The sequence below is a fragment of the Shinella granuli genome (assembly GCF_004341885.1).
Taxonomy (GTDB): domain Bacteria; phylum Pseudomonadota; class Alphaproteobacteria; order Rhizobiales; family Rhizobiaceae; genus Shinella; species Shinella granuli.
On the sequence record NZ_SLVX01000004.1, the window covers coordinates 1 to 54114 of the forward strand.

At 62.7% G+C, this 54114-nt stretch carries 59 protein-coding genes, 1 tRNA gene and 1 pseudogene (1 of these 61 only partly in view); 29 read left to right on the forward strand and 32 right to left on the reverse strand.

The genetic code is table 11. The annotated features are described in order from the left end of the window. Window positions 1-287 precede the first annotated feature (287 nt). The 3 genes from EV665_RS08300 to EV665_RS08310 all read left to right on the forward strand — a co-directional run bounded on the left by EV665_RS08300 (window position 288) and on the right by EV665_RS08310 (window position 2412). Window positions 288-692, forward strand: coding sequence for a hypothetical protein (locus EV665_RS08300; RefSeq protein ID WP_133033758.1), 405 nt, complete (start codon window positions 288-290; stop codon window positions 690-692). Further along, window positions 689-1948: a relaxase/mobilization nuclease domain-containing protein gene (locus EV665_RS08305; protein WP_133033759.1), complete on the forward strand. Its 1260-nt coding sequence runs from the start codon at window positions 689-691 to the stop codon at window positions 1946-1948. The genes EV665_RS08300 and EV665_RS08305 overlap by 4 nt, the downstream gene beginning before the upstream one ends. A gap of 71 nt (window positions 1949-2019) precedes the next feature. Then, window positions 2020-2412, forward strand: a complete 393-nt coding sequence (locus EV665_RS08310; RefSeq protein WP_133033760.1) for a hypothetical protein — start codon at window positions 2020-2022, stop codon at window positions 2410-2412. Window positions 2413-2445: 33 nt separating this feature from the next. On the opposite strand, the gene EV665_RS08315 is transcribed toward EV665_RS08310, so the two are convergent. The 8 genes from EV665_RS08315 to EV665_RS08345 all read right to left on the reverse strand — a co-directional run bounded on the left by EV665_RS08315 (window position 2446) and on the right by EV665_RS08345 (window position 7251). Then, complete coding sequence (locus EV665_RS08315; protein WP_162853013.1) at window positions 2446-3489, reverse strand: calcium-binding protein; 1044 nt, start codon at window positions 3487-3489, stop codon at window positions 2446-2448. A gap of 185 nt (window positions 3490-3674) precedes the next feature. Then, window positions 3675-4172 carry a GNAT family N-acetyltransferase gene (locus EV665_RS08320; RefSeq protein ID WP_133033762.1) on the reverse strand — a complete coding sequence of 166 codons (498 nt, stop codon included), beginning with the start codon at window positions 4170-4172 and terminating at the stop codon, window positions 3675-3677. Continuing rightward, window positions 4169-4459: a type II toxin-antitoxin system TacA family antitoxin gene (locus EV665_RS08325; RefSeq protein ID WP_133033763.1), complete on the reverse strand. Its 291-nt coding sequence runs from the start codon at window positions 4457-4459 to the stop codon at window positions 4169-4171. The genes EV665_RS08320 and EV665_RS08325 overlap by 4 nt, the downstream gene beginning before the upstream one ends. Window positions 4460-4834: 375 nt before the next feature. Beyond that, window positions 4835-5107: a helix-turn-helix domain-containing protein gene (locus EV665_RS33260; RefSeq protein WP_425376490.1), complete on the reverse strand. Its 273-nt coding sequence runs from the start codon at window positions 5105-5107 to the stop codon at window positions 4835-4837. After that, window positions 5104-5307: a hypothetical protein gene (locus EV665_RS08330; RefSeq protein WP_133033764.1), complete on the reverse strand. Its 204-nt coding sequence runs from the start codon at window positions 5305-5307 to the stop codon at window positions 5104-5106. Before EV665_RS08330 ends, EV665_RS33260 begins: the two co-directional genes overlap by 4 nt. A 261-nt stretch (window positions 5308-5568) precedes the next feature. After that, a complete protein-coding gene (locus EV665_RS08335) occupies window positions 5569-6105 on the reverse strand; it encodes a hypothetical protein (protein ID WP_133033765.1) in 537 nt (178 codons plus the stop codon). Between the two features lie 88 nt (window positions 6106-6193). Further along, window positions 6194-6898 (reverse strand): hypothetical protein, encoded by a 705-nt coding sequence (locus EV665_RS08340; RefSeq protein WP_133033766.1) that lies wholly within the window; start codon window positions 6896-6898, stop codon window positions 6194-6196. Window positions 6899-6936: 38 nt separating this feature from the next. Then, window positions 6937-7251, reverse strand: a complete 315-nt coding sequence (locus EV665_RS08345) for a hypothetical protein (protein WP_133033767.1) — start codon at window positions 7249-7251, stop codon at window positions 6937-6939. Window positions 7252-7462: 211 nt separating this feature from the next. Here EV665_RS08345 and EV665_RS08350 point away from each other — a divergent pair, with 211 nt between their 5' ends. Together EV665_RS08350 and EV665_RS08355 are read left to right on the forward strand one after the other, a co-directional pair. Further along, window positions 7463-8059 (forward strand): recombinase family protein, encoded by a 597-nt coding sequence (locus tag EV665_RS08350; RefSeq protein ID WP_133033768.1) that lies wholly within the window; start codon window positions 7463-7465, stop codon window positions 8057-8059. Window positions 8060-8249: 190 nt separating this feature from the next. Then, complete coding sequence (locus EV665_RS08355) at window positions 8250-8504, forward strand: hypothetical protein (RefSeq protein ID WP_133033769.1); 255 nt, start codon at window positions 8250-8252, stop codon at window positions 8502-8504. A 405-nt stretch (window positions 8505-8909) separates the two neighbouring features. Here the strand turns inward: EV665_RS08355 and EV665_RS08360 are convergent, their stop codons facing one another. Together EV665_RS08360 and EV665_RS08365 are read right to left on the reverse strand one after the other, a co-directional pair. Beyond that, entirely contained in the window at window positions 8910-9818 is a 909-nt protein-coding gene (locus EV665_RS08360; RefSeq protein WP_162853014.1) for a DUF4238 domain-containing protein, read from the reverse strand. Window positions 9819-9932: 114 nt separating this feature from the next. Then, on the reverse strand, window positions 9933-10319 hold the full coding sequence (locus tag EV665_RS08365; RefSeq protein ID WP_245507668.1) for a DUF3768 domain-containing protein: 387 nt from the start codon (window positions 10317-10319) through the stop codon (window positions 9933-9935). An 852-nt stretch (window positions 10320-11171) separates the two neighbouring features. Here EV665_RS08365 and EV665_RS08370 point away from each other — a divergent pair. After that, a complete protein-coding gene (locus EV665_RS08370) occupies window positions 11172-12776 on the forward strand; it encodes a P-loop ATPase, Sll1717 family (protein WP_133033771.1) in 1605 nt (534 codons plus the stop codon). After that, window positions 12760-13545 carry an FRG domain-containing protein gene (locus EV665_RS08375; protein ID WP_133033772.1) on the forward strand — a complete coding sequence of 262 codons (786 nt, stop codon included), beginning with the start codon at window positions 12760-12762 and terminating at the stop codon, window positions 13543-13545. The genes EV665_RS08370 and EV665_RS08375 overlap by 17 nt, the downstream gene beginning before the upstream one ends. Window positions 13546-13582: 37 nt before the next feature. Here the strand turns inward: EV665_RS08375 and EV665_RS08380 are convergent, their stop codons facing one another. Then, window positions 13583-14020, reverse strand: coding sequence for an ankyrin repeat domain-containing protein (locus tag EV665_RS08380; protein WP_133033773.1), 438 nt, complete (start codon window positions 14018-14020; stop codon window positions 13583-13585). Continuing rightward, window positions 14017-15105 (reverse strand): hypothetical protein, encoded by a 1089-nt coding sequence (locus EV665_RS08385; protein WP_133033774.1) that lies wholly within the window; start codon window positions 15103-15105, stop codon window positions 14017-14019. The genes EV665_RS08380 and EV665_RS08385 overlap by 4 nt, the downstream gene beginning before the upstream one ends. A 149-nt stretch (window positions 15106-15254) precedes the next feature. On the opposite strand from EV665_RS08385, the gene EV665_RS08390 reads away from it, so the two are divergent. From EV665_RS08390 to EV665_RS32815, 5 genes and pseudogenes are all read left to right on the forward strand, one after another. Next, the gene (locus EV665_RS08390) at window positions 15255-15860 is read left to right on the forward strand and encodes a hypothetical protein (protein WP_133033775.1); all 606 of its coding nucleotides are present in this window, start codon (window positions 15255-15257) and stop codon (window positions 15858-15860) included. Further along, a complete protein-coding gene (locus tag EV665_RS08395) occupies window positions 15860-16252 on the forward strand; it encodes a hypothetical protein (protein WP_133033776.1) in 393 nt (130 codons plus the stop codon). The genes EV665_RS08390 and EV665_RS08395 overlap by 1 nt, the downstream gene beginning before the upstream one ends. After that, complete coding sequence (locus tag EV665_RS08400; protein WP_133033777.1) at window positions 16249-18273, forward strand: type IV secretory system conjugative DNA transfer family protein; 2025 nt, start codon at window positions 16249-16251, stop codon at window positions 18271-18273. The genes EV665_RS08395 and EV665_RS08400 overlap by 4 nt, the downstream gene beginning before the upstream one ends. 11 nt (window positions 18274-18284) lie before the next feature. After that, a complete protein-coding gene (locus EV665_RS08405) occupies window positions 18285-18827 on the forward strand; it encodes a hypothetical protein (protein WP_133033778.1) in 543 nt (180 codons plus the stop codon). A gap of 523 nt (window positions 18828-19350) precedes the next feature. Then, window positions 19351-20316: pseudogene (locus tag EV665_RS32815) on the forward strand (recombinase family protein); the annotation flags it as partial. 144 nt (window positions 20317-20460) lie between these two features. On the opposite strand, the gene EV665_RS32630 reads toward EV665_RS32815, so the two are convergent. The 3 genes from EV665_RS32630 to EV665_RS08420 all read right to left on the reverse strand — a co-directional run bounded on the left by EV665_RS32630 (window position 20461) and on the right by EV665_RS08420 (window position 22515). Next, window positions 20461-20637, reverse strand: a complete 177-nt coding sequence (locus tag EV665_RS32630) for a hypothetical protein (RefSeq protein WP_210234616.1) — start codon at window positions 20635-20637, stop codon at window positions 20461-20463. A 226-nt stretch (window positions 20638-20863) separates the two neighbouring features. Continuing rightward, window positions 20864-20948 (reverse strand) — tRNA-Leu (locus EV665_RS08415). Window positions 20949-21084: 136 nt separating this feature from the next. Continuing rightward, a complete protein-coding gene (locus EV665_RS08420) occupies window positions 21085-22515 on the reverse strand; it encodes a phosphohexomutase domain-containing protein (RefSeq protein WP_133033779.1) in 1431 nt (476 codons plus the stop codon). A gap of 127 nt (window positions 22516-22642) precedes the next feature. Here EV665_RS08420 and EV665_RS08425 point away from each other — a divergent pair, with 127 nt between their 5' ends. Then, entirely contained in the window at window positions 22643-23020 is a 378-nt protein-coding gene (locus EV665_RS08425) for a BA14K family protein (RefSeq protein ID WP_162853015.1), read from the forward strand. 51 nt (window positions 23021-23071) lie between these two features. On the opposite strand, the gene EV665_RS08430 is transcribed toward EV665_RS08425, so the two are convergent. Then, on the reverse strand, window positions 23072-23368 hold the full coding sequence (locus tag EV665_RS08430; RefSeq protein WP_064332200.1) for an Rdx family protein: 297 nt from the start codon (window positions 23366-23368) through the stop codon (window positions 23072-23074). A gap of 179 nt (window positions 23369-23547) precedes the next feature. Between EV665_RS08430 and EV665_RS08435 the strand changes: the two genes are divergently transcribed. Beyond that, window positions 23548-23997 carry a DoxX family protein gene (locus tag EV665_RS08435; protein ID WP_064332201.1) on the forward strand — a complete coding sequence of 150 codons (450 nt, stop codon included), beginning with the start codon at window positions 23548-23550 and terminating at the stop codon, window positions 23995-23997. On the opposite strand, the gene EV665_RS08440 is transcribed toward EV665_RS08435, so the two are convergent. Continuing rightward, complete coding sequence (locus EV665_RS08440; RefSeq protein ID WP_133033781.1) at window positions 23988-24383, reverse strand: response regulator; 396 nt, start codon at window positions 24381-24383, stop codon at window positions 23988-23990. The two genes, EV665_RS08435 and EV665_RS08440, sit on opposite strands and share 10 nt — an antisense overlap. 186 nt (window positions 24384-24569) lie before the next feature. On the opposite strand from EV665_RS08440, the gene EV665_RS08445 reads away from it, so the two are divergent. After that, window positions 24570-25331 carry a Crp/Fnr family transcriptional regulator gene (locus EV665_RS08445; RefSeq protein ID WP_064332733.1) on the forward strand — a complete coding sequence of 254 codons (762 nt, stop codon included), beginning with the start codon at window positions 24570-24572 and terminating at the stop codon, window positions 25329-25331. A 61-nt stretch (window positions 25332-25392) separates the two neighbouring features. Here the strand turns inward: EV665_RS08445 and pyrC are convergent, their stop codons facing one another. From pyrC to EV665_RS08470, 5 genes are all read right to left on the reverse strand, one after another. Then, window positions 25393-26433, reverse strand: a complete 1041-nt coding sequence (pyrC, locus tag EV665_RS08450; RefSeq protein ID WP_133033782.1) for a dihydroorotase — start codon at window positions 26431-26433, stop codon at window positions 25393-25395. Window positions 26434-26548: 115 nt separating this feature from the next. Next, on the reverse strand, window positions 26549-27172 hold the full coding sequence (locus EV665_RS08455) for a nucleoside triphosphate hydrolase (protein ID WP_133033783.1): 624 nt from the start codon (window positions 27170-27172) through the stop codon (window positions 26549-26551). Next, entirely contained in the window at window positions 27169-27948 is a 780-nt protein-coding gene (locus EV665_RS08460) for an ATP-binding cassette domain-containing protein (RefSeq protein WP_064332205.1), read from the reverse strand. Before EV665_RS08460 ends, EV665_RS08455 begins: the two co-directional genes overlap by 4 nt. Beyond that, a complete protein-coding gene (locus EV665_RS08465; RefSeq protein WP_064332206.1) occupies window positions 27948-29048 on the reverse strand; it encodes an ABC transporter permease in 1101 nt (366 codons plus the stop codon). Before EV665_RS08465 ends, EV665_RS08460 begins: the two co-directional genes overlap by 1 nt. A 260-nt stretch (window positions 29049-29308) precedes the next feature. Beyond that, the gene (locus tag EV665_RS08470) at window positions 29309-30334 is read right to left on the reverse strand and encodes a sugar ABC transporter substrate-binding protein (RefSeq protein ID WP_064332207.1); all 1026 of its coding nucleotides are present in this window, start codon (window positions 30332-30334) and stop codon (window positions 29309-29311) included. 286 nt (window positions 30335-30620) lie between these two features. On the opposite strand from EV665_RS08470, the gene EV665_RS08475 reads away from it, so the two are divergent. The 4 genes from EV665_RS08475 to EV665_RS08485 all read left to right on the forward strand — a co-directional run bounded on the left by EV665_RS08475 (window position 30621) and on the right by EV665_RS08485 (window position 33404). Further along, window positions 30621-31850 (forward strand): ROK family transcriptional regulator, encoded by a 1230-nt coding sequence (locus EV665_RS08475; RefSeq protein ID WP_064332208.1) that lies wholly within the window; start codon window positions 30621-30623, stop codon window positions 31848-31850. Then, entirely contained in the window at window positions 31851-32279 is a 429-nt protein-coding gene (locus EV665_RS08480; protein ID WP_064332209.1) for an RbsD/FucU family protein, read from the forward strand. Between the two features lie 96 nt (window positions 32280-32375). Beyond that, window positions 32376-32552 (forward strand): hypothetical protein, encoded by a 177-nt coding sequence (locus EV665_RS32275; protein WP_162853016.1) that lies wholly within the window; start codon window positions 32376-32378, stop codon window positions 32550-32552. Between the two features lie 126 nt (window positions 32553-32678). Beyond that, complete coding sequence (locus EV665_RS08485; protein ID WP_133033986.1) at window positions 32679-33404, forward strand: type 1 glutamine amidotransferase; 726 nt, start codon at window positions 32679-32681, stop codon at window positions 33402-33404. Window positions 33405-33417: 13 nt separating this feature from the next. Here EV665_RS08485 and pdxR read toward each other — a convergent pair whose 3' ends face one another. Then, complete coding sequence (pdxR, locus tag EV665_RS08490; protein ID WP_133033784.1) at window positions 33418-34848, reverse strand: MocR-like pyridoxine biosynthesis transcription factor PdxR; 1431 nt, start codon at window positions 34846-34848, stop codon at window positions 33418-33420. Window positions 34849-34890: 42 nt separating this feature from the next. On the opposite strand from pdxR, the gene EV665_RS08495 reads away from it, so the two are divergent. Next, complete coding sequence (locus EV665_RS08495) at window positions 34891-35607, forward strand: pyridoxamine 5'-phosphate oxidase family protein (RefSeq protein WP_133033785.1); 717 nt, start codon at window positions 34891-34893, stop codon at window positions 35605-35607. An 844-nt stretch (window positions 35608-36451) separates the two neighbouring features. Here the strand turns inward: EV665_RS08495 and lepA are convergent. Then, complete coding sequence (lepA, locus tag EV665_RS08500) at window positions 36452-38284, reverse strand: translation elongation factor 4 (RefSeq protein ID WP_064332213.1); 1833 nt, start codon at window positions 38282-38284, stop codon at window positions 36452-36454. Window positions 38285-38345: 61 nt separating this feature from the next. Then, complete coding sequence (locus tag EV665_RS08505; protein ID WP_064332214.1) at window positions 38346-39596, reverse strand: MFS transporter; 1251 nt, start codon at window positions 39594-39596, stop codon at window positions 38346-38348. Window positions 39597-39730: 134 nt separating this feature from the next. Between EV665_RS08505 and EV665_RS08510 the strand changes: the two genes are divergently transcribed. Together EV665_RS08510 and EV665_RS08515 are read left to right on the forward strand one after the other, a co-directional pair. Continuing rightward, the gene (locus EV665_RS08510; RefSeq protein WP_380685030.1) at window positions 39731-40315 is read left to right on the forward strand and encodes a helix-turn-helix domain-containing protein; all 585 of its coding nucleotides are present in this window, start codon (window positions 39731-39733) and stop codon (window positions 40313-40315) included. Between the two features lie 14 nt (window positions 40316-40329). Further along, complete coding sequence (locus EV665_RS08515; RefSeq protein ID WP_064332215.1) at window positions 40330-40866, forward strand: GNAT family N-acetyltransferase; 537 nt, start codon at window positions 40330-40332, stop codon at window positions 40864-40866. 67 nt (window positions 40867-40933) lie between these two features. Here EV665_RS08515 and EV665_RS08520 read toward each other — a convergent pair whose 3' ends face one another. Together EV665_RS08520 and EV665_RS08525 are read right to left on the reverse strand one after the other, a co-directional pair. Then, window positions 40934-41551, reverse strand: coding sequence for a transglutaminase-like cysteine peptidase (locus EV665_RS08520; RefSeq protein ID WP_133033786.1), 618 nt, complete (start codon window positions 41549-41551; stop codon window positions 40934-40936). A gap of 108 nt (window positions 41552-41659) precedes the next feature. Continuing rightward, entirely contained in the window at window positions 41660-42478 is an 819-nt protein-coding gene (locus EV665_RS08525; RefSeq protein ID WP_133033787.1) for an alpha/beta hydrolase, read from the reverse strand. Between the two features lie 229 nt (window positions 42479-42707). Here EV665_RS08525 and infC point away from each other — a divergent pair, with 229 nt between their 5' ends. The 6 genes from infC to pheT all read left to right on the forward strand — a co-directional run bounded on the left by infC (window position 42708) and on the right by pheT (window position 48597). After that, window positions 42708-43244, forward strand: coding sequence for a translation initiation factor IF-3 (gene infC, locus EV665_RS08530; protein ID WP_084438355.1), 537 nt, complete (start codon window positions 42708-42710; stop codon window positions 43242-43244). Between the two features lie 217 nt (window positions 43245-43461). Beyond that, complete coding sequence (gene rpmI, locus EV665_RS08535; protein ID WP_024270153.1) at window positions 43462-43665, forward strand: 50S ribosomal protein L35; 204 nt, start codon at window positions 43462-43464, stop codon at window positions 43663-43665. Window positions 43666-43704: 39 nt separating this feature from the next. Next, window positions 43705-44109, forward strand: a complete 405-nt coding sequence (gene rplT, locus EV665_RS08540) for a 50S ribosomal protein L20 (RefSeq protein ID WP_064332218.1) — start codon at window positions 43705-43707, stop codon at window positions 44107-44109. A 100-nt stretch (window positions 44110-44209) separates the two neighbouring features. Beyond that, on the forward strand, window positions 44210-45073 hold the full coding sequence (locus tag EV665_RS08545) for a BUD32 family EKC/KEOPS complex subunit (RefSeq protein WP_064332219.1): 864 nt from the start codon (window positions 44210-44212) through the stop codon (window positions 45071-45073). Next, window positions 45066-46148 carry a phenylalanine--tRNA ligase subunit alpha gene (gene pheS / locus EV665_RS08550; RefSeq protein ID WP_133033788.1) on the forward strand — a complete coding sequence of 361 codons (1083 nt, stop codon included), beginning with the start codon at window positions 45066-45068 and terminating at the stop codon, window positions 46146-46148. The genes EV665_RS08545 and pheS overlap by 8 nt, the downstream gene beginning before the upstream one ends. 22 nt (window positions 46149-46170) lie before the next feature. Further along, the gene (gene pheT, locus EV665_RS08555; protein ID WP_133033789.1) at window positions 46171-48597 is read left to right on the forward strand and encodes a phenylalanine--tRNA ligase subunit beta; all 2427 of its coding nucleotides are present in this window, start codon (window positions 46171-46173) and stop codon (window positions 48595-48597) included. Between the two features lie 259 nt (window positions 48598-48856). Here pheT and mbfA read toward each other — a convergent pair whose 3' ends face one another. Beyond that, window positions 48857-49840 (reverse strand): iron exporter MbfA, encoded by a 984-nt coding sequence (gene mbfA / locus EV665_RS08560; protein ID WP_064332222.1) that lies wholly within the window; start codon window positions 49838-49840, stop codon window positions 48857-48859. Window positions 49841-50061: 221 nt separating this feature from the next. On the opposite strand from mbfA, the gene EV665_RS08565 reads away from it, so the two are divergent. After that, window positions 50062-50886: a C40 family peptidase gene (locus EV665_RS08565; RefSeq protein ID WP_245337336.1), complete on the forward strand. Its 825-nt coding sequence runs from the start codon at window positions 50062-50064 to the stop codon at window positions 50884-50886. A 27-nt stretch (window positions 50887-50913) separates the two neighbouring features. On the opposite strand, the gene EV665_RS08570 is transcribed toward EV665_RS08565, so the two are convergent. From EV665_RS08570 to EV665_RS08585, 4 genes are all read right to left on the reverse strand, one after another. Continuing rightward, the gene (locus EV665_RS08570) at window positions 50914-51579 is read right to left on the reverse strand and encodes a YiaD family glycine zipper/OmpA-like lipoprotein (protein ID WP_064332223.1); all 666 of its coding nucleotides are present in this window, start codon (window positions 51577-51579) and stop codon (window positions 50914-50916) included. Window positions 51580-51653: 74 nt separating this feature from the next. After that, complete coding sequence (locus tag EV665_RS08575; RefSeq protein ID WP_133033790.1) at window positions 51654-52559, reverse strand: EamA family transporter; 906 nt, start codon at window positions 52557-52559, stop codon at window positions 51654-51656. Between the two features lie 152 nt (window positions 52560-52711). Further along, the gene (locus tag EV665_RS08580; protein WP_133033791.1) at window positions 52712-53737 is read right to left on the reverse strand and encodes a histone deacetylase family protein; all 1026 of its coding nucleotides are present in this window, start codon (window positions 53735-53737) and stop codon (window positions 52712-52714) included. 152 nt (window positions 53738-53889) lie between these two features. Then, a protein-coding gene (locus EV665_RS08585) for a hypothetical protein (protein WP_133033792.1) crosses the window boundary here: on the reverse strand, window positions 53890-54114 show its 3' portion. It continues 186 nt past the right edge of the window; the window shows 225 of its 411 coding nt (coding positions 187-411); its start codon lies beyond the right edge, outside the window — the gene reads right to left on this strand; its stop codon occupies window positions 53890-53892.

The window sequence follows — 54114 nt, forward strand, 5'->3', positions numbered from 1 at the left end:
TTGCAGAAAGGAAATAGGTGGCCGGATTTTACTCCGCCCGCAGCAGCATTATGCCGCCGCTACCGTGGCCGACTTTTGCACCGCCGCTCTCAGGCTAAAAGGTGGACTGGCCAAGTTGGTAGTGTGCCTGTCCAATTGCATTCATGCGCATTTCTGCGTTTGGAATGGTGCGCCCAAACGGCGACACCCTGAACCAAATCTTTAGCGAATTAGCCGATTGGGAGCAAATTCTAAAGGATACGTCGCTGGCCCGCCGCCCTGCGCCGCCCTCTTTGTGAGGTGCCGCCATGGACGATTATCCGAAACTTGGCGGGAAGCGGCGCAAGAGCCGCCCCGAGGCGAAGAACTTCACCCTGCGGCTGACGGACGACGAAAAGCGCCTGCTGATCGAGCGGGCGGGCGATGTACCGCTCGGCATTTACATTCGTGGCCTGATCCTCGGCGCGGATGTCCGGCAAAAGCGCCGGTCGGCCCCACTCAAGGACGATACGGCGCTGGCGCAGGTGCTGGCCCTGCTCGGCCAGTCCCGCCTGTCGAGCAACCTCAACCAGCTTGCCAAGGCGGTGCATATCGGTGCGCTGCCGGTCACGCCGGAGACGGAAAGCGAGATTGTCGCGGCCTGCGCCGCCGTATCGGCCATGCGGCTTGACCTATTGGCCGCCCTCGGCCTGCCGGAAGGCGGACGCGCATGATCCTGAACGGCAACCAGCGCGGCGGGCACGGCGATCTTGCCCGCCACCTCATGAAACCGGAAAACGAGCATGTGGAAGTCCACGAGATACGGGGCTTCGTCTCTGAAACCGTCGCGGGCGCGTTCAAGGAAGCGCATGCCATTTCTCGCGGCACGAAATGCACCCAATTCCTCTATTCGCTGTCCCTAAGCCCCCCTGCGGCGGAAAACGTGCCGGTGAAGGTCTTCGAGGATGCGATTGACGCCGTAGAAAGTAAGCTCGGCCTGTCCGGCCAACCCCGCGTGATCGTCTTCCATGAAAAGCAGGGACGTCGGCATGCGCATTGCGTCTGGTCGCGTATCGACGCGGACACCATGACGGCGGTCAAGCTGCCGCATACCAAGCTGAAACTGCGCGACGTATCCCGCCAGCTTTTTATCCGGCATGGCTGGCAGATGCCGGACGGTCTGGTGGACAGGTCGTTGCGCAATCCGCTGAACTTCGACCGTAAGGAATGGTTTCAGGCGAGACGCGTCAAACAAGACCCCCGCGACATCAAGGGGCTGTTTCAACAATGCTGGTCTGCCGCCGATTCCGGCAAGGCATTCAAGCACGCCATAGAAGAGCGCGGCTATTATCTGGCGCGTGGGGATCGTCGCGCCGTGGTTGCGCTCGATGTTCATGGCGAGATTTACGCCGTGGCGCGGTGGGCGGACGTCAAGACCAAGGATGTGGTGGCTCGCATGGGCGATGTCTCCGCGCTTCCATCCGTGGAAGAGACGCAAGCCAAAATCGCCGGACTGGTACGCGACAAGCTGACCGGCTTCATTGGTTCCGCTGTGTCGGATTTTGCACAGGCGGCGCAGGGTATCGAGGCCAAGCGGCTTGCCATGGCCGAGCGGCACCGTGCGGACAGGCGGTCGCTACAGGCGGCGCAGGATGAACGCTGGACAAAAGAAGCGGTAGAACGCGGCACCCGCTTCCGGCGTGGCATTCGCGGCCTGTGGGATCGCCTGACGGGCCAAGCCGCCAAGCTGCGCGATCAGAACGAGCGGGAAACCACGCAAGCCGCCGAGCGGGACGCACGGGAAAAGCAGGCGCTGATCGAGCGCCAGCTTGACGAGCGCCGCCACTTACAGCGGGAAATCGACCATACGCGGCGGCTGCACACGAAGGATATGGCGATGCTGTACCGGCAGACATCCGGGCCAAAACTGACACATGACGATGAAAAGCCGCGCCAGAAGTTTAGGCAGAGCGCGGGCCTGCGCCTGTAGCTATTGCCCAGAAAGCCGAGCGGATGTTACGTGTTTGTTTCTGTCTGTAAAACGCGCTTGATGGAGGGGATATGAATCTTCGGTATGCTTTTGCTCTCGGCGGTCTGTTCTGGTTCATATCTTCGGCTGGTGCCCAGCCGCCAGATATCCCTGTTGCGTATCATGGAAAATGGCAGGTCGTCGCTAAAATCGGTGATGCGCCAACCTGTTCTGCGGCGGATGCCGATATCCGAATGACAGTAAACGCGCGGGAAATTTCTTTGCCGGACGGTTATTGTATGTTGCATGGAATTCTGCCCGGCGATGAAAGCACGTTACAGTTTGAGGGATACTGCGCACAAGAGGATGCCGAAAACATCATACAGCAAGAATGGCGCGTAACAAAAATCGGTCAGCGCCAGTATCTCACCGTGAAAAGTCTCACGCCGGGAGAAGCTTACGAATATTATTATGTTGATTGCTAGCGCATCAAATGATGCGCCAGCAACGTTCTATGCCTAGAGAATAAAATCGCTTTCCCTGAGGTTCACAATGGAATCAAGCCGGACGGAGAAATCGGCCTTCCCGTCCCCGTTTACATCCCCGTAAATGAAGGTGTCGCCATTCTTCTTTTCGTAACGCAGTTCACCCGCATTTTTGGAAAATTTTTTCGTGCCGATAAAGTCGAAATCCTGATTTTTTTTAATGGTTGTATCCGCATCTATCGCTTTTAAATCAATTCGATCTTTTTCTTTTTGGCTGAAATCGTAAATCGTATCTCTGCCAATGGCTGATGCAGTGCTTTCTTTGACCCATTTAAAAACAAAGATATCTTTGCCGCTGCCGCCGTACAGTTTATCGGCGCCTGCGCCGCCTTCCAGCCGGTCATTGCCGCTGCCGCCGTTGAGGGTATCATTGCCAGCGTTCCCGTAAAGGAAATCATTGCCAGCATCGCCATTCAAGATGTCCCTACCGGCTCCGCCGTAAAGCTTGTCATTGCCCATTCCTCCGTAGAGGACGTCGTTGCCAGCTTTGCCATGGATTACATCGTTTCCGGAAAACCCCCTTATCAAATCTCTGCCGGCCATCCCTGACAGCGTATCACTTGCCGTGGAGCCGTTGATATTGAAGCCGAATTGGAGGGATATCACATCGCCTTTCATATAGTGCAGATCGTCTACGTTGATCAGTAATTGATTACTATTTATCGTTATGTTTCCTGCCAGAACCTTGAGATCATTGCGGATAATATCTACCGCCCGAAATGTCATGCCAGATGATTTCCCAAGAGCGCTGAACGTCAGCACATAGCCATTAAAACCTGTTTCATCGTTTACGTCAGCAAAGTATCCTGACTTGTTGCTAATAATGGAGTAGGTAAATCTGGATGAGTTTATATCAAAATTAGCAGGGACAACGTCATATAGATCACCTGACAAATCAAAGAAACTTGCATCTGCAAACTCAATATCAGAATTCGAAAGTTTTACCGTAATTGGTCTCGTGATCGGGCTTGATGTGTCGGGTGTATATACTTCAAGCGTGACATTGCCGCCAATCATTGAACTATCCTCTCGATAAAAAATTTCGGATCTTACAGCCATCGCAGGATGATGCGGTTGTGGCAAGCTAGCGAACCGCTTACGCAAGAGTCAACATTACCGTCGCGGATAAAGTCCTGTTCAATGACTCCGCGGGCAGCCCGATAGCGAAATTGCGTCGTTGAAAAGCAGATGCGATAGATCGTTCAGGCTTTGGCAATCGTTGCCAGTGGCAAGAAGAGTTGCAACGGCATTGAGGGGAATGCCACGAATCCGAAATACCGATAGAAAGCGGCGGCAGGTTCGTCTTTCGCGTCCACGGCCAAGGCGAATACCCCCATTTCAGCCCGCAAGGCGCGATTGGCCGCATCCCATAGCATCGCCGCACCAAGCCGCTGCCCCTGATATTCCTTGTCGATTGCCAACCGTCCGACGCGGGCAACGGGAATGACGGGATAACGGGGCAAGCGCTTCGCCACCTCTTCCGGCATGTCCTTGAGCGCCATATCTCCCGCCGACAGCGTATAGTAACCGGCGACCTTGTCCGAATCCGGCTCGTGGGCCACGTAGCACATGGCGGTGCGGCGCTTGATGTCCTGCCCCGCCTGTTCTTTCAGATAGCGGTCAAGCGCATATACGCCGCAAGAGAACGTCTTGCGGTCATGCCGTGCTTCCAGCGCTCCTATGATGAAACGTGCTGTCACGGTGCGGGCTGGATCAGCATGTCATGCGCTTGTCTTGCGCGTTTAAGGGCGTCCACCGGTTCCGGCGGATTAAGCAGCATATCGACAAACCGCTGCTGGTCTTCAACCGACAGGCGGATGATGTGATTTTCTTCAATCGTGCGGCGGGCCGCGTCCTGCGCTGCCGACACGATGAAATCGCTCAAGCTGCGGCCTTCCATTTCGGCGGCGCGTTTGACGATGGCAAGCGCCTCAGGCGCAATCCGCGCCTCAAGCCGTGCCGTTCGTGGTGTTGTTTCCTGTGCCATTGCTTTATCTCCTGCCCTTATTGTACGTGAATTTACCGTACAGAAGCAAGAAGAATGATCTGTTCCCTGTTCGATGCTGGCCGCAGGCCGCGAGAACCCGCCCGCAGGGCGGAACGATGTTCCCCGTCCCGATGGCCTCCGGCTATCACGGAAGCGGGCAAATTGCATAAGCGGATGCGTTGCAATAGGTGGTTTTCCGGCTTGCCGGAAGATGCCCCAACGGGGCAAGCCGGTTGCCCGCGCCGTGATAAACTTCTTGCTGGGACTGGCCAACACCCTATTTGTCGATGTGCAACGCCTTCAATCAGCGTTACGCAAAGCTTGTGGCGAGGAGTAGACGCATGATCCAGCGCATCGGCTATCTTTTGGCGATTGCTATCGTTGCCGCTGCCTGCGCGTGGGCTGTCGGGCAGTGGTACTATTAGCGGCAGAGTGCGAAAGGCCTTCCATTGCATGGAGCGCGGCGCGTACCGCTCTAAGCTTTTCCGCATCGATCCTGCGGCCATTCTCGAATGCTGAAATTAGCCCCGGCGCGACGCCCGACATGCGACCAAGGCGATAAAGCGTAATGCGGAGCGCCTTGCGCTCATTCTTGCATTGCTCGGGATGGAAGGCCGATTCATAGCTGCCACCAGCGGCCAAGGTCAATGGACTGTCACCGCCTGGTAGCCAGGGCGCTCGCCATTGAGAATGTCAGTCAGATTGTCGGCATCATCGATTGAAAGGCCTGTCGCCAACTGCCCCTGCACGAACACCGGCAAGCCTGTTTGCGTATCGTACACCTCCCACTTGCCATGGGCGGCTTTGCGCATTTTGTACTGCCGTGTCGTAACGGGAAACTCGGACATCGGAATTCTCCTGTGATCTAACCGAATAGAGAACAGGCCCAAAAAGGCACCAACCGGCATTGCCGACGCTCCGAGGTGTTGCAACATCGCGACCGGTTTAGCCGGTTGGTGGGCACATCATATCGCCAGCGTGATATCAGGCAAGGGCGCATCGACTTTGACAATAATAAAGAAGCCCCGCGCAAGCGCGGGGCAGAGGGAGTCGCTATTGGCTTGTCGCGACAGTTGGATGATATGCGAATCTGATTGCAAGTTCGAGGCTTAATCTTCGCTCGTACGATATAGGCTGCGCCAATCCGGTTCACCAATCAGGCTGCCGATGAGGTAGCAGGCCGGATAACCCACGGCGCAAAGCAGCGCGCCGAAGCGGTTGCGGCGGGCCGTGTCGCCGTAGAGATAGGCGATATGATCGGCGCGGGCCTGCGCGAGGATGCGCCAGAAGGCCGTCGCCCGTTTCGAGCGGCGCATATGGCGAACGGCGGCAAGCGCCCATGCGTGATAGCCGCGATAGTGGCGCTCGGTCAGGTGCTTGCGGGCATAGTCCGCGCCGAGCGCATAATCCGCACGGCTCATCAGCCCTTGCCGATGTAACTCCGTGCAGATGACCTTTGCATTGTCGTCGTCCTTTGCGCTCTTGCGTGCCTTCCTGCGCCGCTCGGCCTCGTCGTGTACGGCTGCATTGCTTGCAGCCTCGCGCTCCTGCTTTTGGCGGTTGTGATCCACGGCCCCGAGCATGCCGCCCATGGTGCCGTCGTTGTATCCGGTGCCTTTCGCTCGGTCATAAGAACTTCCCCACATATCGTTCTCCTTCGATTGAGTGGTTGCCTCGAATGCGAAAACTGGCGGCGGAAACGCCGCAATGCGTCAGTATGGGTGCGACGGCGGGCTATCCGCCGAAAATGGGAGACATCACGCGTGATGCCGGTGAGGTTGGCACCATGTCGTCCGTGAGGCCCAACGCCTCGCCGGGCATGGCTGCGTGGTCGGGTGAGGATTCAGGCAGGATGCCCACGCGACGTTTGACGGGGTCAGGCGCGTTTTCGGCAAGCAGGTCTTCCAGTTCGTCCATCCGCTGTTTGGTCATGGGGGCTTCGCCCTGCTCGTCGTGGATGTCGTCTTGAAGCTGCTGAAACTCCAGCAAATCGTTGCGCTGTGCCGATAAGTTGATTTCCCGTTCGAACGGATTTTCGTAACGCTCCCATGCGGGGCGCCATTCTTCGATAATCATCGGGTCGATGTCTTTGACTTCCACGCCATGCTCATCGAAAACGCGCATCCCGTCTTCGGTGCGGAAGACGCGCCTGCCGTCCGGTAGAACATAGGCCTTCGCAAGCAAGCCTTGCAGTTCCTCGCGCACGGCGGCGAGTTCCTTTTCATTCTCCATGAGCGCATCGACGGTGGCCGTGCCGTAAAGATCGAGCTTGGCATTGAAGGCGGTAACTTCCGTATCCGTCGCGAGCACGGACATGGCGAAGTCGATGAATGCTTCATGCTGGTCGTCCAGCGCCTCTTCACGTTTCTTTTCACGCTCTTGGCGGTCGCGTTCCAGCACGCGCCGCTCATCCTCTCGCCGCCATGCGGCATGCTTCATAAATTCTTCTCGGAACGAGCGTAGCGCGACTGTTTGCATCAGCGTCCGCACTCCTTCGTCAGCATGGCCGCGACGACCGCGCCAGCGGTGTAATCGGGGAAGCGTTTGAAGGCCACGAGGATTTCGTGCGGCCTTTCCTTGTTCTCGTAGAACCAATCGTAGATGCAGCGCATCGCGGCAGTATCTTTGCCGTTCGTTGCATAACGGGCATAGGCAAGTCCCTCGACGATACCCGCCATGAACGGATAGCGCTCTTCCGCCTTCATCTCATTCGCCACAATCCCGGCGGTGAAGTCTTTCGTTTGCCCCGGAACCAAGCCCAAAGACAGCAGGAATCCAGCGGTTGCCGCCACATTGGCAACCCGCGAAAACGACCGTTTGTGTTGGAATTTGAAAAGACGATCTTCGCTATGAGACAATAGTGAAGAAATTAAGGAAAATCAGAGTGTTGGCAATGAAGGCAAATTCTGAAACGGCTTACGGAAGCGTACCGCGAAAACGGTCGTTTATGTCAATCTAAATCGTGACCCAAGCGACCGCCTAACATATTGATTCACATGCGAAATGATCGAGAAACTCAATGAATACAAAGGTAGGCGGGTGGGCTATCTGCGCTGCTCCCGTCCGGATCAGTCCCTTGACCGCCAGATAGACGCCCTGCGGCCCCATTGCGATGAGCTGCACCCGGAGTCCGGCAGCGCGGTTGCCCGCAAGCGGCCTGTGTTCGAGAAGGTCATAGACAGCCTGCAACGGGGGGACGTTCTGGTGGTTCTGGACGTGGACAGGGCCTTCCGCTCGCCGATTGACGCACTGCTGACCGAAGAGACGCTCAGCAGGAGGGGCGTTTCTCTGCACATCGTCAATGCGGCGGTCGATACCTCGACGGCAGAAGGCGAGTTCATCTTCACGATCCTGACGGCGCAAGCGCGGCTGGAGCGGCGGCACATATCCCGCCGTACGAAAGAAGGGCTGGCGGCAACCCGCCAGCGCGGCACGCGGCTGGGCCGTCCACCAAAGCTGACAGAGGATCAGCTATCGGCGGCGCGGTGGCAAATTGAGGGAAAGCTGGCGACCATCGGGGCCATTGCCGCCCAATACAAGGTCGATCCTTGGACGTTGACACGCTCGCTGCGAAGGCATTGTCAAATTGACCATAACTAGTTGGCGCTGTCGTACAACTTGGACAGTACCATTTTTCAGGCGCAACCCCGCACGGCGAAAATACACCTAAAGATTTTAAATGGCAGAAAATACAACTGTTTACCTATTGGTAGTTATTATTGCTGAACCTCAATTATGAGAGTACCCTTTGATTGCATCGCTAGTGTTACTCAATTCAAGGGAGGGTGGCATGAAAAATGGTAAAACTGTTGCACATCCAGCAATGGAAGAGTCGAATGCGTCTCGGTTGAACTACATAACGCAGATTCTTGTGCAGTTACGAGCACAGGCCTCATGTGTTGATGATACGCTGACCTACTTCATCGACATGGCAACGGTTCATTCCGCTGACTTGGGGAACGGCGTCGTGCCCTGTCGCTGTGCCAAGGACAACAATCAGCTTGCAGTTGATGAGTGCCTTAGCCCGGCATCTATCGCGTCGTGATTGTCTGCTATCGGGCGCGGTTGACCAAGTAGTTCGCGCATAGCCAACTGCGCCCGGACTGCTTCCACAGCTTCGGCAGGGGTTTTCTCGGCGAACATTGCAACCCGCGCCGCCCCCATAGACAGCCTCAGCTCGGCCTCATACTTGGAGCGCTCCACCATCTGCACCATCCTCCAAGGTTCCATCATCGTGCGATAGCGCTTAGCGCTTTCCGTTGCGTAAAGCAAGCATTGCGAGTGATTGATCGGCGATACGATCTATGGTGCGGGAAGGCATTTTGCCTGATCCGCACCACGGCTTGGGGGTGGACGGGGGCGCGCAGCGGCCCCCTCCCAAGGGGTTTTCGCATGGCGAAAACACACCTTGCATACTCCCCAAAGGGGAGCGGTGCGGCGCATTATCGGGTCATGACGATCTTCGGCGATAGGTAATTTTACGTTCGGTGTCGCTCACCAGTTCATAGGGTGCCCATGTCATATCGGCAGTTAGCCCATGGCGGTCGGTAATGAGATGGGTGACGGAATCGAAATGGCAGAATTGTCCGACAACATTCCTATTGAAACCGAGCGCAACGTCATCCGCGCATATTTCATTGGTGAAGGCATTATCAAAATCGCCGAAGATAAGCGTCGCAATTGTCGTCCTGTTCAAAGCGAGTAGCAGTTGAAACGGCGTTTGCCCCGGATATGGCAAATATGATGCGGGAGGGGCAGGCACGCCAACAGCATGAACAGGCTTCGTCGAAGTTTTTAACGGTACTCTCGTGCGAAGAACTGAAACCGCCGCCTTCCTGTAATCTCGCTGCGTCCAATCCAGAGAGGCCGACATCTGATTGAAAGCCTCCTTCGCCGCTTCGGGATCGCGGCGGATTTCGGCATACATTTTGCGTTCCTCGTCGGAAAATGGAATATCGCTCTCTGGGTTGCCCGCGAGGTCGGCCAATTCCAGAACTGTGCGGAAATAATGCGGAGTTCGCGCTTCCAAATGCCGAATTAAGGCGTACAGGATCGGCTTGTCCGATATGTCGAGTTGTTCGGTTTGACCGGACGCAATCTTGACCCAGGTATCGCTCTTGGAGATTGGTGTCTCCACATTGCTATTGATTTCGGTTTCGACCGAAATGGGCGCACCATCGACCATGTGCACATATAGGTCGCGCTCAAAACCGATGCTTCTAATGGCCCGTTGCGCCCATACCGCGAGATGGCCGCGCCGCATGACGGTGAACAGCTTCTTCTTTTCCTCATCCACTGCGAAGTTTCTCAGATAGAATTGAGGGATGTAGTGGTGATTACGAGGTTGATTTGTTGACATGGCCGTTTCGAAACAATCGTATTGCAATATCGAAAGATTATTTTGTCCGAACGCGATAATCCAGCTTCGATATTCGAATGCCGCCTGTATATGAGGCGGCATCCGGCATGACTTTTAGTATTCGCTGGCCAGCATCACAGTCAGGACGCGGCGGGTCACGGTGGGGTCAGCGGGATTTTCGCTGCCATACCGGTAATCGGTATCGTAGTAGTCGATCTTCCAGAAGACGCGGCCCGCCTCGGAGTCAGCAACGGTTCCGAAGTCGTGTTCGCCATAGGGGTCATTGTCCGGCGTAAAGGCGTTGAACGTCCGCACGGCGGCGAGGATGGAAATCTGCGCCAGCGGTGACAAGGCAGAAATGCCGCGTGTGACGAGCACCCTGCCGTCGATTTCCGGCGTCCCGAAGTGCGGGATGTGGATCATGGATCGGAAGTGGTCGTTATGTTCGGCGACGATGCGGGACGTATCCAGCGGCGTATCGGAATTGTTTTTCTTGTTCATGTTGATTTCTCCTTTGTTCAAGGGCTGAACCATTCAGCCGATGGGCCGGAGAAATCGGGCCGGATAAAGAGTGCCGGTCACATGGTCAACACGGGAGCCACGTTTACGCGGCGAATGGAGCGGGCAAGCCATTGATCGGTGCGCGCCGGTCTGATCTCACGCCGCTACAGTCGGATGGATGGGCAACATGGGAACAAACTGGAGGGGTTAACGGCGAAATATATAGACTTCGGCTTCCTTACTTAAAAAAACCTTGGACAGTATTCGATCACCTCAAGATGCTAACCGAGTAGACCGCATGCAAGAATAGTAAGAGATTGCTATCCGCATAACCTACACTACCGACGGGCAAATGGACATGTTGGACGAATACCTTACAATACCGACTCTTAAGTCAAGAAGTAGGAATATAAGCCTATTGCCACAAGAAGATAAAATAGTTTAATTTACATGTTATGGAATATAAAGACATTCTCATAGAGGAATTTCGCCGAGAGGCTGAATACAGAATCCAAATAGCGAATACTAACGTCGAGAAGGAGCTATTAAGCGTGAAGAGCCTCGACAACGTAATTCGCCAATTCGATCAGGCCGCAAACTGTCTTTCCGTTTCAGAGATTCTAAGCTTGGGAGGGCACCGATCCGATGCGCTCAGAAACGCGATTCTCGATGATTTGCGCTCTAACAAGACGGCGCTTACAGCGAAGCATGGATTTTATCCATCAAATGAATTCTACCAAAAGCTGCGGAAGCTCGTAAAAAATGTTGCAATTGTTGCGACGAGCCTTTTAGCATCCAATACGCTCCTACACTAGCCACCAAGATCGCAGTTTCACATTGGAAGGCGCTCACTTGAAAATTGAAGAAGAGAGTGAGGATTTTGATCAATTCCTTGGTGATGGCAATTTTGGGAATCCAGATGCCACCACGGCGGATTTAGAAAAAGCAGCGATACAAATGGGGCTGGCTTTCCCCAGCCTGAGCATCGCCGCCAATAGATTATCCACCCATCTGATAGTGGGCCGCAAGGGCGCTGGTAAGACGTTTCACTGGAGAACATTAGAAGCTGCCGCCAAATCCCGCCACGAGGTTATTGCTATCACCGATAATGGAGCGTTGAGTGAGGCAGCGGTGAAAGCCCTGTCCGCTCGGGCAGGCAATTTAAGCCCCGATCATTTTTGGTCATTGGTCTGGCGTAGAGCAATATTTTCATTCTTAGCATCGTTGTTTTACTCTACAAGGCAGCATATGTCTTTTGACAACGTTGATAGACTTAAATCAGTGATAGATAAGAGAACATTCATTGATAGATTTGATGATATTTTCTCAGAGCCTCTTGTTGAATTGACGCCAGTCAAGTACGTTGAGAAATTTTCTTCGATGGAAAAACGCCATCTATTTGAGAATTTCATTCAAAGCGATCTCTGGGTTGAGTTGGAGACCGTGATGCAGGCTTCAATCCCAGAGAACTCTCCTATATATATATTTATAGATGCTATCGACGCGCAAGCGGACACTATCCCGCAGATGTGGCACGACTGCCAGTATGGCCTCTTAGTAACAATTTTAAATCTTATCAGGGAAATGAAAGGGCGGTTACATATAGTTGCAACCATTCGAGATTCTGTATATCGGGCGCGCGTCGGAACAGAGCATGGCACGAAAGTAGTAGATGATAATCATATCAGAATACTCAACTGGGGAAGGAGGGAGAACGAATATTTCGCAAGGGAGAAAATAATTCGCTCTGCCCGATTAAAGATCCCGTCAAAGGCAAGCATAAATGATGTAATGGATGCGTGGCTAGGCTTTAGTAGTATATTCAATAAAAGAAGAGGTATTGAAGAGAATGCGGCTCAGTACATTCTTAGGCATACTAGGTGCCTTCCGAGAGATGTTGTTATCGTAGGGAACGAAATCTCAAGGGAGCTATTAGTGTGTCGCCGAACGAATGAGAAATTTTCGCCGGGGAGACTTAGGAAAGCGGTTGAAGCGTGCTCGAAGCTTTTTGCCAATGAGTCCGTTGAGACCTGCTTGACGGAAATGCTGGTAACGCAACATTCTGTTGAAGAGTACGCCCGTATGCTTCGTCAGCGCCCAGATGACAGTGATGCCATCAAGTATCATTTGAGGGAGGAAGTCGAGAGGTTTGTTAGATTAATTGGCAAGCAGGTTTTTGATAGTAATGAGCTACAAAGCGCTATATCTTCTCTAAATGGGAAATCAAACGCCAGTACTCACAAGGATACGAGATACAGAATTGATAATGTATTTTGGAGGAATGGACTAATCGCCTACAAGGATGATAGGGGCGGAGGCGAATCGAAGTGGATTTACAATTGGTATGCAGTTTCAGAAAACGAAAACCTTCCAAGTAGCGCGAAGCGCTATGGATTTCATCCCTCAATAGCAGATAGATATATGTTGGAGTTAACCAGTGATGAACTCGTCTACTGAGTATTTTTGTGATGTAAGTAGAGTTCAGTGGGACAAATTTGGAAAAACGTTAAATGATATTTTCACTGACGGATTGTCAGCAGGTAGGTTTATTTTTCGAGGACAGCCGAAGGCTTCATGGGGGCTGGAGTCATCTTTTGATCGGTTGGTTTCACGGGAGTTAGGGATCAAAGATAGGAAGCAACTATATAATAGTTACATGCTAGATTTAGCCGACACCCTTAACACGGGAGGCTATGTCAGCTTTCCAAAGGCGAGCGCGACTGACGCAGAATCCCTGATTCCTTATGAAATATTGGCTCAACATCATGGAGCGCCGACCAGATTGCTAGACTGGACGACAAGTCCATATGTTGCAGCCTTTTTCGCCTTTCAGAATGTTCCAAATTTGCGCTCAAATGAGAAGCTTCAACCAGTCGTTTGGGCTCTTGATACGCAAATTTTGGAAGACTTTGTTGGTGTTGAAGACTGTCAACTTCTGAAGAAGCCACCAGTTTCTGTAGAGAGGCTGTCAGCTCAAATGGGGTGCTTCAGTCGGAACTCATCTAGCTTCAGTGATCTTTTAGAGTTGATCGAGCTTTCAGTGAGCCGTAACAAAAGAACTTCAAAGCCCCATGTACTTTGGAAAATTTCTCTTAGAAATTCTGATAGGATGGCAGCATATATTGATTTGCAGCTTATGGGTATTACGCTTAGCCGATTGTTTCCAGATGTCGAGGGTGTAATTCGCTCGTTCAGGTCAAATATAGAGAAGATAATATTGAAATAATGACCTATCTATAAGGTCTGGTCAGCAGAAATGTACTTTACGGTATCCTCTGTTTTCCGAATATTAATAGGTTATCTTTGTGTTGTGTTTCCCGGAAATGATAATCCTTTGAGTTTTCTCGGCGCATCACAATATCGAATATCTCTCTATCCGCCGTATAAACGAGCATATCGACAGGCGCGCGCCCGAAATTGTCCTTCTGCCAGACATCGCAGCGCGGATGATTGACCAGCAGGGCCACGGCCTCGACGTTCTGCCGGAATATCGCGACATGCAGAGGCGTGAGGCTGGCGTAGGGATCGCCCATGTTGATTTGCTCGGGATTGGCTTTCAGAATGGCCTCGGCCTCCGTCACCTTGTCCATATAAATGGCCCGCAGCAGCGAATAGGCCGAGAGCTTGCCGCCGCCTTCGGGATCGAAGCGGGCGAAGGCGTTGGCGCGGACGGTGTTCTTTGGCTTCGGTTGCAGGCTCATAGCAGGCTCCCCACGGCCAGCGGGTTCTGGATGACGCGCTCGATTTCAGCGGCGTTTTTCAGGTCGGGCAGGATGAAATGCAGATCGGGATGCCGCAGGAAGTCGGCGGGCTTGCGGTGAAAGACGTTTTCACGCGGATAGATCATAACAACGCGGTTTTTCACGTCCGGCACGGGCGATAGATTGACCTGTGCCTGTCCGTCGAGATGGAAGCCGAGATCGAACGCTTGTGCAAATTCCCCTTTCATATGGGCAAGATCGCGGGCGGTCATGCCCTGCCACTCTTGCCGCACGAAATGCCGGACTTCGCCAACGGTGAAGAGCGGTATCTCGTGCGGGTTCGCCGCTTCGTTCTTGCCGTTGGCGGTAATCAGGATGGAGTGGAGTTTTCCGGTGCGGGACAGGCATTCGCGCAAAAACAGGTGGATGCTGTTGCCGGACGCGATGCCGATGCCCTCATAGACCTGCCGCACATCGAGCGTCACGAAGTCCGGCGGAAAGAGCAGCGATAGCGGGAACTCCGCGGCGTGGTAGTAGCCCATGCGGGTGGCGCGCAAAATGACGATACTGCGCTCGGCGATATACTGCTTGATGTCCACCGAGCGTTTGAGCTTCGCCTGCTGCTCGTAGCCGTCCTTATTCTCGAAGAAATGCCGCACCATCGTCATGGGCAGGTAGGAGTGGCGATCCTGCGCAGGCGCGCAGAGATAGACGCCCTCGAAGGCTTTCAGGACTTCCTCTTCCCATGCATCGTAATCCTCCATCTGCGCCAGATGGAAATAGAAGTCGAACGAGCTTTCGCCGACCTGCGTGAAAATGCTGTCGGGGGAAAGCTTTTCGCGGAACTTCGGGTCGTGGTTGTCTACGATCCAGTCGATGACCAGATCGGTCAACGGGTCGGTCAACTCATACTTGCGCAGCCGTGTCATGTATTCGCGATGAAACTCGATGTTGCGCTTCTCGCTGATCGCGGCGGCGATGCCGCCAAGGCTTAAATGCTTGTGGGAGCGAACCAGCGCGTCGATCTTCTGGACGACGCGCTGAACGGCGTAATCGTCATATGTCCCAAGCCTTGCCCCTGCCACCGGCATCCCCGCTTGTTACAACGCTGTCTCAGATATTCTGAACAGCACTGTTTATTGGAATCGAACCGGCGAATACGCGGTTCGATTTTTTGCTTCGGCATCGTTCCGCGCTTCTCCGGTCAATGCAACCCCAAGTGCAGGAGAAGCACATGATACCGAGCATATTTTCCGATATTGCACCGAAGGCGCTGCTCGCGTCCGTCGCCGTGTGGGCGGGTGCCAACTATGTGGTGATCGGCCCCGAGGTCGCCAGCCGCGTGGCAAATGCGGACTTCGTTCCTGTCTGCGAAGGTAACTTCAAGGCCATGGTCGCGGCGGCGGGCGAAGAGCGCGCCAGTCAGGTGCGGATGCCGAAGCTCGACGCGATGCAGGAACTCGCCATCGAACAGGCGCGTAATCTCTACAATAGCGAATGGATGGATCAACTGCGCATCATGTCGGGCGGGAAAGACCCGTTCGGCATCGACAAGGGCGCGCGCCTCGTTCTTCAGGAAATCGAAGACAGCAAGCGGGCCGCCAAGGCGGCGTATGAGGCGGCGCAAGAGCGTATCCGCCAAGAAACCGCCACCACGCTCGGCAAGGCGGGCGATATGTGCGGCTGCGTGGCCGACGCCGCGATAGCCGACACGCGCACGGATTGGGCCATCTATTCCGGCACCCTGACCTTCATCACGCCCGCATCCGTCAAGGCGTTCGACCAGCGCATGGGCCAAGCCTTCAATGCCGGTGCCTGCGGCTTGAAAGGCGGTGCGTGATGGAACGCACAGTGTTCTATTCCGGCGGCGGTTTCGAGGTCAGCGAGTCGATGCTGAAAACCCCGCGCAAGACCTATGCCCTGGGCCAGGTCGAATATGTCTCCGTCAGCCGCCCGCTGCTGCTCTTTGCCGGTCTTCCGGCGGCGGGCGTGATTGGCTTCGCGCTCATCTTCCGCCGCTACCTGTTCGCCGAGGAAATCGGCACGCTGATCGGCTGCGCGATTGCAGCGCTGGCCGCCTCGCTGGTGTTCGGCACGCTGCGCGTTCACTCGCTCGCGCTGCGCGACGATGAAGTGGCGATGAACTTCGGCACGATCCGGCGGCTGCGGGCCGTCCGGCTCGCCGTCGAAAAGGCCATGGCCTACCGCGACCATGGAAAGCGGGACGCATGAGCCTGCCCGTCCACCCCAAGAGCGGCCCGATCAATCGGGCCGCATTCCTCTCCGGCCTCGGCGGCACGGCTGCGTGGCAATTCTGGCCGATGGCCGATAGCGGCCTGTTGCAAACGATCACGGCGGGGCTATGCCTCGCCGTGTCCATCCCCTCCGGCATCCGCACGGCGGTCTTGCTGGTCAAGGATTACAAGCTGCGGCGCGATTTGGCACGCGCAGCGGAAGCCTCCAGCGACCACGGCACGGCGCGGGAAGCCGAATGGCACGAGCTGGTGGCGCGTGGCATGGAACGGCCCGCCAGCGGCAACCTGCTCGGCCTGCACCGGCATGACGATAAGATGCTGCTGCTGCCGGTCTTCACACCGCCGAAGACGCCCTTCGCGCTGATCGAGATGCCGCCCGGTGTCGGCAAGACGGTCAATTACGTCATCGGCTCCGTGCTGCATCAGGCGCGGCTCGGCAAATCCCTGTTCATCCCAGACGTAAAGGCCGAACTCGCCCCCATGCTGGTGCGGGCGTTGAAGGCGCTCGGCATTGAAGTCTGGTGCGTCAATCCGGCCAAGCTGCATCTGAAACTGTGCGGCGATACGGAACTCAACCTCTATCAGGCGGTGCTCGATGCCTGCCATGATGAGGGCGACTTCCGCAAGGACGCGATCAAGCTGGCGCTGGATCTCGCCGATCTGCATCTGCCGGAACCATCGGGCGGCGAAGACAAGAATATCTTCTTCCGCAACGGCTCGCGGCGCTGCCTGACCGTCGGCATTTTGAGTCAGGCTATTCTCGATCCGGCGGGCTGCACGCCCTCCGATGTGTTCGCGCTGCTGAACGATCCGGCGCTATTCCCGAAACGGCTCGTGGAGCTTCGTCACAACCTGCCGAAGAAGATGCCGAAGGACGCGATTGTCGCTTTCCTGAGAACGCAGGCCGCCAGTCTACTCGATATTCTCAAGAACAATGCCGAACACGCGCACTCCTTCATCGAAGGGGCGACGCAGCGCCTGATCGCCTTCAATCAGGGCGGACGCATGGCGGGCTATGGCCGGACGGCCACCGTCAACATTGCCGATATGCGCAAACGCCAGATTGCCGTCTTCGTCATGGCCCCGCTCTCTCATGCCCGCGACTTCGCGCCGGTCGTCTCGCTACTCAATCATAGCCTCTTGGAAGTGGCGAAACGCAATCCCGCCGGTCATCCCGTTCATATCGTCGGGGAAGAAGCGCTGAATTTTCGTTTTTCCAATCTGGCCTCCGATATGGAGACTATGAGGGGGCTGCACATCAGCGCCGACCTTTATATCCAGTCCTTCGACGGCCTGATCCGCAAATACGGGCGCGATACGGCGAATGCTATCGAATCATATAGCGACACCCGCATCTATGGGGGGCTGAACTCCTACCATCGCGCTAAGCACGTCTCCGACATGCTGGCCGAGGCCACCATCCGGCGGCAGGATTATTCCTACAAGGCGGATGTGGCCGATATCGGGGTATCGAGCCGCGAGCTTGGCCGCAAGCTCATGACCCCTGATGAAATCCTCGCCATGGATCGCGGGGATGCGTGGGTCTTCGTGCGTGGGCTTCGGCCCATGCGCCTTGCCATGATCGACTATGGCCGCGTAGCGCCGTGGCGCGATGAGGTCGCGGACAATCCGCTGGAAGGCACCCGCCTGCGCGGCGAAGCGGCCTTCACGATCCGCTATGCCGACAAGGATACCACGCCGCCGGAACCGCCGACCATCGAGGGCGTGGCCTATCCGTCCGCAATACCGGCCAAGCGCAAGCGGCGCATGACGCCGCCCGTCCGGCTGCGCCACCTCGCATGGGTGCCGTTCGTGGTCGCGGCGACCTTTATCGACCTGACCACGCTGCCGACGCCGCATGTGCGCCTGACGGCCACCTATAGCGGGCCGGATTCCGCCCGCTTCTATCACCGCTGCGATTATGTCGGGCTGCACGCCCGCACGATTGCCCCGCCGGACGGGCGCTGCCCCGTCGTCGCTTTCTTCCCTGCTTATTGATGGAGAATACCATGACGCGCAAAACGCATCCCGTCATCCGCGACAGCTTCAACATGAGCGCCGACGAACTGGCGCTGCGCAAACCCTCGAACGATATGCGCCCGCTGGAAACCTTCGCCCGCGCCGCGAGCGGCGATCTGGTCGCCGACCGGCATCTTGCCCGCCCCAGTGTGCCCGAACGCGCCAAGGGCCTCGATTACACGGACAAGACCATGACCCGCTATATCAACGGACTGGAAGCCCGTCTGATCGACCATATGAGGAAACACGCGCCGCGCTGGCAGGGCAAGGAAGCCGCCCGCGTCCTTGCCACATGGCACCGGCCCGCCGCCAATCATCCGGCTCCTTCGTGGGCGGCGTCCCGCGATGCCATGGCCGACGCGCATGATGCTGCCGCCGCGCTTCTGCGCGAACGCCTGATCGCGCGCATGGGCAAGATCGGGGATATCCGCATTGCCCGCACCCTCGGCGGCTACAAACAGGCCGATCCGTTGCACCTGATCTTCCATAACCGCTCCCCCGTCCTGTCTAACCGGCTCAAGCACAAGCAATAGCCGCAATAATAGGAATTTATTCTTGCAATATAGGTGTATGTTCCTGTATTGTTCTCATTAATGCCAGCCCCGAATAGGACAGGCAGATGGTTGATAAGAAGAGGCGCAAAAGACGGAAGGACGGCGGCAAGACGGTGCAGACAGGCAATACAGGCGGAAACTCTATCCCTATCCACTCTTCCGCCCCGCCGGTGCCTCCCGTCGCTTCGGATGTCGTCTTCGATGCCGAGAAGTACCGCCACCATGTCGCGCATTTCGATATGCCGGATGATCGTAAGGCCGAACTGCTCTTTGCTGTCTGGCAGATCATGCAGAGCTTCGTGGATCGCGCCTTCGGCGACGATCCGGTACAGCAGGTGCTGCGCGCCCGGCATGTGGACTCTTTATCTATCGAAGATGAATCCGCTGCCTCCAGTGTGATAGGATCGTCCGAAACCCATAACAAGCAACAAAGACTGACAAGCGCCTTCCGGCCCAATGCCGCCGATAGGCGCGGGAAGGAGGATTCATCGGCATGACAATGATGCAATTGGAGAAGAAACAAAAGGCGGTGCTGTATTGCCGCGTCTCGTCCGTCAAGCAACGGGTGGAGGGCGATGGCCTTGCCAGTCAGGAGCGGCGCTGCCGCGACTATGCGGCGATGAAGGGTTATGAGGTCTTGGATGTGTTCCGCGACGATGTGAGCGGCGGCCATGCCATGCGCCCCGCCATGATGGCGATGGTCAAATTCCTCAAAACCCGCCGCAAGGATGGGCTGGTCGTCATCATCGACGACATCAGCCGGTTCAGCCGCGATATTCGCGGGCATTGGGATTTGCGCGATCTGTTGCGCGAGGCGGGCGGCAAGCTGGAAAGCCCGTCTATCGAGTTCGGCGACGATTCCGATTCCATCCTCGTGGAAAACCTGCTGGCGTCCGTCTCGCAGCACCAGCGCCAGAAGAACGCCGAGCAGACCAAGAACCGGATGAAGGCGCGGTTGCAAAACGGCTATTGGACGTTCCGCAGTCCCTTGGGCTATCGCTTCGAGCGCCGTTCCGGCCATGGCAAGCTGCTGATGCGTGACGAGCCGTTCGCTTCCATTCTCACCGAGGTATTCGAGGGCTATGCCTCGGGCCGCTTCGAGTCGTTCTCGGAAGTGAAATCCTTCCTCGAAGCCCAGCCCGTCTGGCCGAAGGATCGGCGCGGGGAAGTCCATTACGAGCGCATCAAGGAACTGTTCTCGCGTCCGGTCTATGCCGGATACGTCTATAGCGAGGATTGGGGCGTGGGTCTGACGCAAGGCAAGCATGAGGGGCTGGTGTCGTTTGCCACATGGCAGGCGGCGCAGGATCGCCGTGATGGCGTGGCCAAGGCTCCGGCGAAGAAGAATATCAGCGAGGACTTCCCGCTGCGCGGCTTCGTCACCTGCGGCTGCTGCGGCAATGCCATGACCGCTAATTGGTCGAAGGGGCGCAGCAAGCTCTATCCGTACTATCTGTGCGATACCAAAGGATGCCCCGATTACCGGAAATCCATCCGCAAGGAAAAGATCGAAGGCGAGTTCACGGCACTGCTGGCGTCCTTGAAACCTTCCGAAGGGCTGTTCAATCTCGCGCATCAGATGTTCCGCGACCTTTGGAACGCGAAACTGTCGTCATCGCAGAATCAGGGCGCAGCGCTGCGCAAGGAAATTGCCGCCGTTGAAAAGAAGATCGACCAGCTTCTGGAGCGTGTCACCGAAGCCGACAGCGAAATTCTGATCACGGCCTATGAGAAGAAAATCAAAGACCTTACCAAACAGAAGCTGCTCATGGCCGAGTGCATCGCCCATTGCGGCAAACCGCTCAAGACATTCGGCGAAGCTTATCGAACCGCATTCGATTTCCTCGCAAACCCCTGTAAACTTTGGCTTTCTGATCGTCTCGAAGACCAGCGGGCAGTGCTGCGTCTGGTCTTTGCCGAGCGGTTGCCCTACCTGCGCGGGGAGGGTTATCGAACCGCCAAAATCTCAACACCGTTCAAGATGTTAGGAGACATCGACATGTCTAAAAATGGAATGGTGCCCAGAAGAGGACTCGAACCTCCACGCCTCGCGGCACAGGTACCTGAAACCTGCGCGTCTACCAATTCCGCCATCTGGGCGACGGAGAGGCATGTAGAAGGACCGCTCGCCGGTGTCAACAGGCTTTTTGAAGTTTTCGCAACAGCTTGGCAAAAACTGTCTTTTCCACGAAAGCCGGCGGCGGTTTTGTGGGGAGAGGCGGGGCGGGGGAAAGGCTCAGTGGCTCACGGCCCAGGCGCGGATCCGTTCCAGCCCGGCCGCAAGCAGGCGCGCGGCGGCGGCCTCGCTCTGCGCTTCCACATAGCAGCGCATTTCCGGCGCGTTGCCGGAGGGGCGGAAATGGATGACGCTGCCGTCCTCCAGCGTGACGCGCAGCCCGTCGATGTCGCTCACCTTCGCCGGAACGCCGATCGGCGCGAGGAAGGCGGCCAGCGGCCCGGCGCCCGAGCGCAGGTCCGCCATCAGGGCCGCGCTGGTCTCCACGGGCATGTTCTCCAGGCGGTCGCTGGCTGCGGCCGGCAGGGCGAAGCCGGCGGCGATCGCCGAAAGCGGCCGCCCCTCCGCCGCCGCGAGCGCCAGCACGGCGAGCACCGGCATCAGGCTGTCGCGCGTGGGCAGCGCGGCGAGCGTGTGGCCGTTCACGGCAAAGGGGGTCGCCGTCAGCGTGCCGCCATTGGCCTCGAAGCCGGCGACCGCCGTCCCGCCGGCCGCGACCGCCGCGTTCATGGCGGCGATCACGAAGGGCGAGCCGACCCGGGTGCGCAGCACCGTGCCGGAAACGGCGGCCTCGATGCCCGAATTGGAGGTGACGGGTGTCGCGATCGTCGTGGCGCCGAGGAAGCGGCTGGCGATGAGGCCGACGAGGTCGCCGCGCAGGGGCGTGCCGGTCTCGTCGGTGACGAGCGGCCGGTCGCCGTCGCCGTCGGCGGAGATGATGGCGGCAAGCCCGTGCTGCACGGCCCAATCCCGCAGCAGGGCGATCGTTTCCGCGGAGACGGCCTCCGTGTCGACGGGAATGAAGCGCTCCGAGCGGCCGAGCGAAACGACATCCGCGCCGTAATGGGCGAGCACGGAAACGAAGAGGTCGCGCGCCACCGTCGAATGCTGGTAGACGCCGATGCGAAGGCCGGCCAGCGCCCGCTCGGGCAACAGCGTGCGGTTGCGTGCGGTGTAGAGCGCCATGGCGGCGTCATGAAGGTCGTCGGCGGTTTCTGGCGTGACGGGAAGGTCCGTGCCTTCGTTGCGAATCGCCCCGGCGGCCGCGGTGATGGCGGCCTCGTCCGCCTTGTCGATCTCGCCGTCCGGCCGGTAGAACTTGATGCCGTTGCGGTCGGCGGGAATGTGCGAGCCGGTCACCATCAGGCAGGCCGCCTTGCGGGCAAGGCCGAGCAGGGCGAGCGCCGGCGTCGGCAGCGTGCCGCAGTCGCGCGGGCAAAGGCCGGCCTTGCGGAGGGCCGCGATCGCGATGGCCGCGATGGCCGGGCTGGAGGGGCGGAAATCGCGGCCGATCAGGATCTCGTCGCCCTGCCGCGCCATGCCGGCGGCCAGCAGATGGCGGGCAAAGGCGGTGGCATAAAGTGCGGTGGCCGGCCCTTCAAGATCCACGGAGAGGCCGCGCAGGCCGCTGGTTCCGAATTTCAGGCTCATGCGGTCACCCCATGTCTCTTGCCGTCCGGTCCTGTGAACGGTGCGACATGAATAAAACAAAATGCGTGAACGTAATGCAAAGCAGGGACGTGACAGGGAAAAATCCCGCCAGAACAGTGAGGATCACATGTCGAAGATTCAAAATCTCGTTTTCGGTTGCGTGATGGGGATTGCCTCCGCGATCACGCCCATGGGGGCGGCCCAGGCCGTCCCGCTCGCCGTGCCGGATATGAAGGTAGACACGAAAAGCGACGTCACCAAGGCGCAGGTGCAGTTCTGCTATGGCTACGGCTGCGACCGCCGTTACTATCGCCGCCACTATCGCCCGAACTACAGCTATGAGCGTCGCTATTATCGCCCGCGCTACGAGCGGCCGCGCTACTATGGCGGGAACCGGTCGCATGTGAACTGGTGCGCCAACCGTTACCGCACCTACGACCCCTACACCAACCGCTACCATGCCGGCGGCGGCGTCTATCGCCTGTGCTATTCGCCCTATCGCTAGGCACGGCCGCGATCCCAGGCGGACGGCGGGCTTCGGCCCGCCGTTCCCGTTTCAGCCCTGGTCGGCGACGCGGTCCGTGTGGCCGAGGTCCCGGCCCGGCTCGATGATGTCGCGCACGCGCTGCTTCAGCTCCTTCGGCCCGGGAAAGCCGCCATCGCGCTTGCGCTCCCAGACCAGCGCCTCGCCGACGCGGATCTCGAAATTGCCGCCGGTGCCGGGAATGAGCGCCACCTCGCCGAGCCCGTCGGAAAAGGTTGAGAGCAGCTCCTGCGCCATCCAGCCGGCGCGCAGCAGCCAGTTGCACTGGGTACAGTAGAGAATCGAAACGCGCGGCTTTTCCCCGGACATGGTCACCTCCTGGTCGATGGCGAAAGCATATAGCAGCGGCGCCCTCTTGGCACGCGCCCGCTCGCGGTCCTCTCACAGAATTGTCAACTCAATTCATCATGTTTTGTTGGCGGACATCTTGTCGCAGCCGGATTCCTGAAGGAGACGTGGTGCACTGCAACATCCTCACAGGAGATCCCATGACAGAGCTTGCCACCCATCGCCCCCGCCTCATCATTCCCTCGCTCGGCGGCCTCTATGCGGCGCTCGGCGAAAGCGCGGAAACGATCCTGCGCGTCGCCGCCGGCCTGCTGCTCGTGACGCACGGCTACGGCAAGATCCTCAACCCCTTCGGCGCCGCCGGCATGGTGGAAAGCCTCGGCTTCTATCCCGGCGCCTTCTGGTCGCCGCTGCTCGCCGCCACCGAATTCTTCGGCGGCATCCTCATCGCCATCGGCCTCTTCACGCGCCCCGCCGCCTTTGCGGCGATGATCGTTCTTGCCGTCACCGTCTACTTCCACGGCATCGTGCAGGCCGAGGGCCTGATGGGCGCGGAGAAGTCCATCCTGTGGACGCTGATCATGTTCTACTTCGTGATCCGCGGCGCCAACGGCCATTCGGTCGACGCCAAGCTCGGCCGTCAGTTCTGATCCGTTTCCGGCGGTTGCGGCCTCGGCCGCAACCGCGCCTTGACGCGTGCGACGAGCGTCTCGGCGTCATGCGGCTTCATGACGACGGGAATGACCTCGAAACCCTCGACGCCGTCGCGATGGATGTCGCCGACGGTGGTGAAGAGAAGCGGCACGCCCTTTTCCACCAGCCGTTCGATCTGCGGCGTGATCTGCGTGGCATCGAGCGGCACGTCGAGCAGGCAGAGGTCGATATCGGCCAGCGCGGCCGTGTCCCACTGGGTGAGCTGTTCGGGCCGCACCAGGGTCGTCCGGCAAGGCAGTGCCGCCTTGATCAGATATTCCGCGTCGAGCGCAATCAGGAACTCGCGTTCGGCGATCAGGATGTGCGGAAGTGAATGGCTCATGGCGCCGGACTCCTTGTCCATATGGAGCCGCCGGGAGGGGCGATTCAGGAGGCGGACTGTGGGCCTGCACCCCGGGAGTGTCATTTAAAAAAGACATAGTGCCGGTGCGATGGAACAACTGCGCATGCGCGACGTTTTGCGCCTCAGCCCACGGGGATGGGCAGGATCAAAACCGGCGGGGGCATGATGGCGGGTGGTGCGGCGGTCAATCAGCAATCCAAGTGGCGCACGCCCTGTCAGCAATGTCCCCTGCGCAGCCTTTCGACCTTCCGGGATTTTTCGGCAAGGGAGCTGGACTTCGTCTCGCAGTTCAAGAGCGGCGAGCTCTCCAGCGAACGCGGCGCGACGATCCTCGTCGAGGGCATGCACAGCGCCCATCTCTTCACCGTGCTGTCGGGCTGGGCCTTCCGCTACAAGCTGCTGCCCGACGGGCGCCGGCAGATCATGAACTATCTTATGCCCGGCGATCTCATCGGCCTTCAGGGAAGCCTGATGGGCGAGATGGACCATTCCGTCGAGGCGCTGACGCCGGTCACGCTCTGCGTCTTCGAGCGCTCGAAACTGGAGCGGCTGTTCGAGCGCCATGCCTCGCTCGCCTACGACCTCACCTGGATCGCCGCGCACGAGGAGCGCATCCTCGACGAACACCTGCTCAGCGTCGGCCGGCGCTCGGCGCTGGAGCGCACGGCCTATCTGCTCTCCTTCATCCACCAGCGCGCCCATTCGGCGGGTGTCAATGGCGGGCGGCGGGTCATTCCGATCACCCAGCAGCATGTCGCCGATACGCTCGGCCTCTCGCTCGTGCACACCAACAAGACGCTGCGCAAGCTCGCCGACCGCGGGCTGATGCGCTGGCAGGACAAGGGCTGCGAAATCCTCGATAGCGACGGTCTTCTGGCGCTGGCCGGCTGGGAGGGGCTGAAGAAGCAGCCCCGCCCCTTCATCTGACCCCTACCTGCCCGCGCAGTTCCCGGCAGGCAAGACCGCCGTGCACGTTCGCTGGAACGGCTCAGGCGACGTCCCAGTGCAGCGGGAACATCGGGTCGAACACCGTCACCGGCCCCGCGCCCGTCTCGATCTTCGCCGGGAAGGCGACGGGTTCCGCCCGCCTGACGAGACGGATCGTCTCTTCGTTGGCCGGCAGGCCATACCAGGCGGGTCCGTTCAGCGAGGCGAAGGCCTCGAGCCGGGTGAGCGCGCCTTCCTCCTCGAAGACATGGGCAAGGCAGCTCATCGTGTTGATCGAGGTGTAGATGCCGGCGCAGCCGCAGGCGCATTCCTTCAGCGGATCGACATGCGGTGCCGAATCGGTACCGAGGAAGAAACGCCCGTCGCCCGAGGTGGTGGCGGCGCGCAGCGCCAGCCGGTGCTCCTCGCGCTTGGCGACGGGCAGGCAATAGTAGTGCGGCTTGATGCCGCCGACGAGGATGGCGTTGCGGTTGATGATCAGGTGATGCGTGGTGATCGAGCCGGCGAGATTGGCCTTCGACGCCTTGATGTAGTCGACGCCGTTCTTCGTCGTCACATGCTCCATGGTGACGCGCAGCTCCGGCAGGCGCTGGCGCAAGGGGTCGAGCACCGTCTCGATGAACACGGCCTCGCGGTCGAAGATGTCGACGTCCGGCGTCGTCACCTCGCCATGCACGCAGAGCGTCAGGCCGATCTTCGCCATGCGCTCCAGCACGGGCATCGCCTTGTCCATGTCGCGCACGCCGCCATGGGAATTGGTCGTCGCGCCGGCCGGGTAGAGCTTGACGGCGCGGATCAGGCCGCTTTCATAGCCGGCTTCGACGTCGTCGGGGTCGGTATGCTCGGTGAGGTAGAGCGTCATCAGCGGCTCGAACCGGTCGCCCTTGGGCAGGGCGGCGAGGATGCGGTCGCGATAGGCGGCGGCGTCCGTGGTGGTCACGACCGGCGGCACGAGGTTCGGCATGATGATCGCGCGGGCGAAATGCCGGCTGGTGTCGCCGATCACGCCTTCGAGCATCGCCCCGTCGCGCAGGTGCAGGTGCCAGTCGTCCGGCCGGCGGATGGTGAGTTCTGTGGTCATCGGCGTTGCTCCCGCCCTTGGCTTTGCGGCAATCCCGGATGCAAAACGCTCAGGCATTCTTGCCGGAATTGCTCCGCGGCTGCGATAGCATCCGCGGGGCGCAACGACAATCGTTTCAGAAGATATCGATGGTGAGGTCCGCGGGGCGGGAATTCTCCAGGATGCGCTTTCCGTTCGGCAGGTCGTTGCCGTAGAGCTTGCGCTGGATCTCGTCTTCCGGCAGGCCATAGCCGAGCCAGCGCCGGCGCAGCCGCTCCTCCAGCACCGCATAGGGCGGGCCGACGAAGATGGTGACGTCGAATTTCCCGTCGAGCCGGTCCCAGGGCGCGTCCTTCAGCAGCAGGTAGTTGCCTTCCGCGAGGATGAAGCGCGTATCGGCCGGGATGGCACGGGCGGCGTTGATGGCGATCTCGCGCGATCGATCGAAGACCGGGACGAGGACTTCGTCCTGTGCCCTTTTCAGGGCCTCGACGATGTCGATGAAGCCGCGGGCGTCGAAGGTTTCGGGTGCACCCTTGCGCGGCAGGAGGCCGCGTTCGGCGAGAATGCCGTTGTCCATGTGAAAGCCGTCCATCGGCAGGATTTCCGCCGTCTCGCCGCGGGCGAGAAGCCTTTCCCTGACGGCTTCGACCAGCGTCGACTTGCCGGCGCCCGGAGGGCCGGCAATGCCGAGCAAGACGCGGCGCGCGTTTTGCGCGCGCCGCAGAAGATCGTCCACGATTGTTTTGACCGTTGTCATGCCGCGACGGCCTCGGCGGGCAGTTTCGCGCCGGTCATGAAGGCGACGGCGTCGGACATGGTGTAGTCCTTCGGGTTGATGACCGTCAGCCGCCGGCCGAGCCGGTGGATGTGGATGCGGTCCGCCACCTCGAAGACATGCGGCATGTTGTGCGAGATCAGCACGATCGGAATGCCGCGCCGGCGCACGTCGAGGATGAGTTCCAGGACGCGTCGGCTCTCCTTGACGCCGAGCGCCGCCGTCGGCTCGTCGAGGATGATCACTTTCGAACCGAAGGCGGCGGCGCGCGCCACGGCGACCCCCTGGCGTTGGCCGCCGGACAAGGTCTCCACCGCCTGGTTGATGTTCTGGATCGTCATCAGCCCGAGTTCGGAGAGCTTGTCGCGGGCGAACTTCTCCATCGCCGTGCGGTCGAGCTTGCGGAACCACTGGCCCATGACGCCGGGCTTCCTGATCTCGCGGCCGAGGAACATGTTGTCGGCGATCGAGAGGGCGGGCGAGAGCGCGAGGTTCTGGTAGACGGTCTCGATGCCGGCGCTGCGTGCCTCGATCGGCGAGCGGAAATGCACCGGCTGGCCTTCGAGGCGGATTTCGCCCTCGTCCGGCGTGATGGCGCCGGAGATCGCCTTGATCATCGAGGACTTGCCCGCGCCGTTGTCGCCGATCACGGCGAGGATCTCGCCGGGATAGAGGTCGAAGTCTGCTTGGTCGAGGGCGGTGACGCGGCCGTAGCGCTTGACGAGACCGCGGGCGGTGAGAATGGGTTCGAGAGCCATCAGCCTGCTACCTTTCTGATCCACTGGTCGATTGCGACGGCCGAGATGATGAGGACGCCGATCAGGAGATAGGTCCATTGCGGGTCCGTGCCGATGAGGCGAAGACCGAGCGAGAAGACGCCGACGATCAGCGCCCCGAAGATCATGCCGAGGATCGAGCCGCGCCCGCCGAACAGCGAGAGGCCGCCGATCACCACGGCGGTGATCGATTCGATGTTGGCGAACTGCCCCGCCGTCGGCGAGACCGAGCCGATGCGGCCGATGAGCGCCCAGCCGGCGAGCGCGCAGATGAGGCCGGACAGCGTGTAGACCGAGACCAGCATGCGCTTGACGTTGACGCCGGCCAGCTCCGCCGCGTCCGGATCGTCGCCGACCGCATAGACATGGCGGCCCCAGGCGGTGTGGTTCAGCACGTACCAGAGCAGCGCCACCAGCAGCACCATGGCGATGACGCCGTAGGTGAAGACCGCGCCGCCGAAGCGGATGTTGTTGCCGAAGAACTGCAGGAGCGGGGCCTGCGCGGAGATGTCCTGCGAGCGGATGGTCTCGTTGGCCGAATAGAGGAAGTTCGAGGCGAGGATGATCTGCCACATGCCGAGCGTGACGATGAAGGGCGGCAGCTTCATGCGGGCGACGAGCAGGCCGTTGATATAGCCGCAGAACGCGCCGCAGGCGAGGCCGCACAGGACGGCGAGCGACGGCGGCAGGCCGTAGCGGAAGGTGAACTGGCCCATCACGACGGAGGAAAGCACCATGATGGCGCCGACCGACAGGTCGATGCCGGCCGTCAGGATGACCAGCGTCTGCGCCGCGCCGACGATGCCGACGATGGCCACCTGCTGGAGGATGAGCGTCATCGTGAAGGCGGAGAAGAACTTTCCGCCGAGGATGATGCCGAATACCGCCACCGAGAGCACGAGCACGATCAGCGGCACCGCGGAGGGACTGCCGTGCAGGAAATGCTGAAATTTCTGGACGGGCGTCTTGTCGTGCGTATCGAAGGAGGCGACCTGGGTCGCGCTGCCGGACAGCACCTTCTCGAATTCCTGCGAGGGTTGCGAGGGCTGGGCGCCCTGCGAGACCGTCGATGTCTCACTCATGATCTTCTCCTCCCCTTCCGGCGCCGACCGTCGCGGCTGACCGGATGAAATGGTGCATGGACGCATCGCTGGGGCGCCTTGCGCACCTGCCGCCATCTGCGGGCGGTCTCCTCCCCGGGCGGTGCCGGCTTTCGCCGCAGCCTGGGGATGAAAGGTGCCCATGTCTTGTTGCGAATGTCAAAGCAGGGCCGGTCTTCGCCGCGACCCGATCCGCGTCCAAAGCGGAAAGCCGGCCCGGTCAAGCCGGGCCGGCGGGGGCATCAGCCCCAGCACTTGTCCTTGCCGGCCTTGGTGTCGATGGACTCGACGCCGTCTGCCGGCTTGTCCGTCACGAGCGTCACGCCCGTGTCGAAGAAGTCCTTGCCTTCGGTGGCCTTCGGCTTTTCGCCGCTGTCGGCGAAGGTCTTGATGGCCTCGATGCCGAGGGCGGCCATCATCAGCGGGTACTGCTGCGAGGTGGCGCCGATGACGCCGTCCGCGACGTTCTGCACGCCCGGGCAACCGCCGTCGACGGAAACGATCAGCACGTCGCCTTCCTTGCCGACGGCCTTCAGCGCTTCATAGGCGCCGGCAGCGGCCGGTTCGTTGATCGTGTGCACGACGTTGATGGACGGATCCTTCTGGAGAAGGTTCTCCATGGCGGTGCGGCCGCCCTCCTCGTTGCCGTTGGTCACGTCGTGGCCGACGATGCGGGCATCGTCCTCGTCGCCGATCTTGGAAATGTCCTTCACGTCGATGCCGAAGCCCTTCATGAAGCCCTGGTTGCGCAGCACGTCGACCGAAGGCTGCGAGGGCGTCAGGTTAAGGAAGGCGATCTTGGCGTCCTTGGCGGCATCGCCGAGCGACGCGGCGGCCCACTTGCCGATCAGCTCGCCGGCGAGCAGGTTGTCGGTGGCGAAGGTCATGTCGGCGCTGTCGAGCGGCTCCAGCGGCGTGTCGAGCGCGATGACGAGCAGGCCCGCATCCCGCGCCTTCTGCACGGAGGGAACGATGCCCTTCGTGTCGGACGCGGCGATCAGGATGCCCTTCGCGCCGTCGGCGATGCAGGTCTCGATCGCGGCGACCTGGCTTTCCGAATCGCCGTCGATCTTGCCGGCATAGGCCTTCAGCGTCACGCCGAGTTCCTTGGCCTTCGCTTCGGCGCCTTCCTTCATCTTGACGAAGAAGGGGTTGGTGTCGGTCTTGGTGATCAGGCAGGCGGTGGTGTCGGCGGCGGCGGCCGGCGTGGAAAAGGCGACGCCGAGTGCAAGCGCGCCGAGAGCGGCGGAAATGATGGTTTTCTTCATGGTATCCTCCCAAGGACGAAACGGGATGCGCCCCTCTCCTGGGGCGATCCGGTCGCAGGGCGGCGGGCAGGTCCTCTGCCGGCCGATCCTTGCTTCCGTCTTCAAGAGAACACCAAAAGAAATGCCTGTCAATAAATAAATCGAATTGAATTATTAATTCGATGTGGCATGCTGCAGGGAAAGAACGGGCGAAAGCCCCGCTGCGCGTTTCCGGTGGAAGAGCGGATCGCCAGCCGATAAGAGGACCGGAAGGGCGCGGGCGCCCGGTCCGGCACGGGAGGAGACGATGATCAGAAAGGACGCGACGGCACATGCCGTGCCGGCCGAAATCCTCGATCCGAGCGGGGGCGCGAACCAGGTGCGCGTCCGGGCCTATAACGAACGCCTGGTCATGTCGCTGGTGCGCCGGCACGGTAGCCTGTCGAAGGCCGAGATCGCCCGGCGCAGCGGCCTTTCCGCCCAGACCGTCACCGTCATCATGCGCGCGCTGGAGGCGGAGGGGCTTTTGATGCGCGGCGAGCCGATGCGCGGCAAGGTCGGCCAGCCCTCCGTGCCCATGCGGCTCAATCCCGATGCGGTCTATTCCTTCGGCCTGAAGATCGGCCGCCGCAGCGCCGATCTCGTTATGATGGATTTCGTCGGCGGCATCCGCCGCCGCGCGCGCCGCACCTATCCCTATCCCATGCCCGGCCCGCTGCTTTCCTTCGTCGAGGAGGGCCTGGCCGAGCTGGAAGCCGCGATCACGCCGGAGGAGCGCGCCCGCATCGCCGGCTTCGGCGTCGCCGCCCCCTTCGAACTGTGGAGCTGGGCGAGCGAAGTGGGCGCACCGCAGGCCGACATGGACCAGTGGCGCGGCGTCGACCTGGAGGCGGAGATCGCAAGCCGCGTGCCTTACCCGGTCGCGCTCCAGAACGACGCGACGAGCGCCTGCGCGGCCGAGCTCGTCTTCGGCCTCGGCCCGCAATATCCCGATTTCCTCTATCTCTTCATCGGCTCCTTCATCGGCGGCGGCGTGGTGCTGAATTCGGCGCTCTTCACCGGCCGCACCGGCACGGCCGGCGCCATCGGCCCCCTGCCCGTGCAGGGCCGCGACGGCGAGACGGTGCAGCTCCTGAAGATCGCCTCGATCTACCGCCTGGAGAACCTGCTGCGCGAGCACGGCATTGATCCGAAGCCGCTCTGGTATTCGCCGGACGGATGGATCGATTTCGGCGCGCCGCTTGCGATCTGGATCGAGGACATGGCCGCCGCGCTCGCCCAGGCCGTCGTCGCCTCCGCCTCCGTCATCGACTTCTCCGCCGTCATCATCGACGGCGGCTTTCCCGCCTGGGTGCGCGAGCGCGTGGTCGCGGCGACGCAGGCCGCCGTCGCCCGCCTCGACCTCCAGGGCGTCACCCTGCCCGAGATCGTCGAGGGCGCGGTCGGCAGCGCCGCGCGCTCGATCGGTGGGGCCAGCCTGCCGCTCTTTTCCCGCTATCTTCCGGACCAGAACGTCCTCTTCAAGGAGCTTGCCTGAATGCTGAAAGGTCTTGACCCCATCCTGGGCCCGGAGCTGCTCGCGACGCTGCGCGCCATGGGCCACGGCGACGAGATCGCCCTCGTCGACGGCAACTATCCGGGCGTCGAGCACGCCCGCCGCCTCATCCGCCTCGACGGCGTGCCGCTCGTCCCCGTGCTGAATGCCGTGCTCTCGGTGCTGCCGATCGACGATTTCGTCGAGGAGGCGATCTTCCGCTCCACCTTCCGCCAGGAGCGCGACACGCTGGAGCCCGTGCACCGCGAGATCATCGACTGCTGCGCCCGCCATGCGCCGGATCGCGCGGTCGTGCCGCTCGTCGGCGCCGATTTCTACGGCCGCGTGCGCGCCGCCCATACGCTTGTGCAGACCAGCGAGCCGCGGCTCTATGCCAATGTCATCCTGCGCAAGGGCGTCATCTATCCCTGACCCTGTTTCCCGCGGAACAGCGCGGGGCGGGGGGATGTGAGACCTTCTGATCACCGGATGAGAGAGGCTCATCCCCAACCGATCAGGAGAGACCCCATGCGCAAGATCATCGTTTCCGCCACCGTCGCCCTCGTTGCCGCCGTTTCCTTCGCCGCCCCCTCGCAGGCCGGCTCCTACAGCTACGGTTACGAGCCCGCCTGCTTCATCAAGAAGGTGAAGGCCTACGACTATTACGGCAACGTCGTCATCAAGAAGATCCGCGTCTGCCATTGATCCCTCTTCTTCGTCGATCCTCCCCGCCTTGCCCGGCTCGAAAGAGCCGGGTTCTTTCTGTTTGGCCCTTGAATGAAGGGGAGGGCCGTGTTTGTCTCGCGCCATATCGAAGAACGGGAGTATCGCATGCGCGTGCTGGTGGTGGAAAACGACAGGGTGACCTTGCTGGGGCAGATCGGCATCGCCCTTGACGAGGCGGGCGCCGAGATCGACCTGTGCCGCCCCCATGCCGGCGACACCATCCCGGCGGATGACGCGGCCCACGATGCCATCGTCGTCATGGGCGGCCCGCAGAACGCCCGCGACGACGAGCGCCACGGCTACCTGCCGGCGCTCGCCGCGCTGATGCGCCGCTTCGGCGACGCGGACAAGTCGGTGCTCGGCGTCTGCCTCGGCAGCCAGCTTCTCGCCCGGGCCTATGGCGCGGAAAACCTGATCGGCGCGGCGCCGGAATTCGGCTGGTGCACGGTGGCGCTGACGACGGACGGCGCCGGCGATCCGGTTCTGTCGGCGGCGGCCGGCGCGTTCCCGATCTTCCAGTGGCACAGCGACACGTTCACGCTGCCGGACAAGGCCGTGCGCCTCGCCACCAATGGTGCCGCCGAGAACCAGGCCTTCCGCATCGGCCGCGCCACCTACGGCACCCAGTTCCATTTCGAGGCGAGCCGCGCGGTGGTGGACGGCTGGGCGGAGACCTTCCCGCAGCTCATCGAGACGCTCCAGCCCGGCTGGCTCGCACGGCGCGCCGCCCTGGCCGACGAGAACGGCCCGCGCGCCGACGCCACGGGCCTTGCCATCGCGCGGGCCTGGGTGGCGACGATCGCCGCCGCCGCGACCCGCCGGGTCGCCTGAAGCGGATACGGCCTTAGAACCCGGACAGCGCCGCCGCGAATCGCGATGCGGCGGCCTTGAGGATTTCCGGGGCGAAGCCGGAAAAGCCGATGACCAGGCCCTGCCGCGGCGGATTGGTGACGGCCATGGCCGAGAGCGCCCGCACGCCGAGCCCGGCGCGCGCGGCAATCTCCACCGCATCCGTATCGGCAAGCGCGGCCGGCAGGCCGGCGACGAGGTGCAGGCCCTGGTCCGGCACGCCGACCGAAAGCGCGCCCGCCGTCGAGAGCCCGGCCACCAGCGCGTCGCGTGCCGCCTGCGCCTGCCGCCGGGCGCGGCGCAGATGCGCGGCGAAGTGGCCCTCGCGGATGAGGTCGGTGAGGGCGGCCTCGGCCAGCGTCGGCGGGCTGCGGTCGCTGCGGCCGCGCAGCGCCACGACCGCGTCGAGCAGCGGATCGGGAATGACGGCATAACCGAGCCTGAGGCCCGGGAAGAGCACCTTGGAGAAGGTGCCGAGATAGATCACGCGCCCGCTGTCATCCATGCCCTGCATGGCGGCGAGCGGCGGCCCGGCGAAGCGGAACTCGCTGTCATAGTCGTCCTCGATGATCCAGCCGCCGGTCTCCCGCGCCCAGTCGATCAGGGCGAGCCGCCGGCGCATGCTCATGGTCACGCCGAGCGGGAACTGGTGCGACGGCGTGACATAGACGGCGCGGGCGCCCGGCGCCGCCAGGGCGATATCCGCCCCCTCGCCGTCGACGGCAAGGCCGCAGAGCGCCAGGCCGTTGCCGGAAAAGGCCGCCCGGGCGCTCGGATAGCACGGGTCCTCGATCATCACCTGGTCGCCCGGCGCCAGCGCGCTGCGGATGACGAGGTCGATGCCCTGCTGCGTGCCCGTCGTGATGACGATCGAGCGCGCCGCGCAGCGCACGCCGCGCGCCTGCCGGAGATAGGCGGCGACCGCCTGGCGCAGCGCTTCGCCGCCGCGCGGATCGCCATAGTGGAAGTGCTCCGGGCCCGGCCGGGCGAGATGGCGCGCCAGCAGCGTGCGGAACTGTTTCAGCGTGCGTGCGTCGGCCATGGCGACGCCGAGCGTTCCGGGCAGCGGCATTGTCGGGGCGCTCTTCTCCCGCTCGACCGGTTCCGTCGGCCTCATCGTCGGCACCCGGTCGGCAACGAACGTGCCGGCCCCGGTGCGGGCGACCGCGAAGCCCTCGGCGATCAGCGTCTCGAAGGCGGCGACCACGCTGCCGCGCGAGGTCTTCAGCCGCTGCGCGAGGTCCCGCGTCGGCGGCAGCTTGCTGCCGGGCGGAATGTCGCCCGCCTCGATCAGCCGCCGCAGTTCGCGGTAGAGCGCCGGCGTGCGCCGGCCCGCCGCCGGGAGAACGGGAACGAGCGAGGACCAGTCCGGCAGAATGGTCCGGATTTTTTGCTCGGAATTGGTGCTTTTTCGATCCAATGCCATGACGCACCATGGCGGCCTCTCCTTTGAAAGGCAAGCCCGCAGATGAGCACCGAGACCGCCGCCTATCCCGTCACCCCGCGCAACCGCGTCAAGCGCATGCACGAGCGCGGCAGCTACGACCGCGAAAGCGTCCATGCCATTCTCGACGCCGCCATGCTCTGTCACGTCGCCTATGTCATCGACGGCCAGCCCTATGCGACGCCCACCCTCTTCTGGCGCAGGGGCGATACGCTCTACTGGCACGGTTCCTCCGCCAGCCGCATGCTGCGGCACCTGAAGGCCGGCACGCCCGCCTGCCTCACCGTCGCCCATCTCGACGGGCTGGTGCTCGCCCGCTCCGGCTTCAACCATTCGGCCAATTACCGCTCCGCCATGTGCTTCGGCACGGCGCGGCTCGTCGAGGACCCGGCGGAGAAGATCGAGGCGATGCGCGACGTCGTCGACCGCTTCTATCCGGATCGCAGCGCGCTGCTGCGTCCCATCACGCCGCAGGAGGCCAAGGCGACGACGATCGTCGCCATGCCGATCGACGAGGCGGCGGCCAAGGTGCGCGCCAAGGGCGTCGGCGACGACGAGGCGGATTTCGCCCTGCCGATCTGGGCCGGCGTCATTCCCGTCACCACCGTGCTCGGCCCCGCCGAGACCTGTCACCGGCTGGTGGCGGGCGTGGAGAAACCCGAAACGCTGGCGATCTTCCCCGAGGGCGGCCGGCTGGACGCCGCGCTGCGGACGGGACAGCAGCGCTACGAGGATGCCTGAAGTCCATGCGCCATGGTCCACGCGGCGGATTTCGCCCGTGGGTTTGTCAAAGAGCATCGGACGGGGCGCTGGAAGCTGCCTCATCTGAAAAATTGTATCTGCGGCACCTTTCAGCGCCCCGTTCGGCGGTTTTTGCCCGCGACTGCGGTCCCTCTGCAAGGGCCGGGGCCGTGGATGCCTGTCGCCGGTTTCCGGGATGGGCGCCTCCGTTTTGGCATGCGCAATCGCGCGCCATGGCGATTGCGGACGGAAAGGCGCTCTCGCACCCTTCCCGGAGAGGCTTCACCCCGGCGGACGATGCCGACGCATCCGCCGGACCCGGCCCCCTTGTGTGCCGTACAGGCACGCCCGGCGCGCCGTCCGGGGCATGAAACGGCAGGGTCGGTCCGACGCCCCGCCGCTTCCCCCGTGTCGCCGGAGGGAGACCATTTTCCGCAGGCCCCTGCGGTGCGGGCTCACGTCCTTCCCCCGCCACAAGCGCCGGCCCCACCTCACTGCCACGCCTGGCAGCGTATCCGTGGCGGGACGGGAGGATTGTAGGCACGGAATTGGTGGGCGGGGAAAACGGGGCGTGTTTTTTGGGGAGGAGAGGGCGTGCCGTGCGGATGGATCCTCGGGTCAAGCCCGAGGATGACGACAGAAGGGAAGGGGGGCGGACTAAAGCAGCGGTTCCGCATGCCGTACCGTTCAATGGGGTCCCGGGCTTTTCCTCCCCTCCGTCATCCTCGGGCTTGACCCGAGGATCCATCCGCACGGCACGCCTTCTCCTCCAATCGCCAGAAAGCCCCGGATGCGGGGGCATCCGGGGCTTTCGGGTTCTGTCACGGGGCGGTGGTGCCGGCCTTTATTCGTCGCCCATCTTGAGCGCGGCGATGAAGGCTTCCTGCGGGATCTCCACCTTGCCGAACTGGCGCATGCGCTTCTTGCCGGCCTTCTGCTTTTCGAGCAGCTTGCGCTTGCGGGTGGCGTCGCCCCCGTAGCACTTGGCGGTCACGTCCTTGCGCAGCGCCGAGATGGTCTCGCGGGCGATCACGTTGCCGCCGATGGCGGCCTGGATCGGGATCTTGAACATGTGCTTCGGGATCAGCTCCTTGAGCTTCTCGCACATTTCGCGGCCGCGCTTTTCGGCGGCCATGCGGTGCACCATCATGGAGAGCGCGTCGACCGGCTCGCCGTTGACGAGGATCGACATCTTCACCAGGTTGCCTTCCTTGTGGTCGGTGATCTGGTAGTCGAAGGAGGCATAACCCTTGGAGATCGACTTCAGGCGGTCGTAGAAGTCGAAGACGACCTCGTTGAGCGGCAGGTCGTAGGTGAGCATGGCGCGCGTGCCGACATAGGTCAGCTCGATCTGGATGCCGCGGCGGTCCTGGCAGAGCTTCAGGATGCCGCCGAGATAATCGTCGGGGGTCAGGATGGTCGCGCGGATCCACGGCTCGTGGATCTCCGAGATCTTCACGACGTCGGGCATGTCGGCCGGGTTGTGCAGCTCGCGCTCGGAACCGTCGGTCATGAAGAGCTTGTAGACGACCGAAGGGGCCGTCGCGATCAGGTCGAGGTCGAACTCGCGCTCCAGGCGCTCCTGGATGATCTCGAGGTGCAGCAGGCCGAGGAAGCCGCAGCGGAAGCCGAAGCCGAGCGCGGCGGAGCTTTCCATTTCGAAGGAGAACGAGGCGTCGTTGAGGCGCAGCTTGCCCATCGCCGAGCGCAGGTCCTCGAAATCGGCGGCATCGACCGGGAAGAGGCCGCAGAAGACGACGGGCTGGGCCGGCTTGAAGCCCGGCAGGGCCTTTGCCGTCGGGCGCTTGTCCTCGGTGATCGTGTCGCCGACGCGGGTATCGGCCACTTCCTTGATCGAGGCGGTGATGAAGCCGATCTCGCCCGGGCCGAGCGAATCCATCGCCACCATCTTCGGCGTCAGCACGCCGACGCGCTCGATCGTGTATTTCGCGTCCGTGCCCATCATGCGGATGGTCTGGCCCTTGCTGATGCGGCCTTCGATGACGCGCACGAGAACCATGACGCCGAGATAGGTGTCGTACCAGCTATCGACGAGCAGCGCCTTCAGCGGGGCCTTCTCGCCGCCTTCGCTCTTCGGGGCGGGCAGGCGCTGGACGATGGCTTCGAGCACGTCCGGAATGCCGAGGCCGGTCTTGGCCGAGATCAGCACGGCGTCGGAGGCGTCGATGCCGATCACCTCCTCGATCTGCTCCTTGATGCGGTCGGGCTCGGCGGCCGGCAGGTCGATCTTGTTGAGCACCGTCACGAGCTCGTGGTTGTTGTCGATCGCCTGGTAGACATTGGCGAGCGTCTGGGCCTCCACGCCCTGGGACGCGTCGACGACGAGCAGCGAACCCTCGCAGGCCGACAGCGAGCGCGAGACCTCGTAGGCGAAGTCGACATGGCCGGGCGTGTCGATGAGGTTCAGCACATAGGTCTCGCCGTCCTTGGCCTTGTAGTGCAGGCGCACGGTCTGGGCCTTGATGGTGATGCCGCGCTCGCGCTCGATATCCATGTTGTCGAGGACCTGTTCCGACATCTCGCGGTCGGCAAGGCCGCCGGTCGACTGGATCAGCCGGTCGGCGAGCGTCGACTTGCCGTGGTCGATATGGGCCACGATGGAGAAGTTGCGGATATGGTCGAGGGGCGTCGAAGTGTTGGTGCTCATGCGCGCCATATAGCAGCGGGGAAGATTCCCGCAAAGCGGTAAATGAAGGGTTTCGTGCGCGCGAACGCCGCTATTCCGGGGCTTTTTCGCCTTCGACGAGCGCGCCGGCATTCGGCACCTGGGCGCTTCGGATCTCGAAGGTCTCCCGCGCCTCCGGCGGCACCGTCTCGCGCAGCCGCAGCCGCTGGGCGACGAAGGCGGCATAGGCGAGCGCCACGGCCATGGCGGCATAGATGAAGGTCTTCGGGCCGAAGACTGGCGTCAGCGCCGTCACGGCCAGCGGAACCAGCGTCGCCGAGGTCGACCAGGCGACAAGCAGCGTCGAGGCGAGGGGCACGAAGTCCTCCGGGTCGGTCCGGTCGTTGGCATGGGCATTGGCGATCGAATAGACGCTCTCGACGGCGCCCGCCCAGAGCGCGAAGACGATCATGAGGATGACGAAGGCCTGGAAGGAGACGAAGAGGGCGACGACCGCGGTGCCCGCGATCAGCAGGCAGGTGGCGATCAGCACGATGCGCCGGTCGATGCGGTCGGAGAGCGTGCCGAGCGGGTATTGCACGAAGATGAGGCCGAACTGCATGACGAACATCAGGAGCGCGACATCCGCCTGGCCGACCTTGTTGGTGGCGGCGTAGATCGGGGTAAAACCCTGTACCACCATGGAAAGGCCGCCGGCGGCCAGCACGCCGATCAGCGCGACCGGCGAATTGCGCCAGGCCATGGCGAAATCGACGCTGACCCGGGCGGGCGCCGGCGGGGTGGGCAGCTTCGTGAGGCCGATCGGCAGCAGCGCGATGGTGGTGACGAAGATGGTGACGAGCGGGGCGAGGTTGCCGTCCGCCGGCATGCGGCCGAACAGCCAGGCGCCGACGCCGAGCCCCAGCACATAGGCCATGTAGAAGAAGGACATGGCCTTGCCGCGCCAGCGGTTGTCGCTGGCATGGTTCAGCCAGCTCTGGGCGATGATGAAGTTCGCGTTGCCGGCCACGCCGTAGAGGCCGCGGGCGAGGATCCACAGGATCGGGTTGACGCCGAGCGCGACGAGGAAGGCGGCGATGATGACCAGCGCCAGCGAGCAGGAAAAGGCGCGGGCATGGCCGACGCGGCGGATGACGGGACCGGCGATGACGCAGCCGACCAGCCCGCCGAAGGCGATGGCCGTGACGGCCGCGCCCGGCGTCCACGAGGGCGCACCGGCCTGCGACAGAACATAGGGCACATAGGCCAGCATGATGCCGTTGCCGATGGCGACGAAGGTCATCGAAACGACGATGGCGGTGATGGAAAAGAGCGAGGACGCCCGCTGTGCTTCACCCGTCATCCGCCCGCCCTCCGAATCTCGCTGCGGCACCTTATCCGGCGGGAGGATGTCGCATTGTCGCCGGAGCGGCATGGCCGGAAAATATTTTCGGAAAGGGTTTGCCCGTTGACTCCATTATGAGAGAGAATTATTCCATGATAATGGAAAAAGTGATCGACCCTCTGGAAAGCGCCATCGGCGACCGGGTCCGGCTGCTGCGCGTGGCGCGCGGCCAGACGCTGGACGACCTTGCCGGGGCCTCCGGCGTCAGCCGGGCGATGATCTCGCGCATCGAGCGCGGCGAGGCGAGCCCGACGGCGCAACTGCTTTCGCGGCTCTGCGCGGCGCTGGACCTGACGCTCTCCGCCTTCTTCGCCTTCTCCGGGGAGGCGGGCGATCCCCTGTCGCGGCGCGAAGACCAGGTGGTCTGGCGGGATCCCGAGACGGGCTACCAGCGCCGCGCCGTCTCGGCGCCGAACACGGCCTCGCGCGTCGAGGTGATCGAGGTGACGTTTCCGCCGGGCGCGCGCATCGCCTATCCGCCGGAAACGGCCAAGGCGGGCATGACGCAGCATGTCTGGCTGTTCGCAGGCCGCCTGCGCATGACCCTTCGCGAGACGGTGCATGACCTGCGGCCCGGCGACTGCCTCTATATGAGCATCACCGAGGGCCATGTCTTCGAGAATCCCGGCGACGCGCCGGCGCATTATGCCGTGGTGCTGGACCGCGGCCGACCCTGAGCCATGAGGACGAGATGAGCGAGATCAGGCTGCTGGATGCCGACGAAACCCGGGCCCGGATGGGCGAACTGGCGGATGTGCTGGCCGATTGCGTGACCGGCGGGGCCTCCGTCGGCTTCATGGCGCCCTATGGGCCGGCCGATGCGCTGCCCTTCTGGCAGGACGTGGCGGCGGCGGTCGGCGAGGGGGCGACGCTGCTCTTTGCCGCCGAGCGGGCGGGGCGCATCGTCGGCACGGTGCAGGTCGGCATCCGCCAGATGCCGAACCAGCCGCACCGGGCGGACGTGAAGAAGCTGCTCGTCATGGAAAGCGAGCGCGGCCGCGGCATCGCCCGCGCGCTGATGGCCGTCGCCGAGGCGGAAGCCGCCCGGCGCGGCAAGACCGTGCTGGTGCTCGACACGGCCACCGGCAGCCCCGCCGAAACCGTCTACGAGCGCCTCGGCTGGCAGCGCGCCGGCGTCATCCCCGACTATGCGCTCTATCCGGACGGCCGCTTCTGCGCGACGACCTTCTTCTACAAGCGGATCGGCGAGGCGGCCCTGGCGGCGTGACGGCTGCGGAAAAGACAAAGGCCGCGGATTGCTCCGCGGCCCTCGCAGTCCCCCTGCGAAACGTGTCTTACTGGCCGACCGACGACACCATGACGGCATCGCCGTTTTCGATCGAGACCCAGCGGCCGGCGTGGAACGAGGCCTGGCGCTTCAGGTAGCGGTAGGGCGTTTCCGTCCAGAGCTTGACGTCGTTGTTGAGGTTGTCGAGGACGAAGTCGCCCTGCGTGGTGCGCAGCGTCAGCACGGCATGGCCTTCGCCGTCCGGCTTGCGCACGACGGTGATCAGCAGGTCGCCGGCGGCAAAGCCCTTCTCGATCAGCTTCTTGCGCTTGAGCAGCACGTAGTCCTCGCAGTCGCCCGCGCCGTCCGGATAGGACCAGACCTCGTCCTTGCCGTAGAGGTCCTTGTCGGTCATCGGCGTGACGGCACGGTTGATGCCGGCATTGATCTCGCGCACCACCGTCCAGCCGTATGCCGTCACCTTGGCGGGCGCCTGGCCGCGCACGCCGGCGCGGCACTCCGAAGCGTTGGTCTGACAGAATTCGTAATGGCCGATCGGCTGGGACGTGATGCCGCCGGTCTGCATGGTCAGTGCCGAAGCCGGCGCGGTGAAAGCCGAGGAAGAAGAGACGAGGAGGGCGAGAACCGCCGCAACCCCAGCCTTCGCACCAATCATTCGTGCCATGAAACGTCCCCTAATCGTTAACAAAGAGTTAACGGTCAGGTGGGGCCTTCGTCAATCATGAGAATTGGCGATGCGGGAATATGGTTAAAATGTGATCCGGCCGGGGCCTCATTGCCCGCGGGCGAGGGCTTCCGCCGCCTCGAGGATCTTGGCGATGTCCTGCGGGCGCGACAGGCGGTGGTCGCCGTCGCGGATCATGGTCAGCACCACGTCGTCACCGGAAAGGTGCTCCATCAGGCGCACCGCATGTCCATAGGGCACGTCCGGGTCGGCCATGCCCTGCAGGATATGCACGGGGCAGCCGGTCTCGATGGCGCCGGTCAGCACGCGGTTGTCGCGGCCGTCCTCGATGAGCTTTTTCGTGTAGATGTTCGGATCGGGGCCGTAGGGCGTCGGCTCCTCGAACTGGCCGCGCTCGGCCAGCGCCGTGCGCTCGGCCTCCGTCAGGTTCGGCTCGATCAGCTCCGAGGTGAAGTCCGGCGCCGGCGCGATGAGCACCAGGCCGGCAATCTCGATGCCGCCGCGCCGGGCAAGCTCGGCGACGGCGCGCAGCGCGATCCACCCGCCCATCGAGGAGCCGACGAGCACGGCGCGGCGCGTGCCGAGCGTCCCTGCCGCGTGGTCGACCACCGCGAGCGCCTCCTCCAGCCAGCGCGAGATCGTGCCGTCGACGAAGGCGCCGCCCGAGGCGCCGTGGCCGGAATAGTCGAAGCGCACGCAGCCGGTGCCGAGGCGGGCGGCAAGCCCGGCCAGCTCCACCGCCTTGGTGCCGGTCATGTCGGAGCGGTAGCCGCCGAGCCAGACGAAATGGGCGAGCGTATTGCCGGCGGCGGGCGGCTGCAGCGAAAGCGCGATCCGCCGCGCATCGCCGCCTTCGCCGACGGTGATGAAATCCGCCCCGCTTCCATTGCCGTTCGTCGTCGCCATGCCTATCTCCTGTCCTGCGTCCCGGCCGCAAAACCGCCTGCCTGCCGGCTTTTTCCCGCAAGCTAGACCAGATTCGCGCGTGCAAGGACAGGTGGTGATTTTTTCCGCGCGGCATGCTATTGACTTCGCAAGCGCGATCAACACATTGCCGGAAAACGCCGCCAGGCGGGCAATCGGCCCGGTCGACGCAGATCCATACCTATCGAAACAGTTCGAGGAGAACACGACCATTCGCAGACCCTTTAAAGCGGAAGCCCCCGTCAAGGACGGCCCGCGCTCCAACAAGGAAATCCGGATTCCCCGGGTTCAGCTCATCGACGCCGAAGGCACCAACCACGGCATCGTTCCCACCGATCAGGCGCTCCGCATGGCCGAAGAAGCCGGCCTCGATCTCGTGGAGATTTCGCCGAACTCCGAACCGCCCGTCTGCAAGATCCTTGACCTGGGCAAGCTGAAATACGCCAACCAGAAGAAGGCGGCCGAAGCGCGCAAGAAGCAGAAGATCGTCGAGATCAAGGAAATCAAGATGCGCCCGAACATCGACACCCATGACTACGAGGTGAAGATGAAGGCAATGAACCGCTTCTTCGACGAAGGCGACAAGGTCAAGGTGACGCTGAAGTTCCGCGGCCGCGAAATGGCCCACCAGGAACTCGGCATGAAGCTGCTGATGCAGGTCAAGGAAGACACGCAGACCATCGCCAAGGTGGAAGCCGAGCCGAAGCTCGAAGGCCGCCAGATGATGATGGTGCTCGCCCCGCGGTGATCGCGACCCATGACCACCGGATCGAAGCCGCCTTTCGGGGCGGCTTTTCCGTTTCTGCCCGCCGGATATTGCAATTCGAGGATTCCGGTTGCGCTTTTGGGGGACATCGGTTACAAGCCGCCGTCCGAACGGTCCGGCAGGGCATGCCGTGGCCGTTCTTTACGCTGGAGCCGTGCATCGTCACGCGGCTCGAATTCAAGAAGAATGGAGTAGCAAAATGCCCAAGATGAAGACGAAGTCGTCTGCCAAGAAGCGGTTCAAGATCACCGCGACCGGCAAGGTCGTCGCTGCCGCTGCCGGCAAGCGCCACGGCATGATCAAGCGTACCAACAAGTTCATTCGCGACGCGCGCGGCACCATGGTGCTGGCCGAGCCCGATGGCAAGAAGGTCATCAAGAACTACCTGCCGAACGGTCTCTGAGACTCGTCGGGCGATTTGATACGTTAAGGAGATCATGACATGGCACGTGTAAAACGCGGCGTAACCTCCCACGCCAAGCACAAGAAGACGCTGAAGGCAGCCAAGGGCTTCTACGGCCGCCGCAAGAACACCATCCGCGCCGCCAAGGCCGCGGTTGATCGTTCCAAGCAGTTCGCCTACCGCGACCGCAAGGTCAACAAGCGCAATTTCCGCGCGCTCTGGATCCAGCGCATCAACGCTGCCGTCCGCGAGCACGGCCTGACCTATGGCCGCTTCATCGACGGCCTCAACAAGGCCGGCATCGAAGTCGACCGCAAGGTTCTGTCCGACATGGCGATCCATGAGACCGCAGCGTTCGGCGCGCTCGTCGCAGCCGCCAAGAAGGCGCTGGAATACCTCAAGGACGCCGGCACGAAGAACGAGTTTGAAGCCGCCGTCAACTGACCGGCGCTTCCACAACCAAAACATCGTTTCGTTGTGAAACCCGCGCCGGGGAACCGGTGCGGGTTTTTGCTTATGGACCGGCCTTACCGAAGGACTGGAGATGGATGGCAGGCTGAACGATCTTTCCGCGATCCCGGACGCGACCCCCAAGGATATCGAGACGCTTCTCGCCGTCCTTGCCCGTGGTGCGCGCCGTATCGAGCGCGTGGAGATGTCGTTCGGCACCGTCTGGATCAAGCGTTACGGCACGGAGCGGCCCATCGTCTGGTCGCGTGCGCAAAACGCTCTCGCCCATCTGTTTCGCAAACCCTTCCTGCGGGCCTCGCCGCGGCTCGGCAGGACGGCGATGGTCGACCGCGAGGTGCGGCGGATCGCGGCCTTCGCGGCCGAGGGCCTGCCGGTGCCGACGGTGCTTTACCGCTCCGACAGCGCGCTCGTCCTGTCCGATGCCGGCCCGACGGTCAGCGCCCGGCTGAGGACGCTGAAGACGGCCGATCCGGCCGGCCACGAGGATCTGCTCGTCGCCTGCGCAGCCGAGCTCGGCGCCTTGCACGCAAGGAAGCTCTGCCACGGGCGTCCGCACCCGCGCGATCTCTTCCTTGAAGGCGGCCGGATCGGCTACATGGATTTCGAGGAGGAGCCGGAGGCGGCCATGCCGCTGCCCGCCGCCCAGGCGCGCGACCTCTGGCTCCTGTTTCTCCAGCTCGTGCCGAGCGCGCTGGAGGGCGAGACGACCGCCGGCCGGGCCCTGTCCGCCTGGCAGGAGAGCGCCCCCGGCGATGCGCTCTCCGAACTCTGTCTTCTCGTGGCGTTCCTCGCCAAGTTTTTATGGCTCACCCGATTGATCGGGCGCGTGCACATGGGTAGTGATCTGCGGCGCTTCCTCGCCGCAACCCGCTATCTGTCGCAGGTTCTCCTGGCCCCCCGCCCGGCCGATGCAAGCAAAGCAGGTAAAGATGACTGAACTCGATACACTGGAACATGGCCTCCTTTCCGCCGTTGCCGCGGCCTCCGACGAGGCGGCGATCGAAGCCGTGCGCCTCGGTGCGCTCGGCAAGAAGGGCTCCGTCTCCGAACTCCTGAAGACGCTCGGCACCATGTCGCCGGAAGAGCGCCAGACGCGCGGCGCGGCGATCAACGCGCTGAAGACCCGCGTCACCGACGCGATCACCGCGCGCAAGTCGGCGCTGCGCGACGCCGCCATCGAGGCGCGCCTTGCCGCCGAGACGGTGGATGTCAGCCTGCCGGTGCGCTCCTCGCCCGCCGAGCGCGGCCGCATCCATCCGATCAGCCAGATCGTCGACGAGATCACCGCGATCTTCGCCGACATGGGTTTCTCCATCGCCGAAGGTCCCGATATCGAGACGGACTACTACAACTTCACGGCGCTGAACTTCCCGGAAGGCCACCCGGCCCGCGAGATGCACGACACGTTCTTCTTCCCCGCGGACGAGAACGGCGAGCGCAAGGTGCTGCGCACGCACACCTCGCCCGTGCAGGTGCGCACCATGGAGGCACAGCAGCCGCCGATCCGCATCATCATCCCGGGCAAGACCTACCGGCAGGATTCGGACGCCACCCATTCGCCGATGTTCCACCAGGTCGAGGGCCTCGTGGTCGACAGGACGGCGAATGTCGCAAACATGCGCTGGGTGCTGGAGGAGTTCTGCAAGGCCTTCTTCGAGGTCGACAGCGTCACCATGCGCTTCCGCCCGTCCTTCTTCCCCTTCACGGAGCCGTCCTTCGAGGTCGACATCCAGTGCGACCGCTCGGGCCCGATCGTCAAGTTCGGCGAGGGCACGGACTGGATGGAGATCCTCGGCTGCGGCATGGTGCATCCGAACGTGCTGCGCGCCGGCGGGCTCGATCCGGACGAATACCAGGGCTTTGCCTGGGGCATGGGCCTCGACCGCATCGCCATGCTGAAATACGGCATGCCTGACCTGCGCGACTTCTTCAACGCCGACGTCCGCTGGCTGAGCCATTACGGCTTCCGCCCGCTCGACATGCCGACCCTGTTCGGCGGCCTCAGCGCGTAACCGGCATCCAAGGAGAAAGATCATGAAATTCACCCTCTCCTGGCTGAAGGACCATCTCGACACCGACGCCACGCTCGAAGAGATCTGCGCGAAGCTGACGGCGATCGGGCTCGAAGTGGAGGATGTCGACGACAAGGCGGCGTTCAAGCCCTTCGTCATCGCGAAGGTCGTTTCGGCCGAGCAGCATCCGAACGCCGACAAGCTGCGCGTTCTGAGGGTCGACACCGGCAAGGGCGATCCCATCCAGGTCGTCTGCGGCGCGCCGAACGCGCGCACGGGCCTTGTCGGCGCCTTCGCCGCGCCCGGCACCTATGTGCCCGGCATCGACGTGACGCTCGCCGTCGGCACCATCCGCGGCGTCGAGAGCCGCGGCATGATGTGCTCGGAAAAGGAGCTGCAGATCTCCGACGACCATGACGGCATCATCGACCTGCCGGCCGATGCGCCGGTGGGCACGAGCTATGCCGCCTATGCCGGCCTCGACGATCCGGTCATCGAGATCAACCTGACGCCGAACCGTCCGGACTGCACGAGCATTTTCGGCATTGCCCGCGATCTCGCGGCTGCCGGCCTCGGCATGCTCAAGGCCGCGAAGGCACCGTCCTTCAAGGTCGAGGGCGAGACGCCGGTCAAGGTCAGGCTGGAACTCGGCGGCGACGATCACCTGTGCCCGGGCTTTGCGCTCCGGCTCGTGCGCGGCGTGAAGAACGGCCCGAGCCCGCGCTGGATGCAGCAGCGGCTTCTCGCCATCGGCCTTCGCCCGATCAACGCGCTCGTCGACATCACCAACTACATGACCTTCGACCAGGGCCGCCCGCTGCACGTCTTCGATGCGGCCAAGGTGAAGGGAAACCTCGTCGTGCGCCGCGCGGCGGAAGGCGAGACGGTGCTGGCGCTCGACACGCGCGAATACACGCTGAACCCGTCCAACGTCGTCATCGCCGACGATGACGGCGTCGAATCGATCGGCGGCATCATGGGCGGCGAGCATTCGGGCTGCGACGAGAACACCGTCGACGTGCTGATCGAATCGGCACTCTGGGATCCGATGAACATCGCCAAGACCGGCCGCGCGCACGGCATCATCACCGATGCGCGCTACCGCTTCGAGCGCGGCGTCGACCCGCAATACATGGTGCCCGGCCTCGAACGCGCCACCGAGCTGGTGCTGGAGCTCTGCGGCGGCGTGGCCGCCAGGGCCGACGTCGTCGGCTACAAGGGCTTTTCGACCAAGATCGTCGATTTCCCCTTCTCCGAGGTCAAGCGCCTGACGGGCCTTGACGTCTCCCCGGAAGAGAGCGTGGACATCCTGACGCGCCTCGGCTTCACCGTCACGGGCGCGGGCGAGCGCGTCTCCGTCGCGGTGCCCTCCTGGCGTCCCGATGTCGAGGGCAAGGCGGATCTCGTGGAAGAGGTCATGCGCATCCACGGCGTCGACAATATCAAGCCGGCGCCGCTCGAAAGCCATGGTGCCGTCAACGGCCGCATCCTGACCACGCTGCAGATCCGCTCGCGCCTTGCCAAGCGCGCGCTCGCCGCGCGCGGCATGCTGGAGGCCGTCACCTGGTCCTTCATCCCGAAGGCCCATGCGGAGCTCTTCGGCGGCGGCGCAGCCTCGCTGGCGCTCTCCAACCCGATCGCGTCGGACATGTCGGACATGCGCCCCTCGCTGCTGCCGGGCCTCATCGCCGCCGCGCAGCGCAATGCCGACAAGGGGCATAGTGACGTCGCGCTCTTCGAGGTCTCCGGCACCTATGAGAACGACCGGCCCGAAGGGCAGCGCCGCGTCGCCGGCGGCGTGCGCCGCGGCACGGCCTCGCTCGCCGGTTCCGGCCGCCTCTGGTCGAACGCCGCCAAGGGCGGCGGCAAGCCGGTCGACGTCTATGACGCCAAGGCCGACGCGCTTGCCGTCATCGAGGCCTGCGGCCTGCCGATGGGCAATGTGCAGATCGAGCCCGGCGCGCCCGGCTGGTATCATCCGGGCCGGTCCGGCACGATCAAGATGGGGCCGAAGATCGTGCTCGGATATTTCGGCGAGTTCCATCCGAAGGCGCTCGGCGCGCTCGACGTCTCCGGCGCGCTCTGCGGCTTCGAGATCTTCGTCGACGCCATGCCGGACCCGAAGAAGAAGGCCACCCGCACCAAGCCGGCGCTCGACCTTTCGCCCTTCCAGGCCGTCAGGCGCGACTTCGCCTTCGTCGTCGACAAGACGGTGGAAGCGGGCGCCATCGTGCGCGCGGCGACGGGCGCCGACCGCAAGCTGATCGCCGCCGTCAACGTCTTCGACGTCTTCGAGGGCGCGTCGCTCGGCGAAGGCAAGAAGTCGGTCGCCATCGAGGTCGTCTTCCAGCCGACCGACAAGACGCTGACCGACGAGGATTTCGAGGCGCTCACCGCCAGGATCGTCGGCAATGTCGCCAAGACCACGGGCGGCACGCTGCGCGCCTGACCGGGACAGGAGCGGGGCGGCGACGCCCCGCTTGCCAGTTCGTGAGCGTCGGTCGCATTTTGTGAACGGACCGTCGCCTGCCCATGGATTGAAGATTGGTTAGCAAGACCTTAATTCCCTTGCCGGGAGGTATAGAGGTCGACATGGATTCTGTTGCCAATCTCCTGCCGCTCGCCATCATGGGCGTCGGCGTCTATCTTTTCTTCCGCTGGGTGGTGCGCGACATGAACCGCCCGACAGGCCGGTAGAGCTTCTCCCTTTACGCATTGCCGATCAGCACGCCCGCGGCCAGGACGAGGCTGCCGCCGAGCACGACCTGCAGAACGGCGCGGAAGAACGGCGTTTCCATATAGCGGTTCTGGATGAAGGCGATCGCCCAGAGTTCCACGAAGACGACGAAGACGGCGATGGTCGTCGCCAGCATGAAGTTCGGGATGAGATAGGGCAAAGCATGGCCGAGGCCGCCCAAGGCCGTCATGATGCCCGAGGCAAGGCCGCGCTTGACCGGCGAGCCGCGGCCGGAGAGCTTGCCGTCGTCGTGCGCCGCTTCGGTGAAGCCCATGGAGATGCCTGCGCCGACCGAGGCCGAGAGACCGACGAGGAAGGTCTGCCAGGTATCCTGCGTGGCGAAGGCGGCGGCGAAGATCGGTGCGAGCGTCGAGACCGAGCCGTCCATCAGGCCGGCTAGGCCCGGCTGCACGTAGGTCAGCACGAATTGCCGCCGCGCCGTCTGGTCCTCCTCCGCCCTCACGTCGGTGGGCGTGTGCTGCTCGCCGAGCCGGCGGGCGAGCGATTCATGGGATTTTTCCGCCAGCGCCAGGTCGCCGAGCAGTTTTCGCGTGGCCGCGTCCTGCGTGCGCGAGGCGGCGGCGAGATAGAAGCGGTGCGCGGCCTCCTCCATCGCCTCGGCCTGGGCTCGGATCGCCTCGATCGGCATGTTCGCGATCAGCCAGTCCGGCTTGCGCTCCGGGAAATCGCGCACATATTCGCGCCGCACCAGCGGGATGCGGTCGCCGAAGCGCGCCACATGGCGATCGATCAGCATCTGGCGGTGATGGCTCTCCTCCTCCGCCATCTCCTCGAAGATGCGGGCGGAATGCGGATAGGCATCGCGCAGCGCGTCGGCATAGGCAAGATAGATGCGCCCGTCATCCTCTTCCGAGGAGATGGCGAGGGCGAGGATTTCCTGCTCGCTGAGGGATTCGAGGCTGCGCTTGCCGGGGCGGAGAAGGCGGGAGAACATCGGCGACAATCCAGTTTAGAATAATTCTAAATATAGGGTCGAAGCCGCTCCGGTCAACCTCGACAGGATATCGCGCGTAAGGCTAGAGTGGCCGAAGCCGGGAGCGATTCCAGCAAAAGTGCGAAGCGGTTTTGCGTCCGGAATTGCGTAAAAACAAACAGATGGAGCGTTTTCGCGATTCGGGGAAAAGCGGAAACGATCCACACTGCGAAGGACGTGATGTGACCGCCGGATTGAAGCCGCTTAACGCAAGCCGCGACACGCTGCTCGATCGCATCGGCCGCCGTTTCGCCGACAAGCTGCAAAGCCAGACCTCCGGCTACGAGCCCTACACGCCCTCCGACCCCGAAACGCTGGCGCGCACGCTGCGGCCCGGCGACGTGCTGCTGGTGGAGGGCAACCAGAAGGTCTCCGCGGCGATCAAGTACCTGACGCAGTCGACATGGTCCCATGCCGCGCTCTTCGTCGGCGACGAGGTGCCGCTGACGCTGGACCAGGCGGCGCTGCCCGCCACGCAGCGCCCGCAGCTCATCGAGGTCAATCTCGGCGAGGGCTGCGTCGCCGTGCCGCTCACCAAGTACCGCACCTACAATACGCGCATCTGCCGTCCGGTCGGGCTGACGCCAGAGGATCGCGACACGCTCATCGCCTTCATGGTCTCGCGCCTCGGCCTGAAATACGATCTGAAGAACATCACGGACATGTTGCGCTACTTCCTGCCGACGCCGCCCGTGCCGGTGCGCTGGCGCCGCCGCCTGATCGCCTTCGGCTCAGGCGATCCGACGCGGGCGATCTGCTCGACGCTGATCGCGGAGGCCTTCGAGACGATCCGCTATCCGATCCTGCCGGACATCACGCGCGCGCCGGGCCATGCGGCGGCGACCTCGACCTATTCGCGCGAGGAGATCCTGCATATCCGCCATCATTCGCTCTATACGCCGCGCGACTTCGATCTCTCGCCCTATTTCGAGATCGTCAAGCCGACCTTGAAATACGGTTTCGACTACAAGCGGCTGGAATGGGCGCCGGGCCGCGAAGGGCCGTGACGGCCCCGCGCGCGACCCCCTGACGGATCAGCCCTGCTTGAGCGGTGAGATCGCGATCTCGACGCGGCGGTTCTGCGCGCGGCCCATTTCCGAGGCGTTGGAGGCGATCGGGCGTTCCAGGCCGTAGCCCATCGCCGACATGCGGCGCGGGTCGACGCCGCGGCCGGCCAGATAGTTGGCGACCGAGTTGGCGCGGCGGTTGGAGAGGTCCATGTTGTAGCCGGCATTGCCGACCGAATCGGTATGGCCGTCGACGTCGATCAGCGTCTTGTTGAACTTGCGCAAGACGAGCGCGACCGAATCGAGCGTCGGATAGAACGGCGGGATCACCTGGTCCTGATCGGTGGCGAAGGTGACGTTCGACGGCATGTTGAGGATGATGCGGTCGCCCATGCGCGTGACCGAAACGCCGGTGCCCTGAAGCTGGGCGCGCAGCTCGGCTTCCTGGTTGTCCATGTAGTTGCCGATGGCGCCGCCGGCCAGCGCGCCGACGCCGGCGCCGATCAGCGCGGCATTGCGGCGCTGCACCGGGTTGTTGCCGATCAGGAGGCCGGCAACCGCGCCGACGCCCGCGCCGATCGCAGCGCCCCCGGCCGTGTTCGAGACCTTCTGCTCGCCCGTATAGGGATCCGTCGTCGTGCAGGCGGAAAGGTAGGTCGCGGCGAGCGCGACGAGCGCAACTTTCTTGTACATGGAGTGTCCCCGGAAACGTCGATGATTCTGCTTCAACCTAGCGATTGCGGCAGGAACATGAAAGAGGCCCGCTTTCAGGCGGTTTTCCCCTCGCCTTCGCCGTTTGCGCTGGACGTGACACCTGCGCTTGCCGCCACCACCAGCGCCGTGCCGAGCATCTGCAGGGGCGTCATCGGCTGGCTGAGCACGAGGAAGCCGGCGAGCGCGCCGAGCGCCGGCTCCAGGCTCATCAGGATGCCGAAGGCCGACATCGGCATGCGGCGCAGCGCGGTCATCTCCAGCGCATAGGGCAGGAGCGGCACGAGCACGGCGAGGCCGAGGATCATGCCGAGCCCTTCCGGGTTCAGCGCCTCGGCGGCGCGCGGCAGGCCGAAGGGGGCCGCAACGATGGCCGCGAAGACCAGCGACATGGAGAGCCCTTCGAGCCCCCTGAACGCCGCGCCGGTCTTCTTCATGAGGATGATGTAGGTGCCCCAGCCGATGCCGGCACCGCAGGCAAACAGCATGCCCATGGGATCGCCGACCCAGCCCGCGCCGTCATGCGACAGCAGCACGACGCCGATGAAGGCCGCGCCGGGCCAGATCAACCGCCAGCCCGCGCCGAGCGACCAGGTGGCGACCGCCAGCGGTCCGAGGAACTCGATGGCGACGGCAAGGCCGAGCGGGATGCGGTGGATCGCCGCGAAGAAGCAGAGTGTCATTGCCGCCATGGTGGCGCCGAGCAGCATGGCGCCCTTCCACTGGTCGCGGCTGTAGGAGCGCATCGGCGGACGCACGATCAAGGCCAGGATCGCCGCCGCCATGACGAGGCGCAGGAATGTCGTGGTCGAGGGGCCATAGGCATCGATCGCGGCCGCCGAGAAAGCCGAGCCGAACTGGATGCTCGACATCGAGCCGAAGCATAGCAGGACGCCCGTGAGGAGCCCCGCATTGCCCGAGCCCGAAAGCCCGCCGCCCGTCGCTGTCCGTTGGTCGGCCATGATAAGCCCTCCCGGTGCTCTAGATTCTTGTTTTTACCGCATTATCCGATGCCAAAGCGGCTTCGCTTCGGCTGGAAATGCTCTAGAGGAGGGGGCGTCACGCGGCAAATGGATAATCGTGACGCCTTGCTTCAGGAAAATTGATGCTGGCCTCAGCCGGCAATGCCCTTCAGCGTGTTGGCAACGTTGAGGCCGATCTCCGGCACGCCGTAGCCGCCTTCCATGACGACGAGCACCGGCACGCCGCTGGCTGCGACCGCCCGTCCCATCGTGATATAGTCCGGCGAGGTCAGCTTGAAGAAGGAGATCGGGTCCTTCTCGAACGTATCGACGCCGAGCGAGAGCACGATGACCTCGGCACCGAAGGCTGAAATGCGCTTCAGGGCATCGGTGAGCGCCGCCTCCCAGACGGAAAAGGGCGTGCCGGGCGGCATCGGATAGTTCTGCGTCGTGCCTTCGCCGGCGCCCTTGCCGGTCTCTTCCGCATAGCCGAGGAAATGCGGGAAGGCTTCGGCCGGATCGCCGTGCAGCGAGGCGAAATAGACGTCGCCGCGCTCGTAGAAAATGTCCTGCGTGCCGTTGCCGTGGTGGAAGTCGACGTCAAGCACGGCGACCTTCTTCGCGCCCTTGTCGAGGAAGCGCTGGGTGGCGACGGCGGCGTTGTTGATGAAGCAGTAGCCGCCGAAACTGTCGATGCCGGCATGGTGGCCCGGCGGGCGGCAGAGCGCGAAGGCGGCCTTCGCGCCGTCGGCGACGATGTCGGCCGCGGTCACCGCGCTCTGCATGGCGGAGACGGCCGCTTCCCAGGTGCCGGGCGAGATCGCCGTTTCCGTGGCATTGCAGTAATAGCCGAGCAGGCCGTCGATCTGGGTGGGGATGCGCGGCGAGGTGCGGCGCACGGGGAACGAGGTGGCGATGGCCTCGCCCCTGTAGCCGGCGGCCTTCCATTTCTCCCAGGCCCCTTCCAGGAAGGAAAGGTAGCCGGCGTCATGCACCTTCAGCGCGGTCTCGAGCCCGTGGCGTTCCGGTGCGGAAACGTCGGTGAAGCCGGCATCCTTGACCGCCGCCAGAATCCATTCCGCCCGGAACGGCGCCTCGAAGGGCGGCACCAGCTCGCCGCCGTAAAGCTCGCTGCGAGCGTTCCTGAGCTTGTGGTCCTCGGAAAAGATAACGCGCATGAAAGGCTCCCCGTGTTCAATCGGGCGCGACGGTAGTGCATTTTCCGGGCAAGGGGAATCTCCCCCAGGTGATAGATGGCGCGTTGCGCGGGGGCTGGAACGGCAGCGCCCCCGCTTTCGGCGGGGGCGAGGGGGATGGGGCATCGGTGCGGTCAGGCAAGCGCGGCGCGCTGCTGCCGGCCAAGGCCGATCTGCTTGAGGAGCATGATGTCGGCGACCGCCACGGCGGCGAGTGCGATGAGGCCCATGCCGGCGAAGGTCAGCCCGCCGCTGGCGAAGACGAGGACGGCGAGGCTGCCGATGAGCCAGGCCGCATCGCCGGCGATGGCGATCCGGACGGCGGCGGGCGAGGGCCGCACCTGCCGGCCGACGGCGAC

Excerpts from the sequence above, each read along its gene's own strand:
- EV665_RS32630 (WP_210234616.1), bottom strand. The coding sequence starts at position 20,637 with ATGGGCGATGCACTCGGCCATGAGCAGCTTCTGTTTGGTAAGGTCTTT.
- EV665_RS08495 (WP_133033785.1), top strand. The coding sequence starts at position 34,891 with ATGAGCACCGAGACCGCCGCCTATCCCGTCACCCCGCGCAACCGCGTC.
- EV665_RS08315 (WP_162853013.1), bottom strand. The coding sequence starts at position 3,489 with ATGATTGGCGGCAATGTCACGCTTGAAGTATATACACCCGACACATCA.
- pyrC (WP_133033782.1), bottom strand. The coding sequence starts at position 26,433 with ATGACCACAGAACTCACCATCCGCCGGCCGGACGACTGGCACCTGCAC.
- EV665_RS08395 (WP_133033776.1), top strand. The coding sequence starts at position 15,860 with ATGGAACGCACAGTGTTCTATTCCGGCGGCGGTTTCGAGGTCAGCGAG.
- EV665_RS08310 (WP_133033760.1), top strand. The coding sequence starts at position 2,020 with ATGAATCTTCGGTATGCTTTTGCTCTCGGCGGTCTGTTCTGGTTCATA.
- pheT (WP_133033789.1), top strand. The coding sequence starts at position 46,171 with ATGAAATTCACCCTCTCCTGGCTGAAGGACCATCTCGACACCGACGCC.
- EV665_RS08390 (WP_133033775.1), top strand. The coding sequence starts at position 15,255 with ATGATACCGAGCATATTTTCCGATATTGCACCGAAGGCGCTGCTCGCG.
- EV665_RS08505 (WP_064332214.1), bottom strand. The coding sequence starts at position 39,596 with ATGACGGGTGAAGCACAGCGGGCGTCCTCGCTCTTTTCCATCACCGCC.
- EV665_RS08445 (WP_064332733.1), top strand. The coding sequence starts at position 24,570 with ATGGCGGGTGGTGCGGCGGTCAATCAGCAATCCAAGTGGCGCACGCCC.
- mbfA (WP_064332222.1), bottom strand. The coding sequence starts at position 49,840 with ATGTTCTCCCGCCTTCTCCGCCCCGGCAAGCGCAGCCTCGAATCCCTC.
- pheS (WP_133033788.1), top strand. The coding sequence starts at position 45,066 with ATGACTGAACTCGATACACTGGAACATGGCCTCCTTTCCGCCGTTGCC.
- EV665_RS08340 (WP_133033766.1), bottom strand. The coding sequence starts at position 6,898 with ATGAAGCATGCCGCATGGCGGCGAGAGGATGAGCGGCGCGTGCTGGAA.
- EV665_RS08365 (WP_245507668.1), bottom strand. The coding sequence starts at position 10,319 with ATGAACAAGAAAAACAATTCCGATACGCCGCTGGATACGTCCCGCATC.
- EV665_RS08465 (WP_064332206.1), bottom strand. The coding sequence starts at position 29,048 with ATGAGTGAGACATCGACGGTCTCGCAGGGCGCCCAGCCCTCGCAACCC.
- EV665_RS08525 (WP_133033787.1), bottom strand. The coding sequence starts at position 42,478 with ATGGCGACGACGAACGGCAATGGAAGCGGGGCGGATTTCATCACCGTC.
- EV665_RS08575 (WP_133033790.1), bottom strand. The coding sequence starts at position 52,559 with ATGGCCGACCAACGGACAGCGACGGGCGGCGGGCTTTCGGGCTCGGGC.
- EV665_RS08485 (WP_133033986.1), top strand. The coding sequence starts at position 32,679 with ATGCGCGTGCTGGTGGTGGAAAACGACAGGGTGACCTTGCTGGGGCAG.
- EV665_RS32275 (WP_162853016.1), top strand. The coding sequence starts at position 32,376 with ATGCGCAAGATCATCGTTTCCGCCACCGTCGCCCTCGTTGCCGCCGTT.
- EV665_RS08480 (WP_064332209.1), top strand. The coding sequence starts at position 31,851 with ATGCTGAAAGGTCTTGACCCCATCCTGGGCCCGGAGCTGCTCGCGACG.
- EV665_RS08545 (WP_064332219.1), top strand. The coding sequence starts at position 44,210 with ATGGATGGCAGGCTGAACGATCTTTCCGCGATCCCGGACGCGACCCCC.
- rpmI (WP_024270153.1), top strand. The coding sequence starts at position 43,462 with ATGCCCAAGATGAAGACGAAGTCGTCTGCCAAGAAGCGGTTCAAGATC.
- EV665_RS08460 (WP_064332205.1), bottom strand. The coding sequence starts at position 27,948 with ATGGCTCTCGAACCCATTCTCACCGCCCGCGGTCTCGTCAAGCGCTAC.
- EV665_RS08510 (WP_380685030.1), top strand. The coding sequence starts at position 39,731 with ATGATAATGGAAAAAGTGATCGACCCTCTGGAAAGCGCCATCGGCGAC.
- EV665_RS08360 (WP_162853014.1), bottom strand. The coding sequence starts at position 9,818 with ATGTCAACAAATCAACCTCGTAATCACCACTACATCCCTCAATTCTAT.
- EV665_RS08430 (WP_064332200.1), bottom strand. The coding sequence starts at position 23,368 with ATGTCCGGGGAAAAGCCGCGCGTTTCGATTCTCTACTGTACCCAGTGC.
- rplT (WP_064332218.1), top strand. The coding sequence starts at position 43,705 with ATGGCACGTGTAAAACGCGGCGTAACCTCCCACGCCAAGCACAAGAAG.
- EV665_RS08420 (WP_133033779.1), bottom strand. The coding sequence starts at position 22,515 with ATGAGCCTGAAATTCGGAACCAGCGGCCTGCGCGGCCTCTCCGTGGAT.
- EV665_RS08300 (WP_133033758.1), top strand. The coding sequence starts at position 288 with ATGGACGATTATCCGAAACTTGGCGGGAAGCGGCGCAAGAGCCGCCCC.
- EV665_RS08455 (WP_133033783.1), bottom strand. The coding sequence starts at position 27,172 with ATGACAACGGTCAAAACAATCGTGGACGATCTTCTGCGGCGCGCGCAA.
- EV665_RS08335 (WP_133033765.1), bottom strand. The coding sequence starts at position 6,105 with ATGTGGGGAAGTTCTTATGACCGAGCGAAAGGCACCGGATACAACGAC.
- EV665_RS08380 (WP_133033773.1), bottom strand. The coding sequence starts at position 14,020 with ATGAGCCTGCAACCGAAGCCAAAGAACACCGTCCGCGCCAACGCCTTC.
- EV665_RS08515 (WP_064332215.1), top strand. The coding sequence starts at position 40,330 with ATGAGCGAGATCAGGCTGCTGGATGCCGACGAAACCCGGGCCCGGATG.
- EV665_RS08520 (WP_133033786.1), bottom strand. The coding sequence starts at position 41,551 with ATGGCACGAATGATTGGTGCGAAGGCTGGGGTTGCGGCGGTTCTCGCC.
- EV665_RS08570 (WP_064332223.1), bottom strand. The coding sequence starts at position 51,579 with ATGTACAAGAAAGTTGCGCTCGTCGCGCTCGCCGCGACCTACCTTTCC.
- EV665_RS08330 (WP_133033764.1), bottom strand. The coding sequence starts at position 5,307 with ATGTCCGAGTTTCCCGTTACGACACGGCAGTACAAAATGCGCAAAGCC.
- pdxR (WP_133033784.1), bottom strand. The coding sequence starts at position 34,848 with ATGGCATTGGATCGAAAAAGCACCAATTCCGAGCAAAAAATCCGGACC.
- EV665_RS08470 (WP_064332207.1), bottom strand. The coding sequence starts at position 30,334 with ATGAAGAAAACCATCATTTCCGCCGCTCTCGGCGCGCTTGCACTCGGC.
- EV665_RS08375 (WP_133033772.1), top strand. The coding sequence starts at position 12,760 with ATGAACTCGTCTACTGAGTATTTTTGTGATGTAAGTAGAGTTCAGTGG.
- EV665_RS08440 (WP_133033781.1), bottom strand. The coding sequence starts at position 24,383 with ATGAGCCATTCACTTCCGCACATCCTGATCGCCGAACGCGAGTTCCTG.
- EV665_RS08355 (WP_133033769.1), top strand. The coding sequence starts at position 8,250 with ATGAAAAATGGTAAAACTGTTGCACATCCAGCAATGGAAGAGTCGAAT.
- EV665_RS08325 (WP_133033763.1), bottom strand. The coding sequence starts at position 4,459 with ATGGCACAGGAAACAACACCACGAACGGCACGGCTTGAGGCGCGGATT.
- EV665_RS08400 (WP_133033777.1), top strand. The coding sequence starts at position 16,249 with ATGAGCCTGCCCGTCCACCCCAAGAGCGGCCCGATCAATCGGGCCGCA.
- EV665_RS08405 (WP_133033778.1), top strand. The coding sequence starts at position 18,285 with ATGACGCGCAAAACGCATCCCGTCATCCGCGACAGCTTCAACATGAGC.
- EV665_RS08435 (WP_064332201.1), top strand. The coding sequence starts at position 23,548 with ATGACAGAGCTTGCCACCCATCGCCCCCGCCTCATCATTCCCTCGCTC.
- EV665_RS08350 (WP_133033768.1), top strand. The coding sequence starts at position 7,463 with ATGATCGAGAAACTCAATGAATACAAAGGTAGGCGGGTGGGCTATCTG.
- EV665_RS08580 (WP_133033791.1), bottom strand. The coding sequence starts at position 53,737 with ATGCGCGTTATCTTTTCCGAGGACCACAAGCTCAGGAACGCTCGCAGC.
- lepA (WP_064332213.1), bottom strand. The coding sequence starts at position 38,284 with ATGGCGCGCATGAGCACCAACACTTCGACGCCCCTCGACCATATCCGC.
- EV665_RS08305 (WP_133033759.1), top strand. The coding sequence starts at position 689 with ATGATCCTGAACGGCAACCAGCGCGGCGGGCACGGCGATCTTGCCCGC.
- EV665_RS08475 (WP_064332208.1), top strand. The coding sequence starts at position 30,621 with ATGATCAGAAAGGACGCGACGGCACATGCCGTGCCGGCCGAAATCCTC.
- EV665_RS08425 (WP_162853015.1), top strand. The coding sequence starts at position 22,643 with ATGTCGAAGATTCAAAATCTCGTTTTCGGTTGCGTGATGGGGATTGCC.